This window comes from Micromonospora sp. WMMD956, from assembly GCF_029626125.1.
GTDB classification, from domain to species: domain Bacteria; phylum Actinomycetota; class Actinomycetes; order Mycobacteriales; family Micromonosporaceae; genus Micromonospora; species Micromonospora carbonacea.
In genome coordinates this window covers 2,476,620-2,532,849 of record NZ_JARUBI010000005.1, presented here as the reverse complement: position 1 = coordinate 2,532,849, position 56,230 = coordinate 2,476,620, and the positions used below count along the sequence as shown (strand labels likewise).

Sequence of the window (56,230 nt, the reverse complement as noted above, 5' to 3'; positions counted from 1 at the left end):
CCGCAGCTCGCTGCACCTGATCCTCGGGTCCCGGATGGACGGCAAGCGCAGCATCGACCCGTCCCGGCTGCCCCCCGAGGAGCTGGACTTCCTGGTCGAGCGGTCGTTCCAGCGCTACTTCGACGAGGGTGGCCTGCTGGGCACCGTCGACAAGGCGTACGGCGTGGCGGGCCGGCTGCGGGAGATCGGGGTGGACGAGGTGGCCTGCCTGATCGACTTCGGGCTGCCGGACAAGACGGTGCTGGCCGGGCTGGACCAGCTCAACGAGCTGCGGCTGCGGTTCGCGTCCGCCGACGGCTGACCGGCATGGCCGCGCGGGGGCGACCGAAGGCCGAGCTGGTCCTCTCCGGGGGCGAGCGCCGCACGCTGGAGGAGTGGGCGGCGTGGACGGGCGGTGGCCGCCTCGCCCTGCGGGCCCGGATCGTGCTGGCCAGCGCTGAGGGGCTGTCCAACCGGGACGTCGCCACGAAGCTGGAGGTGGGGCCGCACACGGCGGGCAAGTGGCGGGCCCGCTTCGTCGACCGGCGGCTCGCCGGTCTGCTCGACGGGCCGCGCTCGGGGGCCGGCCGGCGGATCACGGCGGCGCAGGCCGACGCCGTGCTGGCCCGGACGCTCCAGACCGCGCCCCCGGCCGGGGCCGGGCTCTGGTCGACCCGCGCCATGGCGGCGGCGGTGGGGCTCAACCAGACCGCGGTCTCCCGGCTCTGGCGGGCGGCGGGCCTGCGACCCCACCAGGTCGCCACCTGGCGGCTGTTCCAGGATCCGCGCTTCGCGGCGACGGTACGCCTGGTCGCCGGGCTGCGGAGCGCGGCGGGCGACCGGATCCTGGCGCTGGCGACGGAGCCGGTCGGGCCGGGCCAGCCCGCCGGCCCCCGATCCGTGGCCGAGACCGGACCCGTTCCGCCCGGCCTCGCTCCGACCGGTCCGGCCCCGATTGACCCCGCTCCGACCGGCCCTGTCTCGCCCGGCGGGGCCGTCGGGGAGGTGCTCGACTTCCTCGCCGCGCTCGACGCGCGCGTGCCACCCGAGTGGGAGGTGCACGTCGCCTGCATCGGGCGGACGGCACGCGGGCACCCGGCGGTGCGGGCCTGGCTCGGCGCGCACCCCCGGTTCCACCTGCATCCGGTGCCGGTGGCCCGGAGCTGGCAGCGGCTGCTGGACCGGTGGGCGGGCCGGCTGGCCCCCGACGTTCAGCGGCGGCGCAGCGCGGTCACGCCCCAGGAGAAGCCCATCCCGCTGCTCGCGACCAGCACCACGTCCCCCGGGGAGAGCCGACCCTCGTCCATCAGCTCGGCGAGGGCGAGGAACGGGTCCGAGCCGCCCATGTGCCCGTAGCGGTGGTAGTTGAACACGGACCGCTCCGGCGGCACGCCCAACGCCCCGAGGACCCGCTCGTGCATGTTGCGGTCGCCCTGGTTGATGAGGAAGTAGCGCACGTCCGCGGGGGCCAGGTCCAGGGTCGACAGCGTGTCGTTGGTCAGCTCCACGAAGTTGCGCAGGTACGCGTCGCCGAGCCCTCGGCGGTGCCCGCGCCGACGCATGAGAATGCGGTCGTCCTCGATGTCGCCGGAGTAGTAGTCGGCCCACTGCGGCTCGGTGCGCATCTGCGAGTGCAGCAGTTCGAGCGGCCCGTCGCGGCCGACGAGAACGGCGGCGGGGGCGTCGCCGAAGTTGAACAGCATCTTCGAGTCGGGGTCGTGGTAGTCGACCAGTTGGCTCAGCCGGTCGCCGACGAGGACCAGGGCGTGCCGGGCGCGACCGAGGGTGATCTTGTCGGCGGCGAGCTGCACCGCCGTCATCGCCGCGTTGCAGAAGTTGGACACCTCGAAGCAGTGCGCCCGCTCGATGCCCAGTTCGGCGGCGACCTTCGCCGCCGGTGACCAGAACGGCCGGTCCCACTCGCCGGAGCCGGCGTAGAGCACCAGGTCGACGTCGGCCGGCGAGACGCCGCTGCGCTTGAGCACCGTGCCGGCGGCCTCGGTGGCGAGCTCCCACGCGGTCTCGTACTCGTCGAGGACGGGGAACCGCTCGGTGTGGGTGATCTCCAGGATCTCGGCCAGCGCCAGCCCGGAAGCCTGCTGCATGTCCCGCACGTCGGCCTGCCCGGAGGGCAGCCGCACCTCGAAGTCGACGATCGCCGCCATGCCTCGCTCCTCCCGCTCGACGCGTTCCTCCGGCCTCGGCCCGGCCGCGCGGGGCGGCCCCCCGGCCTCAACCCGACTGGCTGCTGCCCCCGTCGGCGAGGGCCCGGACGATCGCGCTCACGTCCTCGTCGCCGAGGCCGGTGGCGTGTGCCTCGGCGAGGGCGCGCCGGGCGGCCACGATCACCCCGTCGGGGCGGGCCCCGGCCGCCACGGCCAGGCGCAGGTCCTTCTCGGCGTGCCCCAACGAGAAGAGCGTCGGCTGGTGGGAGGCGGCCACCCGGGGCCGCATCACCCCGGCGATCGGGCCCAGCGTGGTGCGGCCGAGCGCGTCGAAGGCGGCCTCCCGGGCGATGCCCAGCCGGCCCGCCAGGCCCAGCGCCTCGCCGAGGAGCACGGCCGAGTTGATGGTGGCGACGTTGACCACGAGCTTGACGGCGGCCCCGTCGCCCAGGGGGCCGACGTGTTCCACGGTGCCCAGCGCGGACAGCGCCGGCGCGCAACGGGCCACGTCCTCCGCCGTCCCGCCGGCGAAGATGTGCAGCGCGCCGCCCTCCGCCTGGGGAACGCTGCCCAGCACCGGGGCGTCGACCAACGCCACCTCCGCGGGCAGCCGCTTGCGCAGCTCGGCGACCGCGTCCGGCCCGATGGTGGACATCTCGACCAGGGTCGCGCCCGGGTCGAGGACGAGCCCGTCGAGGAGGCCGAGCACCGCGTCGGGGTCGCTGAGCATCGTGATCACGAGCGGTCGCCCGGCGACCGCCTCCTGGGCGCTGGCAGCACCGTGGGCACCGGCGGCGACGGCCTCCGCCGCCCGGCCGGCGGTCCGGTTCCAGACGGCGACGTCGTGACCCGCGCGGGCCAGCCGGATCGCCATGGGCAGGCCCATCCGGCCGAGCCCGAGGAATGCGATTCGGAGCTGCATTGCGGAAGTGTAACCGTCGGTCCGACGACGCGACAACGCCGCAATTATTGCGACTACTTGTGACTCACCGGTTCTGTCGGGGGAATGGCGTCCACCGCTGATTGTGGTAACGTCCCCGGCGTCCGTAGGTTGACGAAGGTGTTTCTCCGGATCCCGGTGCGAGGTAGCAGACAATGCAGATGAGACTGGTGAACCCGAGCGGAGCGCCCGCCCCGGCGGGGCCCTACTCCCAGGTCGCCGAGGTGCGCCTCGGTGACACCACGCTGCTCGTCCTCTCGGGTCAGGTCGCCCTCGACGACGACAACCGCGAGATCGTCGGGCCGGGCGACATGACGGCGCAGGCCGAGCGCACCCTGGAGATCATCGGGCAGTTGCTGGCCGCGCACGGCGCGACCTTCGCCGACGTGATCAACATCCGGACGTACCTCACCGACATGGCCCACCGCGCGGAGTACGCGGCGGTGCGCGGGAAGTACTTCACCGGCGACCTGCCGACCAGCACGACGGTCGAGGTGTCGAAGCTGTTCCGCGACGACGCGCTGATCGAGATCGAGGTCACCGCCGTCGTCGCCGCCGGCTGAGCGGCGGGGGCCTCCATGCGCGTGGACCGCACCGTCAGCCCGGAGTTCCAGCGCGTCGTCACCGGCCTGCGGGTGCCGGAGATGGGCACCGACGTGGTCGCCCCGCTGCTGGTCAACCTGGTTCACCTGCTGCGACCGGCCCGGGTGCTCGAGGTGGGCATGGGCTACACCACCCCGTTCCTCGTCGCGGCCCTCGCCGACGTGCGCGAGCAGGTGGCCGCCGAGGCTCCCGCGCTCGCGGCGAAGACCGGGCGGCACCTCGCGGGCGGGCTGCACGACGAGTGGCTCAACGAGGAGCCGGCGCTGGCCGCGCCGGCCTTCCACCTCCGGCCCTACGAGCCCCGCCTGGTCGCCGTCGACGACCTGTCCAATCCGTTCTCGTCCGCCGGCCGGGTGCTGGAGGTGCTCCGGGAGCTGTCCGTCGACGAATTGGTCACCGTGGTCAACTCCGATGTGCGGGAGTGCGGCGACAAACTGCCGGCCGACTACGACGTCATCGACTTCGCCTGGGTCGACGCCTGGGAGTGCCTCTATTTCTTCGAGCACTTCTGGGAGCGCATCAACCCCGACGGCGGCGTGTTGTTGATGCATTACCTGATGACCTATCCCGAGGGTGAGGCGATTCTGCGCTACCTGCGCCGGTTCCAGCAGTCCAATCCAGGTGAACTGGAGATGGTCAATCTGCTGGAGCCGCACAAGTTGACGCAGAACAGCGTGACGATGCTCCGCCGCACGAGCGGGGCCCGCCGCCTCGACTACGGCGCCTCCGGCGGCACGGTGAAATACTCGGCGGCGCTGCGCGAGGCCGCCGAACAACAGTCCCGCCTCTTCTGACCCGCCTCCTCGCCGGTCCCGCCCCGCCGACCCCCACCGCCCCCGGCCCGCGCCCGCCCCGCCTCGGCGGGTGAGAAGGGAACCCTTCTCTACCGTATGCGTTAAGAAGGGGCCCTTCCTTCGGAGCGGAGCGCCTCGGGGGAGTGCAGGCGCAGCATGGTGCCGGCCACGTCGGCCGGCAGCCGCCGCCGGGACGCCACCGACACCGCGATCATCACCGTGAACGCGAGCGGCACCGTCCAGGCCGCCGGCTGCGTGGTGAGCGTCGCCGGCCAGCCGGACAGCGGCGGGCCGAGCACCGTGACCAGCACCGCCCCGATCGCCGCCCCGCCGCCGGCCAGCACCCCGGCGGCGGCCCCCACGTCGGTCAGCCCCCGCCACCAGATGCCGAGCACCAGCAGCGGGCAGAAGCTGGACGCGGCGACCGCGAAGGCCAGCCCGACGACCTGGGAGACGTCCATCCCCGAGACGTTGAGCGCGAGCACCGCCGGCACCCCGCCCGCGATGACCGTGGCCAGCCGGAAGCCGCGCACCGAGCCGCGCCCCAGCACGTCCGTGGAGATCACCCCGGCGACGCTGGTGAGCAGCCCGGACGACGTCGACAGGAACGCGGCGAACGCCCCGGCGGCGACCAGCGCGGCGAGCAGCCGGCCGGTCGACCCGTCGCCGAGCGCCGCGCCGGGCAGCAGCACCACCACCGCGTCGGTCTGCCCGGTCACCAGCAACTGCGGGGTGTAGATGCGGCCCAGCACCCCGTACAGGGTGGGCAGCAGGTAGAACACGCCGACCAGGGCCAGCACCACCAGCGTGGTGCGCCGGGCCGCCGCCCCGTCGGGGTTGGTGTAGAACCGCACCAGCACGTGCGGCAGCCCCATGGTGCCCAGGAACGTGGCCAGGATCAGCGAGTAGGTGGCGAACAGCCCCCGGTCGTCGTCCCCGGCGGTGCTGGGCAGCAGCCAGTCCGCCGCGTCGGTGGCCGTGCCGGAGACCTGCGGCACCGGGTCGCCGGCGGCGAAGTCGAGCCGGTCGCCGGGGCGTACCTCGCGGATGTCGCCGTCGGGCAGGGTGAGGGTCGCGCGGTGCTCGACCACGACGGTGGTCGCGGTGCGGAACGTCGGCCCGTCGGGCGGGGTCACCGCCGGGCGGGCGTCGGCCTGCCACTGCAACACCAGGAAGATCGCGGGTACGGCGAGCGCGGTCAGCTTCAACCAGTACTGGAACGCCTGGACGAAGGTGATGGCCCGCATCCCGCCCAGCGCCACGTTCGCGGTGACCACCACGGCCACCACGAGCGCCCCGACCGGGTACGCCGCCCCGGTCAGCGTGGCCAGGGTCAGCCCCGCCCCCTGGAGCTGCGGCACCAGGTACAGCCAGCCGATGAAGATCACGAACGCGGTGGCGAGCGTACGCAGCCGCCGCGACCCGAGCCGCACCTCGCAGAAGTCCGGCAGGGTGAACGCCCCGGAGCGGCGCAGCGGGGCGGCCACGAACAGCAGCAGGGCCAGGTAGCCGGCGGCGAAGCCGACGGGGTACCAGAGCACGTCGACGCCGTACTTGAGGATCAGCCCGGCCACGCCCAGGAAACTCGCCGCCGACAGGTACTCCCCGCCGATCGCGGCGGCGTTCCAGGTCGGGCTGACCGAGCGGGAGGCGACGAGGAAGTCGGAGGTGGTCCGGGCCAGCCGCAGCCCGTAGAAGCCGATGCCGACCGTGACCAGGGTGACCGCGACGATCGCGGGGACGACGTACCCGTTGCCCATCTCAGCGCTCCGGCCGCTGGACCAGGTCGGTGAAGTCCTGCTCGTTGCGTTCGGCGAGCCACACGTACGCCCAGCCGACGGCGATGAGGAACGGGAAGGAGACCAGCCCCAGCAGCAGCCACGGCAGGTTGATCCCGAACACGGTGACCCGGCCGACCGAGGGCGCGATGGCGAACAGCCAGGGCAGGCCGCCCAGGCCGATCAGCACCACCAGGCTCAGCCGCAGCGCCAGGGCGAGCTGGGCCCGCACCAGGCCCCGGACCAGCGCCTCGCCGACGCGGGTCTGCTGGGCCAGCTCGGCGCGGGCCCGGTCGGCGTCGGGTTCCCGGCGGGACACCTCGGCCAGCACGATCCGGGTCCGGCCGGGCGCGGTCGGCGCTGCGCCTGTCGCCTGGCCCGGGGTGCCGCCCGGTGCCTCGTCCCGGGCGGTCGCCCGGGGCGACGGTACGGGGTCGTCGGGTGCGGCCACCCCGGCAGTCTGGCCCGATCGGTGGGAATGTCAAGACCGACGGGCAATGCCCGGGACGTCGGGACCCGAGGGCCCTGCCTGCGGTCACGCCGCGTCGGCGTGGCCCTCGGTGGTGCGGATGGTGACGATGCGACGGAGCACGTCGAGTGCGTGTTCGGCCTCGTCGCGGCTGACCGGCGCGGTGCGGGAGGTGACGTAGCTGGTCAGGGCGTCGCGGATGATGTCGGATCGGCGGGTCTCGGCGTGCTCGGCGAGGCGGTCGAGTTGTTCCACGAGCGCGACGGGCAGGCGTGTGCTGACCAGCATCATGGGCGTCGCAGGTGCGACGCCGGACGCTGGTGCTGCGGTCATGGACTGGATGACCGGTGCCAGGCTGTCGGTGCTCTGGAACCATGCGACGACCTCGTCCTTGGTCATCCGGTCGAAGTCCGGCTCGGTCACAGGACTCGCCTCCTCCACTCGTCGAGGTCCGCGCCCCGGAGGGCACGGGCCCCTAGGATCTTGTATGTCTGGGTGGCGCCGATGCGGTCACAGAGCGCGGCGACGACGCGGCCGCTGTCGGCCAGGCCCATGACGATGAGCAGCAGGTCCCCGATGGCGCGTTCGTAGCGCAGGCCGGGAGGGGCGTAGAGGGCCTGGGTCGTCTCGTCCACGCCGACGCCGTTGTGGCGAGCGTTGTCCAGGCCCTCGTCGGTCCACACGTACTCGCGATCCGGCACCTCGCCACCGTAACACGTCGTAATACGTCGTGCTGTGCACAACCTGTGGAGAACTCTCCACACCTGTGGATAACTCCGTGGATAACCCGTGGACGAGCGCTGTGGACAACCCGCCCCGTCAGCGGTTCCAGTCCTGCTTGGCGGCGCGGACCAGCTTGTCCTTCAGCTCGCGGGTGTGCCGGCGGCTCACCGGCAGCTCCGTCGAGTCGACCACCACCACGTAGCCGGAGTTGACCAGCCGCAGCTCGGCGATGAGCTTGAGCTGCACCAGGTACGACCGGTGGATGCGGACGAACCCGGCGTCCGCCCAGCGCTCGGCGAGGGTGGCCAGCGACACCCGCACCAGGTGCGAGCCGTCAGCGGTGTGCAGCCGGGCGTAGTCGCCCTGCGCCTCCACCCAGCGCACCGCCGACCGGGGCAGCATCCGGGTCGTCCCGGCCAGCTCGATCGGGATCGTCGGGTCCTCCTCGGCGCGGGCCAGCGCCGCCGGGTGCGTGGCGACCACCCGGGAGCCGATGACCCGGCGCAGCGACTCGGCCAGCCGCTCCGCCCGCACCGGCTTGCGCACGTAGTCGGTCGCGCCCAGGTCGAAGGCGTCCACGGCCCCGTCGTCGTACGCGGTGACGAAGACGATCGCCGGGGGCCGGGCGAACCGGCGCAGCACCCGGGCCAGCTCCATGCCGTCGAGGCCGGGCATCCGGATGTCGAGGAAGACCACGTCCACGTCGGCGTCGCGGAGCACCCGCAGCGCCTCGGTGGCGTCGCCCGCCGTGTGCAGCCGGGCCACCCGCGGGTCGGCCCGCAGGTGGTACGCCAGCTCGTCCAGCGCCGGTGGCTCGTCGTCGACGGCGAGCACCCGCAGGAAGCCGGGGGTGGTCACGAGGCGACCCGCACACCGGGGTGGAACTTCGGCACCCGCATGCTCACCTTCGTGCCGGAGCCGAGGCCGGTCTCGACGACCAGGCCGAACCGGTCCCCGAAGGCCGAGCGGAGCCGCTCGTCGACGTTCGACAGGCCGACGTGCTGGCCCGGGTCGTCGGTGGGGTCGCTGCCGGCCCCGGCCAGCTCCGCGATGCCGGCGGTCAGTGTCGTCGGGTCCATGCCCACTCCGTCGTCCTCCACCGTGATGTGGCACTCGGCACCCGCGTCGCGGGCCTCGATGCTCACCATGCCGGGGCCGGGCTTGCGGGACAACCCGTGCCGGACGGCGTTCTCCACCAACGGCTGGAGGCAGAGGAACGGCAGGGTCACCGGCAGCACCTCCGGGGCGATCTGCAACCGCACCTGCAACCGGTCGCCGAACCGGGCCCGCTCGATGGTCAGGTAGCGGTCGATGGAGCGCAGCTCCTCCGCGAGGGTGGTGAACTCGCCGTGCGCCCGGAAGGAGTAGCGGGTGAACTCGGCGAACTCCAGGATCAGTTCCCGGGCCCGCTCCGGGTCGGTGCGCACGAAGGAGCCGATGGCGGTCAGCGCGTTGTAGATGAAGTGCGGGCTGATCTGGGCGCGCAGCGCGCGCACCTCGGCGCGGGCCAGCCGCTCCCGGGAGGCGTCCAGCTCGGCCAGGGCGAGCTGGTTGCCGGCCCAGTGCGCCGTCTCCAGGGTGGCCTGCACCAGCCCCGGGGCGGGCTGGTCGTCGGCGACGGCGATCAGCGCGCCGACCACCCGGCCGTCGGCGCGCAGCGGCGCGACCACCGCGCCCCGCACCGGGCAGTCGACCCGGTCGCAGTGCAGCTCCGCCTCCCCCAGCACCGTCGACCGCCCGCCGTCGGCCGCCCGCCGGGCCGCCGCGACGAGCTGGTCGGCGTGGTGCGTGCCGCGCCCGTCGAGGGCGAGCAGCGCGTCCCGGTCCGTCAGGGCCAGCCCGGCCGCGCCCACGAGGGCCCGCAGGTGGCGTACGGCCTTCGCCGCGCCCGCCGCGCTCAGGCCCGTGCGCAGCGGCTCGGCGGCCAGCCCGGCGGTGTGCAGCACCTCGTACGTGGCGCGCTGGGTGGCCGTGGCGATGCCCCGGCGGGCGCGCAGCCGCACCACCGCGTAGAGGGCGGCGCCCAGCGCGGTGCCGAGGGAGACGACGCCGAGCACGGCGGAGACGTTGCCAGCCACCCCGCGATCCTGACGGCTGGCGCTGCCCCGCGCCAGCCCCGCGTCAGTATGCGCCCTTGCGGGCCAGCACCACGCCCACGGTGCGCCACAGGATGCTCAGGTCGTAGGCCAAAGACCAGTTGTCGACGTAGTAGAGGTCGAGCCGGACGGCCTCGTCCCAGGACAGGTCGGAGCGGCCGGAGACCTGCCACAGCCCCGTCATGCCGGGCCGCACCAGCAGCCGGCGGCGCACGTCGCCGAGGAAGTCGCCGTCGTCGGCGGGCAGCGGACGCGGCCCCACCAGCGACATCTCGCCCCACAGCACGTTGATCAACTGGGGCAGCTCGTCGAGCGAGGAGGCCCGCAGGAAGCGGCCCACCGGGAAGACCCGGGGGTCGTGCTTCATCTTGAACAGCATGCCGTCGGTCTCGTTCTGGTCGACGAGGCCGGCGAGGCGGTCCTCGGCGTCGACGTACATGGTGCGGAACTTCCACACCCGGAACGTGCGGCCCTCGTGGCCGACCCGGGGCTGACGGAAGAAGACCGGGCCGGGGTCGGAGAGCCGGATCGCCACCCCGATCGCCGCGAACACCGGGACGAGCAGCAGCAGGCCGAGGCCGGCGGCGACCCGGTCCATCAGGTTCTTGGCCAGCAGCGCCGGGCCCGACAGGGTCGGCTCCTCGACGTGCAGCAGGGGCAGCCCCTCGATGGGGCGGATGTGCACCCGGGGGCCGGCGATGTCGGTGAGCTGCGGGGCCACCACCAGGTCCACGCCGGAGCCTTCGAGCTGCCAGGCCAGCCGGCGCAGCTCGCCCGGCTCGGCGCTGGCGGAGCCGCAGACCGCGATCGTGTCGCCGCCGACCTCCCGCACCAGGGCGAGGACGTCGCGGCCCGCGTAGACCGGGACGGGGGTCTGGATGCCCCGGGCCGCCGCGTAGCCGTCGGTGATGTGGATGGCCACCGGGACCAGCCCGGCGCTCGGGTTGCGGGTGACCGCGGTGTAGACCTCCAGGCACTCCGGCAGGGTGCCGACCAGCACCATCCGGTGCCCGGCCTGGCCGACCCGGCGGCGCACCGCGTGCAGGGTGAACCGGGCGAGGATGCGGCCCAGCAGGATCAGCACCAACGCCCCGAGCAGCGCGAAACCGACCGACCACCGCGACAGGTCGGTCTTGGTGGCGAAGGCGATGAACGAGACGGTGGCGGCCACCGCCACCCCGGCGCGGATCACCCGCTTGAACTCGTCGGGCCCGAGCCCCATGTAGCGCCGGTCGTAGGCCCGGTTGCCCCAGAGGATGACCAGCCAGCCGAGCGGCAGCAGCAGGAACGCGACCGTGTAGAACCAGGTCGGGTCCGCCTGGGCGTTGTAGAAGCCGGCCCGGGCCTGCCCGAACGCCTCCTGGGCGATCCAGTCGGCCAGCACCACGGCGAGGAAGTCGACCAGCAGCAGGGTGGCCGTGTAGGGGCGGTGCCAGCGGGAGACGCGTCGGCGGGCCCGCGCCCACGCCGACCGGGGGACACCGTTGTGGGACGGCGGTGTCGGCGGCTGGATCTCGAAGCTGTCGACGTGCCGCACGAGTTGGCTCCGGCCTGTGTTGGTTACCGGGCGCTGGAGGCTAGTCGTCACCTCACCCATGTCCTCCCGCATGACGCGCGCCGCTCACTCGTAGTGAGGGCCCGGGTCGCCCACCGTTCAGTTTCCCACGCGGGGCCCGCACCGGACGTCGACCCGAGGGACTTCGCGCACAGTGCGCCGCGTGGGATCCGGCCGGCTCCACCTCAGGTGCGAAAAGCCGGGGACCGGGCCACTATACCGATGGATGACGGGCCGGGTAGAGGCGCGGACCGGGAGCATCGGCGCTCCCGAGGCGATTCCCCTCCGTAACCCCCCAGTGTCGTTACTCACCGTACGATGCGTGACAACCGTCGGTCAGCGAGCGGCTTCCCGCCGGTCTGGCAGGTCGGGCAATATTGCAGGCTCGAATCGGCGAAGCTGACCTCCCGCACCGTGTCGCCGCAGACGGGGCAGGGCAGGCCGGTGCGGGCGTGCACGGCCAGCCCCGAGCGCTTCTCGCCCTTCAGCTCCGCCGCCCGGTGCCCCAGCGACCGGGACACCGCGTCGCCCAGCACCCGCCCGGTCGCCGCGTGCAGGGCGGCGACCTGCTCGTCGGTGAGCCGGTCGGTCAGCGCGAACGGCGACAGCTTCGCCGCGTGCAGGATCTCGTCGGAGTACGCGTTGCCCACCCCGGCCAGCACCGACTGGTCCGTCAGCACCCCCTTGACCTGGCCCCGCCGGCTGCGGATGCGCGCGGCGAACGTGGGCAGGTCGGCGGCGAGCGCGTCGGGGCCTAGCTTCGCCACCCCCGGCACCGTCGCCGGGTCGGCCACCAGGTAGGCGGCCAGCTTCTTCTGGGTGCCCGCCTCGGTCAGGTCGAAGCCGGAGCCGTCGTCGAGCCGCACCCGCAGGGCGATCGGCCCCTTGCCGGGGCGCAGTGGCGCGCCGGACGGGAACGACTCCCGGTAGTGCAGCCAGCCGGCCCGCGCCAGGTGCACCACCAGGTGCAGGCCGCCCTCGAAGGCGACGTCGAGGAACTTGCCGTGCCGCCGCGCGTCGGTCACGGCGCGCCCCGACACGGCGGCGGGCGTCGGGTCGTACGTCTTCAGGGCGCTGATCGCGGCGACCTCGACCCGGTCGACGCGCCGGGACACGGCGCGCTCCCGCAGGTAGCCGGCGAGCGCTTCCACCTCGGGAAGTTCGGGCATGCTGCAACGGTAGCCTTCGTACCCGTGAGAATCGTGGTGGCGCACAACCGGTACCGGGAAGCCCAGCCGTCCGGCGAGAACACCATCGTCGACGCGGAGATCGCCCAGCTTCGCGCGGCCGGGGTGGAGGTGCTGCCGTTCCTGCGCAGCTCCGACGAGATCCCGAGCCTGCCGAAGACGGCGAAGGCGCTGCTGCCGATCTCACCGATCTACGCCCCCCGCGCCCAGCAGGAGCTGAGCCGGCTGATCACCGAGCACCGGCCGGACGTGCTGCACCTGCACAACCCGTACCCCCTGCTCTCGCCCTGGGTGGTGCGGACCGCGCACAAGCACGATGTGCCGGTGGTGCAGACGGTGCACAACTACCGGCAGGTCTGCTCCTCCGGGCTCTACTTCCGCGACGGGGTGATCTGCCAGGACTGCCGGGGCCGGGCGCTGGGCGTGCCGGCGATCGTGCACCGCTGTTACCGGGGGTCGCGGGCGCAGAGCGCGCTGATGGCCACGACCCTGGCCGTGCACCGGGGCACCTGGCACTCGGTGGACCGCTTCATCGCCCTGACCAGCGCCGTCGGCGACCACCTGCGCGACTACGGGGTGCCCGCGGACCGGATCGTGGTGAAGCCGAACGGCATTCCCGACCCGGGCACGCCCGCGCCGCTGGGCGACGGCTTCCTCTACATGGCGCGGCTGTCGCCGGAGAAGGGCCTGGGGCTGCTGCTGGACGCCTGGCGGCGGCACCCGGACGGCTCCCTCGGCCCGCTGCGCATCGCCGGGGACGGCGAGCTGCGTCACCTGGCCGAGGCCGCCGCCGCCGAGCGCGCCGACGTGACCTATCTCGGGCCGCTGGACCGCGCCGGGGTGCGCGCCGCCATCGAGGCCAGCGCGGTGATCATCGCCGCGTCCACCTGGCACGACGTGCTGCCCACGGTGATCATCGAGGCGCTGGCCAGCGGGCGGCCGGTGCTCGGCACCGCCCTCGGCGGCATCCCGTACCTCGTCGGCGCGGACGCCCCCCGCGAGCCCGCCGGCACCGGCCCGGCCGCCGTCGCCACGGCCGCCCCCGGGGTGGGCCGCGTCCCGCTGCCGCACGGCGTGCAGGAGGGCGAGACGGGCTGGGTGGTGGCCCCGGAGCCGGCCGCGCTGGCCGCCGCGCTGCCGGTCGCCCGCGCGGGCGCGGCGGCGCTGGCCGCCCCGGCGCGGCTGCGCTACGAGCGCACGTTCCACCCCGACGTGGTCACCAAGCGCCTGATCGACGTGTACGCCTCGCTGGCGCGCTGAGCCCTCCCGGGCCTTCCGGCTGCTACGAGGCGAGCCGCTCGGGCGCGTGGCGGCGGGGGCCGGTCGGCTCGACGGCGCGCACGGGCCTGTCGGTCTCGGCCTGGTTGATCCCTGCCCGGTTGATTTCTGCCTGGTTGGCCTCGACCCTGTTGATCTCGGCCCACAGCGCGTCGAGGGAGAGGCCGAGGACGTCGGCGATGGCCGCGATGGTCGGGAAGGCGGGGGTAGCCACGCGACCCGACTCGATCTTGCGGAGGGTCTCCGGCGAGACGCGGGCGTCGAGCGCGGTCTGGAGCATCGGGCGGTCCCCCCGGGCGTGGCGCAACAGCGCGCCGAGGCGCTGCCCGCGCTCGACCTCCTCGGGGGTGAGCGGCAACCTGACCATGCGGCCGATTCTAGTACCGGGATAGTATGGCCGGGATAGTTATTGGTGGCACGAGGAAGGCGCCGCATGATCGAGATCCTGAGCCCCACCCAACTGCCCCGTGCGCGGGAGGCCGGCGCCCTGGTCGCCGACATCCTCCAGACGCTGCGGGGCCGCTGCGAGGTGGGCACCAACCTCCTCGACATCGACCGGTGGGCCCAGGCCATGATCGTCGACGCCGGTGCGTCGTCCTGCTACGTCGACTACGCGCCGTCCTTCGGGCGCGGGCCCTTCGGCCACTACATCTGCACCTCCGTCAACGACGCCGTGCTGCACGGGCTGCCCCACGACTACGCGCTCGCCGACGGCGACCTGCTCTCCCTCGACCTCGCCGTCTCCGTGGGCGGCGTCGTCGCCGACTCCGCCATTAGCTTCATCGTCGGCGACTCGAAGCCCGCGCAGAGCCTGGAGCTGATCGCCGCGACCGAACGCGCGCTCGCCGCCGGCATCGCCGCCGCCGGGCCCGGGGCACGCATCGGCGACATCTCGCACGCGATCGGCACGGTTCTGCAAGATGCGGGCTACCAGGTCAACACGCAGTTCGGCGGGCACGGCGTCGGGTCGACGATGCACCAGGACCCGCACGTGTCCAACACCGGGCGGCCCGGCCGGGGCTACAAGCTGCGCCCCGGGCTGCTGCTGGCCCTGGAGCCATGGATCATGGCGGACACCGCCGAGCTGGTCACCGACGAGGACGGCTGGACGCTGCGCAGCAAGACGGGCTGCCGCACGGCACACAGCGAGCACACGATCGCCATCACCGACGACGGCACCGAGATCCTCACCCTCCCGAGGCAGCCGCACCCGTGAGGTCGCAGCCCCGGTCCGTCAAACCCTCCCGAACAGTCGACCTGCCCTGCTCCGGTCCAGCCGATGCCCGGACCGGATGGTCCGGGCATCGGCCCGTTCAGCCTGCTCGGCGGGCTTTGCGCGACTCGTGTCCGGATCGGGCAGCGGCTCAGGCCCAGTCGTCGCCGTCGGACAGCAGGATCATCTGGTGGGCGTCGAGCGACTCTCCCAGCGCGGCGAACTTCTCCGCCGTCCACGCGGGCGGCAGCTTGCCGGACGGGTCGGGATCCTCGCCGTGCTGGAGAAAGAACTCCTCGGCCCCCGCCGGGGTGTAGAAGACCAGCAGCTTGGCCTCCTCCGTGCCGAGGTTCCTGAACCCGTGACGGGTGCCACGCGGGATGTAGACGAAGTCGCCCGGACCGGCGGTGAAGGTGCGGTCGCCGTTGATGAACCGGAACTCGCCGGACACCACGTAGAAGGCCTCGTCCTCGGCTCCGTGAGCGTGCGGAAGGTTGCCGAACCCGGGCGCGATCCGGCCTTCCATCAGGCTCAACCGGCCATCGGTCCGGCTCCCCGTGACCTTGACGCGCATGATCTCCTGCCCGCCGTTGAGCAGCTTGACCGCGCCTTCGGTGTCGCGTACCACGAAGCCGTTGGCGGCGGTCCAGATCGGGTCACTCCGGTCAGGCCGCGAGTTGAGCGGATTCATGCCGATCACCCTGCCTTCCGTTCTGGTCGGGCACCGAGGCCCAGTTCGCCGCACCGGCGAGGTCGCCACCGTCGACGACCAGGTCCGCCCCGGTGACGAATCGGGAACCGTCGCCGGCGAGGAAGAGCACGGCGCCGGCGATGTCGGCCGGCTGCCCGACGCGCTTGAGGGCGACGTGGGCGGTGTCGAAGTCGGCGCCGTCGGTCAACGGCGTCTCGGTCTGCCCGGGGTGGACGGCGTTGACCCGGATGCCGTCCGCGCCGAGCTCCAGGGCGGCGGCCCTGGTGAGCCCGCGGACCGCCCACTTGCTCGTGATGTAACCGGTCATCAGCGGGTAGGCGCGGAACGCGCCGATCGAGCCGACGTTGATGATCGAACCTCCGCCGACCTGCCGCATCGCGGGCGCGACGGCGGCGATGCCGTGGAACAGCCCCATCACGTTCACGTCCAGCACCCGCCGGAACGCCTCCTCGCTCTGCTCCGCGAACGGCGCGATGGCGGCGACGCCCGCGTTGTTGACGAGCACGTCCACCCGCCCGTACGCGCGCTGCGCCTGGGCCACGACCCGCGACCAGGCTCCGGCGTCCCGCACGTCCAGCTCCACGAACCGTGCCCGCTCGCCGAGGGCCGTTGCGAGCTCGCCTCCCTCGGCGACGTGGACGTCGGCGATCACCACTGTCGCGCCTGCGGCGTGCAGCGCCCGTGCCACCCCCGCACCGATTCCCTGTGCCCCGCCGGTGACGATCGCCGTTCGCCCGGCCAACTCCCCTGACATGCCGTGCCTCCCTTGTGCTGGGTTCCGCTCGGCTCACCGTACGAACTTCGTTGAACGCTGGTCAATGAGATTGGAATCACTGAACAGTGTTCAATGAACGGCGTGCAACACTGGCTGTGGGATCGACGCGTAGGTCGACGCGTGAATCGACGGGTGAATCGACGGGTGAGGAGCGCAGGCACGTGACCGGACCGACCACGAAACGCCAGGCCGCCGCCGAGCAGACCCGCCAGCGGCTGCTGGCTGCGGCGATGGAGGAGTTCTCCCGGCGGCCCTATGTCGAGGTGACGGTCGGTGACATCGCCCGCGCCGCCGGTGTGTCCCAAGGGCTGCTCGCTCACCACTTCGACAACAAGTGCGGCGCATACCTGGCCGCGCTACGCGCGGCCCGCCGCGACCTCGGGAGCCTGCCGGCCACCCGCCCGGACCTGCCCCCCGGCGCTCGCATCCGCCTCTACTGGGAAGGTCACTTCACCTACCTGGCGGACCATCCGGACCTGGCGCTCAACCTCGTCCTGTCCGACTCCGGTCCACCCGAAGGCACCGCCGAATTCGAAGCCGCCCGCCGCGAGGGCCTCCACGACCTCTGCCTGATCCTCGGGCTCGACCCCGACAACCCCGCCGTCGCCATGGCGCTACGGGCCTTCGGCGACGGAGTGGACCGGCTCACCGTGGAATGGCTTCGCGCGGGACAACCGTTCAACGTCCCGGTGCTCGTCGAGGCGAGCATCCAACTCCTGGTCGGCGCTGTCCGCGCACTGCCCCTCATGGACGCCGGCATCCGGGTCGACAAGGCCGTCCGCCTGCTCCTCAGGAAGCCGCCAGCCGACCAGGGCCGCTGACCGATGCGAGCAGCGCAAGGTCGTGCTCGATCGTGGAATGAGTGGCCTCCAAGCGGTGACGACACCACTCTTTCCCTGATCGAGCACGACCTTGCTCCCTGATCCGAGCGCGACCCGAGCTGAGATGGGTCGACCCCGCTCCCAGGGCCAAGCCATCTCGTACGCCCAGGGCGGCCGGCGCAGTGACCCGCCGATCAGTGGGTAGATCTTGGAAGAAGTCGGCCCCTGGAGGGGCCATCTGATTCCAAGATCTGTGTCTGCCTCTACCACTCGTCCGCTGCTCTGAGTGGGGGCTCGGTGGCGGAGGCGGTGCCTGCGGGGCGGGGCGTGGCGTCGTGGGCCCGGGTTTGTTCCGCCGCCCGGCCTTCCGCCGGCCGGCAGGTGGCGGAGGCGGCGTCGATGACGTTGCGGGCGGCGGTCGCCACCCGACACTCCAGCACCCGGCACACCCGGCAGCGGCCGTCCGGCCCGGCCCGGTGATCGCGGAGCACCGCCCTGGCGGTCAGGACCAGCCGGTTGCGGATCTGGGCCAGTGACAGGAACGGCCCGGTCATGCTCAGGTCACCCCGACGGCGACGGCGAGCTGGACGATGGTGGCCGGGGCGTGCGGGTCGCGGGCGATCTGGGCGAGCACCTCCCGGGCGGCTGGGCGGTGGCGTACCTCTGCGGGTGCCAGCCGGTCCGCGTCGAGCAGCACCCGACCCGCGCGGGCCGAGTCGTCGGCCCAGGCGTAGGCGCGGGCCGCGTCGACCAAATGCGCCGCGCGGTGCTCCACCGGCAGCCACCGCCAGCCGTCCCGCCGGGTCGTCCGCTCGTGCCAGGCGACCGCTTCGCCCGCGTCGCCCAGGTCGAGGGCTGCGGCGGCGCGGGCCAGGTCGACGGCCGTCGGCCCGAACGCCGTACGGTGATGATCGTGGCCGTCGCCCACCCGGGCGGACATGCCGGCGGCCTCGTCGAGCAGCTCGTCGACGGCGCGGTCGTCGCCCCGGCGGGCCGCCGACAGGGCCCCCTGCACCAGCAGCGTCCCGCACAACGACAACGCCCCGGGGGCGCCCTCCGCCGGATCGTCCGGCGCGATCTTGTACGCGGCAGCCAGCACCGCCGACTGCGCCGCCCGCGCCCGCCCCGCCGCGCGGAACACCTGACCGAGCTGCACCGCGGCGGCGGCCACCAGCACGGGATCGCCGGTCGCGGCGGCCATCGCCCGGTCCGCCGCCAACCAGCCCAGCTCCACCTCGCCGAGCTTCACCAGCACCGACGCGGCGAGCCGGTATCCCTCCACCACCAGTGGCCGGCCCCACCCCGGATCGTCGGCGGCGGCCCGCTGCACCCCGGCCAGCAGGCCCGGCACGACGGCGACGGCCTGCGGATAGCGGGCATGCTGAAACGTCACCCACGCGTGCTCGACGTCCCGGGCCAACCGGTCCGCCGGCACGGCACCGTCGCGGGCCGACGGCCGACCCAGAGCGATCTCGTACGTCGACAGGGCCTCCCGGATCCGCTCCACCCCCTCGACCCGCTCGGCCGTGGCGGCGGGCCGGGCGTCGCGGCCGAGCAGCACGGCGGTGTCGATCCGCAGCACGGCGGCGATGTCCCGCAACGTCGACACCTTGTCCAGCGACCGCACACCCCGCTCGACCTTGTCGACCCAGGACTTCGACCTGCCGAGCCGATCGGCGAACACCTGCTGCGACAGCCTCCGCCGCCCCCGCCAGTACGCCACCCGCCGGCCCACCGGCAGCAGCTCAGGGCTGTTCACGCTGCCACCGCCGGTCCGGCTTCGCCCGGGTGCTCTCCTCGGCGGGGATCCGCTCCGCCTCGGCCTGGGCGAGGATCCGCTGCCGGGCGGCCTCCCGTTCGGCCGCCTGGATCTGCTCGCCCCGGTCCTCGCGCTCGGGCTTCCGCCGCGCCGTCACGACCAGCGCCCCGCTCGGTCGCCCCCGGCGAGGGCCGGCACCGGCCGTTCCGACAGGTAGGGCACCCGCGCCACGCCGACGGCCCGGTATGCCGCGGGCCGGTCCGGGGCTGTCCTCGGAGGACAGCGGCAGTCGGGCGGGTTCGCGCGGCGGCGCTCGAAGGGCCAGAGCAGGTGCAGCAGGCCGGGGCGCGTCGGGTTCTTCGCATGCCGAGCCATGAGTCCTCCCGAGAGGCTTTCTGGTCCATCAAATTAGGAGTCCAGAAAAGTAGGCTAGCTATCCGATCCTGATTTGGGAACTCACGGCGTGTCGCCGGATCGGCGGCGGCAGGGGCGGGATACTCGCCGCATGGTCACCCCGACGATCCAGCGGCGTCGCCTCGGCAACGCCCTCAAGCGCGCCCGCGAGGCGGCAGGCAAGACGCAGGAAGAGGCCGCCGAGATCATCGACTCGGCGTCGAGCAAGGTGAGCCGGCTGGAGCTGGGTCAGTCCGGCATCCGGCTGACCGACCTGAAGCTGCTGCTCGACTTCTACGGGGTGACCGGCGAGGAAGCCGAGCCGCTGCGGGAACTCGCCCGCGCCGGACGGCAGCGGGGGCGGTGGAGCGGCTACCGCAACGTCGTGCCGGACTGGTTCCGGCAGTATCTCGACCTGGAGGCGGACGCGGCGGAGATCCGCTGGTACCAGTCCGAGGTCATCCCCGGCATCCTCCAGACCGAGCCCTACATCCGGGCAATCATCGAAGGGGACGACGTAGAGCAGCAGACCGCAGTGCGCCTCGAACGACAAAAGGTCATCGATCGCCCGGACGGGCCGGAGCTGAACTTCATCCTCAGCGAGTCGGCGCTGCGGCGGAACCTCGGCGACCGGGCGGCGATGCGGGACCAGTTGTCCCATATTGCCGCTGTCGCCAAGCGCTCGAACGTGACGATCCAGGTCTTTCCGCTGGATGCCGAGACGTATGTGATTTCTTCGTACACCTTCATCATCCTCCGGTTCGGGGAGGAGGTCGCCTCGGACGTCGTCTACCTGGAGACGTTCACGGACGCGGATTACCTCGACAGCCCCGAGGCGCTCCGGTCATACAATCGGCTGTGGGATCGTCTCCGGGCTGCGGCCCTGGGGCCGGCGGAGTCCCGGAAACTCATCCTGCGGATCGCCGACGAGATGAAGTAGAGGCTGACATGTCGAACCCGGACCTCACCGGCGCGGTGTGGCGCAAGTCCACCCGCAGCGACGGCAACGGCGGCGCGTGCGTCGAGGTGGCGGACCTCCGCGACGGGGTGGCCGTCCGTGACAGCAAAGACAAGTCCGGCCCGACGCTGGCCTTCGACGCCCACGGCTGGCGAACGTTCGTCGACTCCCTCAAGAGCAACTAGCGCCGCCGCTCGCACCAGCGAGGCAGTAACGTGCCCCGGCTCCCTCTTTCGGAGCCGGGGCACGCCCTTTCCGCAGCCGTTACCAGGTCCGCCGCCAGGCATGTGGGGCAACACTGAACGCGGCAGAACGCCGTCCTGGCATCGTGCGAGACGCGTCGGACCAACGGGGTCTCCCAACGCCCCGACCTCCACAGCACGCCGATCTTGCACTTTCGGCCCCTCGGCTGGGTTCTTAATTCCCTTTTGTCGGGGCCGAAACTGCAAGATCGCTCTGGGCTGGGGCGGGCGAGATGGCGGCCGGAGCAGGCCCCAATCTCGGCTCAGGTGGGTTCCTGGGTCTCCGCGTGCTCCCTGCGGAAGTGTTCGAGGATGGCGGAGTCGTCTTCGAGGTTGGGGTGGTCGACCTGTCGTTCGAGTTCGACGATGTGTTCGAATTGCTGGATTGCCTGGTCGAGGTCACCGCCCGCGTGGTGGATCATCGCGATGTTGTACCGGATATGGATCTCGCCAGCGCTGTTGCCGGCTTCCCGATGGATGGGGAGGGCCTGGCGGTAGTGGTCGAGGGCCTTCTGCCGATCCCCTAGCGCATGGTAGGCGTGGCCGATGTTGTTGAGGGTGGTGGCTTCGCCGATGCGGTCGCCGACTTCCCGCCGGATGGGGAGGGCCTGGTGGTAGTGGTCGAGCGCCTTCTGTCGGTCTCCCAGCCCGTCGTATGCGTTGCCGATGTTGTTGAGGGCGATGGCTTCGCCCGCGCGGTCGCCGACTTCCCGTGCGACGGGTAGGGCCTGGTGGTAGTGGTCGAGGGCCCGCTGTCGGTCCCCTAGCCTGTGGTATGCGTGGCCGATGTTGTTGAGCGTGGTGGCTTCGCCGGCGCGGTCACCAACCTCCCGCCGGATGGGCAGGGCTTGGTGGTAGTGGTCGAGGGCCCGCTGTTGGTCTCCCCGCCCGTCGTATACGCCGCCGATGTTGGTGAGGGTGATGGCTTCGCCGGCGCGGTCGCCGACTTCCCGCTGGATGGCAAGGGCCTGGTGGCAGTGGTCGAGGGCGCGCTGCCAGTCTCTCAGCCCGTCGTACGCGTGGCCGATGTTGTTGAGGGTGGTGGCTTCGCCGGCGCGGTCGCCGACCTTCCGCTGGATGGCAAGGGCTTGGTGGTAGTGGTCGAGGGCCCGCTGTTGGTCACCCCGCCCGCCGTACACGTTGCCGATGTTGGTGAGGGTTACGGCTTCGCCGGCGCGGTCGCCGACTTCCCGCTGGATGGGGAGGGCCTGGTGGTAGTGGTCGAGGGCCTTCTGCCAGTCTCCCCGCCCGTGGTACACGGCGCCGATGTTGGTGAGGGTGCCGCCTACGCCGGCGCGGTTGCCGACCTCCCGCAGCAGGGGGAGGGCTTCGCGGTAGTGGTCGAGGGCCTTCTGCCGGTCGCCCAGCCCGTGGTAGGTGTGGCCGATGTTGTTGAGGGTGGCGGCCTCGCCGGCGCGGTTGCCGGCCTGCTGGTGGAAGGCCAGGGCCTGCTGATAGTCCTCCAACGCCAGCCAGGGCCGACCGGTTGCCGCTCGGGCCCAACCCCGATCGTAGAAGGCGTCGACGTCCGGGCCCAGGGTCAGGGTCGCGGTCGCCATGGCCTCTACGGCGGCGAACCGCGAGATGCCCAGCCACACCTGACACACCCGCGTACCGATGCTGCGGGCGATCTCCGGCTCCCGACCGACGACGGCGAGCCGATGCACCTCCGCCTGTCGGGCGATGGTCGTTGTCGCAGCGGGGGCGAGGGGACGTGCTCGTGAGGGTTCTGGGTCTTCCATGCCCCGGGCCACCCCTTCGTTCTGCGGGCCGTGGCAGCACCGGCGTGGGGCGGGTGCATCGGTCGTCAAGTCTCTTGCTACGACTGTCGGCGCGCGGTCGGTGAGTCGGAAACTCGTCACCTGAGCCGGCTTCTCCGGCCGGGCCCGGGATCCGAATGAAACGTACAGTGACCGCCATGGCCCGTCGTCGATCACCTGGCCGGGGTCATGGTGCCGGCGGGCAGAACTGAATCGGCCACCGCGACGGGGATGGGCAGATGAGCGCCTTCGAGCTGGAGGTCTTCGCGCAGACCTCCAACTACTACGAGCTTCGCCTGTCCGCCGACGGCGGGCCGCCCCGCACCCGGGGCCTGGACCGGTCCGTGGTCGACGAGCTGATCGCGCTGGTGCGGCGTGACTACAGCACCGACGCTGTCGCGCCGAAGGTGTACGGTGCGACCCGGCTGGCGGAGCTGGGGGCGCGGCTGGCGGAGTTCCTCGACGGCGACCAGCGGTGGCTGGCCCCGATGCTGGACGATCCCGCCGGGTCGGTGCTGCGGATCACCGCCGAGCAGCGGTTGCGGCACCTGCCCTGGGAGCTGCTCGCCCGGGAGGGCGCGTTCCTGACGGTGGCCGGGCGGGCGCCGCTGTTGCCGGTGCGTGCGGTCGGCACCCACGCGGCGTTGACCGGTGTGGTCACGCCGGGCAACCGGCCGTTGCGGGTGCTGTTCATGGCGACGTCGCCGGAGGGCGTCGAGCCGGTGCTCAACTTCGAGGCCGAGGAGGCCGCGATCCTGGCGGCGACCCGCCGCACAGGCACCGATCTGGTGGTGGAGGAGAGCGGCACCCTGGAGGGGCTGCGGTTCCTGACCCGCGACTACGGGCCCGGTTACTTCGACGTGCTGCACCTGAGCGGGCACGCCACCACCGCCGGCGGGGAGCCGGTGTTCGTGGTGGAGGACGAGTTCGGCGGGGTCGCCAGGGCGACGGCCGACCAGCTCGCCCAGGCGATGCAGGGGCACTGGCCGAGGCTGGTGTTCGTCTCGGGATGCCTGACCGCCGACGCCCCCGACGGCGGGGTGTTCCCGTCGATGAGCGAGAGCCTGGTGCAGGCCGGCGCCCCGGCGGTGCTGGGCTGGGCGCTGCCGGTGGGGGACGTCTCGGCCACCGACTTCGCCGCCGCCCTCTACCGGGCGTTGGCCGACGGTCAGCCCTTGGACCGGGCCGTCGTCGAGGCCCGCCGCGACCTGTTCCACGACAAGCAGAGCAGCTACTGGCATCTGCTCCGGGTCTACGCCGACCGGTCCCCGCTGGCGGCCATGGTCACGCCGCTGCACACCAAGGGCCGCAAGCGGTTGCAGGTGCGCCCCGCCGACCAGCAGTTCCTGGACCCGCAGACCCAACTGTCCCGGGTGGCGTCCCGCGCCGAGTTCGTCGGCCGACGTCGCGTCATCCAGCGCTGCCTGCGCGTCCTGCGACAGCCCGCCGACACCCCGGGGGCGGCGCAGGGCCTGCTGCTGACCGGGATGGGTGGGCTCGGCAAGAGCAGCCTCGCCTCCCGGCTGCTGGAGCGCATGCCCACCCACCAGCGCGCCGTCTGGTTCGGCCGGGTCGACGCCATCAAGTTCCGTGAGCTGACCAGCAAGATCCGTTTCGACAGCGCCGACCAGACCATCGAGGCCAACAAGCTCCTCGACAACGAGCAGCTCCCGCTTCCCATCCGGCTGCGGCACCTGCTCGACGCCGACGGGCCCCTCGGCGGGACCCCCTGCCTGTTCGTGTTCGACGACTTCGAGGCCGGCAACCTCGACGCCCGCGCCGACGGCAGCCGGGTGCTCGCCCCGGCGATGGCCGAGATCCTGCCTGCCCTGCTCACCGCCATCCGCGACACCGGCAGCCCGAGCCGCGTCGTCATCACCAGCCGCTACCGCTTCCCCGCCCCGGCCGGCACCATCATCGCCGTCGAGGCCCTGGAGACGCTCACTTCCGTCGAGCAGGACAAGAAGGTCGCGAACCTGGCCAACCTGCGCCCCGAGTCCACGATCGACCGCACGATCCGCGGCCGGGCGATCGAGGCGGCGGCGGGCAACCCCCGGCTGCTCGACTGGCTCGACCGGATCGTCGGCGACGCCTCCCTGGACGTCGACGGGCTGCTCACCGCCATCGAAGCCGAGGCCGACCGGTTCCGCCGGGAGACGGTCCTGGCCGACAACCTGCTCGACTCGCAGCCCGTCGAGCTCCGCCGCATGCTCGCCAGGGTCGACGTCGTCGAGCTGCCCGTGCCCGCCGCCACCGTCCACGCCCTGCACCAGCACCCCGACGCCGGCCAACACATCCGGCGGGCCGTCGAACTTGGCCTGCTCGAAGAGGGCACCGACCCGGAGACCCGCCAGCCCCGCTACTACGTCTCCAACGTCCTGCATCCCCTCGTCCGGCCCCTGCTCACCGACGACGAATACACCGAGGCGTGCGCCGCCGCAGCCCGGTCCCTCTACCAGCTCTGGGTCCTCGACCCCGCCGCCTCCGATGGCCACTGAATCGGCGGGCCTTCCGCGGTGGGTGGAGGTGCATCGGCTCGCCGTCACCGGTCGGCAGGCGGCGATCGCCCGGGACGTCGGTGACCGGGTGTGCCAGGTGTGGTTGCGTACGTCTCGGTTCGCCGCCGTGGAGGCCATGGCCACCGCGACCCTGACCCTGGGACCGATCGCCAGCGCCTTTTACCAGCGGGGTTGGGCGCGGTCGTCGACCGGTCGGCCCTGGCTGGCGCTGGAGGACTTTCAGCAGGCCCTGGCCATCTACCAGCAGGCCGGCGACCGGGGCAACGAAGCCGCCATCCTCAACAACATCGGTCTCGTGCACGACAGGTTGGGGGACCGGCAGCGGGCCCTCGACCACTACCACCGGGCCCTGCCCATCACGCGGGAGACCGGCAACCGGGCCGGCGAGGCCGCCACCCTGAACAACATCGGCCTCGTGTACGACGGGTTGGGGGACCGGCAGCGGGCCCTCGACCACTACCACCGGGCCCTGCCCGTCCTGCGGGAGGTCGGTGACCGGGCCGGCGAGGCCGCCACCCTCAACAACGTCGGCAGTGTGTACGACGGGTTGGGGGACCGGCAGCGGGCCCTCGACCATTTCCACCGGGCCCTGCCCATCCTGCGGGAGGTCGGCAACCGGGCCGGCGAAGCCGTCACCCTCCACAACATCGGCAGCGTGCACGACAGCTTGGGGGACCGGCAGCGGGCCCTCGACCACTACCACCGGGCCCTGCCCATTTTGCGGGAGGTCGGCGACCGGGCCAGCGAAGCCACCACCCTCAACAACATCGGCCTCGTGTACGACGGGTTGGAGGACCGGCAGCGAGCGCTGGACCACTACCACCGGGCCCTGCCCATCCGGCGGGAGGTGGGCGACCGGGTAGGCGAAGCCGTCACGCGGCTCAACATCGCGATGGTCCACTGGGCGGAGGGGGACCTCGACCAGGCGATCCAGGAGCTCGAACACGTCGTCGACCTGGACCGGCAGGTCGACCACCCCAGCCTCGAAGACCACACCGCCTTCCTCGAACAACTCCGCCAGCAACGCGCCGAAGACCGCCGATCGGAACCGCCACCTACGGGGTCGTGATGGCCACCTCGCTGACGACTTGGGCCGGATGCTCCTGACCCAGACCGGCGGCGTCGCGTTCGGCCCCGTACCCCCGAGGGGACCGTGCTGGTCGCCACCCGGGCCGGTGCCGGTTCGCCTGCTCACCGGCCCAATCGGTGCTTGACCCGCCTTATGGACGGAACTTAAACTTTCAAACTGTTATCGCTAACAGTGGCGTCAGTCGATGAGAGCCGACGGGTCATTGACGCCGGGGTCAAGGGCAGTCCCCATGGCGACGCTGGAGGGCGGTGCCGACCGGTCCGGGCAGGACCGGGGCACGCGCGTATCACCACCACCAGCCAGGAGGACGCAACATGACGCAAGACCAGAACGGGCCGGTCAGCGGCGAGCGGCGAGTGCTGAGCCGGAGAGCCGTCCTGACGACGGTGGGGGCCGTGCCGGTCGCGGCGGCGGCCGGGACACTGCTGGGGGCCACGGGAGCCTCGGCCGCGCCCGCGACCATCAACGTGTCGGCGCAGCGGCAGACCATCAAGGGGTACGGCGCGATGGCCCACGCGGCCTGGATCGGCGACCTGACGGCCGCCCAGCGGGAGACGGCGTTCGGCACCGGCGAGGGCCGGCTGGGCTTCTCCATCCTGCGGATTCCCGTCGGCGAGAGCTCGGCCGACTTCGGCCGCGACCTCGCCACGGCGAAGCGCGCCGTCGAGATGGGGGTGACGGTCTTCGCGTCGCCGTGGAACCCGCCGGCCAGCATGATCGAGACCTTCACCCGGGGCAGCCAGACCAACGCGAAGCGGCTCCGCTACAGCTCGTACGCCGCCTACGCGCAGCACCTCAACGACTTCACCACCTACATGCGCAACAACGGGGTGCCCCTCTACAGCATCTCCGTGCAGAACGAGCCCGACTACGCGCACGACTGGACCTGGTGGACCACCACCGAGATGGTGCGGTTCCTGAAGGAGAACGCCGGCTCGATCAGCACCCGGGTCATGGCGCCCGAGTCGTTCCAGTACGTCAAGTCCATGTCGGACCCGATCCTCAACGACGCTGCCGCGCTGGCCAACGTGGACATCATCGGGGCCCACCTCTACGGCACGTCGTACTCGAACTTCCCGTATCCCCTGTTCAAGCAGAAGGGTGCGGGCAAAGAGCTGTGGATGACGGAGGTCTACTACCCCAACAGCAACACCAACTCGGGTGACGCCTGGCCCGAGGCGCTCGACGTGGGCGAGCACATCCACCGCGCCATGGTCGACGCCGAGTTCCAGGCGTACGTGTGGTGGTACCTGCGGCGCAGCTACGGCCCCATGCGGGAAGACGGCCAGATCAGCAAGCGGGGCGCGATGATGGCGCACTTCGCCCGGTTCGTCCGGCCCGGCTACACCCGGATCGACGCGACGGCGAACCCGGCGTCGAACGTCTACGTCTCGGCCTACCGGGGCGGCGACACCGTCGTCATCGTCGCCGTCAACAAGAACACCTCGTCGGTGAGCCAGCAGTTCACCCTGTCGGGCGCCAGCGCGTCCGGCACCGTCCAGAACTGGCTGACCGACGGGAGCCGGACCGTCGCGCCGCAGAGCGCGCTCACCATGTCCAACGGCTCGCTCACCGTCAACCTGCCCGCGCGCAGCATCATGACCTTCGTGGCCAGCGTGAACGGCACCACGCCGCCGACCACGCCGCCGCCCACCACCCCGCCGCCCAGCCCGACCCCCACGCCCACCGTCACGCCCCCTAGTGGCTCGGGCCCCCGGGTCGCCTACACGATGAACTCGTGGGGCTCCGGCTTCACGGCCAGCATCGACATCACCAACACGGGCACCTCGGCGATCAACGGCTGGACGTTGGCGTTCACCCTGCCCTCGGGCCAGTCGATCACCTCGGGCTGGAACGCCACCTACTCGCCCTCCAGCGGCCAGGTGAGCGCCCGCAACGTCGACTACAACGGCACGATCGCCCCCGGGGCCACCATCAACATCGGCTTCCAGGCGAACACCAGCGGCAGCACCGCCAAGCCGACCGCCTTCACCCTCAACGGCGTCGCCTGCACGGTGGTCTGACGGCCACGGGACGTCGAACGTCCGGGTGCGGCCCCTCCGGCGACGGAGGAGCCGCACCCGGTGTCCGGGTCCGTCATCGGGGCGCTGCGGGTCGCCCGGCCGCTCGGCCGGTCGGGTGGGCAGTCCCGCGCTAGCGGTCGCCGCCTGGCCTGTCCTGCTGCGTCAGCCGCCGCATGCGGCGCAGCAGCGCCGCACGTCGGCGGTGTGCCCGCACGGTCAGCGTCAGCGCCGCCGCGACGAACAGGCCCCCCGTCGTCAGCGCAGCCCACAGGCCGGCGCCGCCGCGGGCCGCCGCGAAGGCCGTGATCCCGGTGGTGACCAGGGAAGCCGCCAGGGCGATCCAGCCGGCGACCACCTGCTCGGTGGCGAACAGCGGCACCCGGCGGGTCAACAGCCAGCCCCCGTAGCAGGCCCAGGCCAGGCAGAACACGGTGAGCAGCGCGAACGACAGCCGGGTACGACCCGGCAGCGGCCCCGGCTCGCTCCACCACAGCGAGGTCACGAACACCGCGCCCGCCAGCCCCGCCAGCAACGCCGCCACGGCGCGGATGCGTGTCCCCCGGGACAGCGTCGTGTCGAGGTGGTCGAGCAGTTCCCGTGCCGACAGGCGTGGCTCGTCGGTCATGACCGGTACCCCTTCCCGTTCAGGTGCTCCCGGAGCAGGCGACGCGCCCGGTGCAGCCTCGACTTGACCGTGCCGACCGGCACCTGGCAGACCTGCGCGCAGTCCCGCACCGACAGGTCCTCCAGGTAGTGCAGGACGAGGATCTCCCGTTCCAGCACCGGCAGGCCCGTGAGGGCGTCGACGAGTTCCGCCCGGACCACCACCGCCTCACCCGGGTCCTCGACACACCTGTCGTGGAGAAGCGGCGTCTCCTGCTCCCTGGCGTACTCCGTGCGGAGGCGGTCGACGATCGAGCGGCGGGCGATGGCGAACAGCCAGGGCGTGAACCGGGCCGGTTCCCGCAGGCGTGGCAGGCCGCGGACGACGGCCAGCCAGATCTCCTGACTGACGTCGTCGGCCCGGTCGGCGTCCAGCATGCGCCGGACGTATCGCCACACCGGCAGGCGCCACCGGGCCACCACCTCGGCCAGCGCCGCCCGCTCGCCGAGCTGGGCGCGCACCACCAGCAGCTCATCGGTCATCTCGCCCTCCTCTCACCCTGGACAGTCGGGCGAGCGGCCGATCAGGTTCACGGCGTACGCCGCCGCGGCGGGCGCGGTCGCAGCGGGCGGTGCCGACCAGACGACGGGCCGCGCACGTCCACCTGGGTGGGTGTGCGCGGCCCGCCTCGCGTACGGCCGGACTGCTCCTGCCTCGTTCTACCGGTAGACGATGTTCGACGACGTGTACTTGCAGTACGTGCCGTCGGGGCCGCTGCCCGTCTTGACGGGCTCCTTGCCGGTGTTGTTGCCCGTGTAGCGGTCGCAGATGGAGATCTTCCTGCTGCTGTCGCCGTAGATGGTGATGCCCGAGAAGGTCGCGGTGTCGCCGTAGTTGGTGTTGATGCCGGCCAGCGCCGACCCGGGCGCGGTCACGGTGACGTTCTGGATGACGACGGTCCGCTTGTACTGGGTCGAGCAGTTGCCGCACGACCGGTACAGCTTGCCGAAGTTGCTGACGTCGAAGTTCTTGATGGTCAGCTTGCCGCCGCCGTTGTGCTGGAACACCTTGTCGGAGGCGGACCGGGCGCCACCGCCGTCGACTGTGTAGTTCGCCGACGAGCCGCCCTTGAACGTGGCGGCGTCCTCGCCCACGTCCTCCCACCACACGTTGATCAGCGTGCAGCTGCCCTTGCAGTGGATGCCGTCGGCAGCCGGCGAACCGATGATCAGGTTCTTGACCGTCGCTCCGTCGGCCAGCTCGAAGATCGGCTTCTGGCTCTCGCTCTGGCCGCCGTCGCCCATCGCGCCGCCTGCCTTGTAGCGCACCATGCCGAAGTCCTTGGTGCCGCTGACCGACTGGGTGCTGGTGACGGTGGTGGTGCTCTTGGGCGTCGGCCAGGTGGCGGCCTGCGCGCCGGTCTGGGTCACGGCCAGGCCGGTGGCGACCAGTCCTGCGGTGACGAGCGGCAGCAGGGCGAGCTGCCACCGCCGGTGGCGTGGCGTCGCGCCGTTGTCACGTGTGCTCACGTGTCCTCCGAAACGGATCAAGGGACGGGGTGGTGGCGGACGTGCGTCCGCGGGCGTGGCAAGCGCCTCGCCGGTATCGCCGCACGCACCGGGAAAGCGCTTGCCTACGAGTTGTTACGGTACGACAACCGTCGATGGCGCGGAAGGGGCTTCTCTGGTGGAGCCGGTTAGGAAGGGGCCCTTCCTATACAGAAAGCGTTAACAAGGTGCCCTTCCTTACCGCAGGGAAGCGCGGGCGGAGAAGGCGATGCTCGCCAGCAGGAAGCCGCCGTTGACGATCGTGAACGCCACGATCACCCAGAACACCAGGGCCGGGGCGAACGCCAGCACCAGGCCCGCCACGAAGATCACCGCGCCGTAGTCGCGGACCAGCTTCACCAGCCGCACCGGCAGCGACGTCGAGGTGACCATGCTGGCCGCGTTCGGGCCGGACTGCATCACCGACGTGACGAGGTTGACCATCCAGGTGCCCGCGAAGAGGGCGACCAGCCACGTCGGCGTCGACGGGCGCTGCGCCACCGCCGTGGCCGACAGGGCGGCCACCAGGGCGATCTGGGCGGCCACGTCGCAGAGCACGTCGACCCGCGCGCCCGCCGCGCTGCCCGTGCCGGTGACCCGGGCGAGTTGCCCGTCGGCGCAGTCCAGCGAGTAGGCCACCTGCCAGCCGACCAGGGCGACCAGCCCGACCACCCAGGCCGGGACGGTGCCGGCGGCCACCTCGTCGGCGAGCGCGACCACGGTGACCGAGGCGGCCAGCCCGAGCACCAGGTTGGTGATGGTCAGCGCCGTGGGGCGCAGCCCGAGCCGCTGGGCGACCAGCGCGAACACCGCGCCGAGCCACTGGCTGACCGACTCGCTGAACAGGCCGCCGCCCCGGTTGACCCGGTGGAAGTCGGCTACGGACGGGCGGGCGGGATCAGCCAAGGTCGCGGAGTGCACCGGCGTAGTCTGCCAGCCGCTCCCGCGTCTCGGTAGCCGACATCGCCAGGTGCTCCAGGATGGTGTACCGGTCGGGGCGGGTGGCCGGCGCGAACTGCACCGCCTCGACGAACTGGTCGTCGGTGAGCGCCACCTCGGCCGGCAGCCGGGGCAGGTTGTGCCGGGCCAGGCACGCCGACATCTCCGCGAAGCGACGCCCGTCGCCGCGCAGGAACGTGCAGAACAGCGCGCCGAGGCCGGCCAGCTCGCCGTGCGAGGCGGTGCCGGGGAACAGCGCGTCGACCGCGTGCATGATCTCGTGGCAGCCGCCGCTGGACGGGCGCGACGTGCCGCACACCGCCATCGCCAGGCCGCTGGAGATCAGCGCCTCGGCGAGCACGGTGACGAACGCGTCGTCGGTCATGTCGCCGGGGTGGGCGAGCACGGCCTCGGCCCCCATCCGGGCCAGCGACGCGGCCAGGCCGTCGACGGGCTCGCCGCGCACCTGGCGGGCCAGCTCCCAGTCGGCCAGCGCGCTGATGTTGCTCACCACGTCGCCGATGCCGGCCCGGTTGTGCCGCTCCGGCCCCGCCTCCACGAAGTCGAGGTCCACGATCACCGCGATCGGGATGTGCACCCCGTACGAGCCCTTGATTCCGCCGGTGATCAGCGACGCCACCGGGGAGGCGATGCCGTCGTTGGCCAGGCTCGTCGCCACGGTCACCATGGGCAGGCCGCGCCGGGTGGCCGCGTATTTCGCCACGTCGATCGTCTTGCCGCCGCCGATGCCCACCACCGCGTCGTACGACCGGGCGCGCAGCTTCCCGCCCAGGTCGTCGGCCGCCTCCAGGGTGCCCCCGGCCACGGTGAACACGTCGGCCGAGCGCAGCGACGGGCGGATCAGCTCGGCGATCTGCCCGCCCTGCCCCGGCCCGACCACCACGGCGACGTCCCCGCCGGAGGAGATCCGCCCGTCGGCCAGGATCGCCGCCAGGTCGGCCACCGCGCCCCGCCGCACGTCGATGTGCAGCGGGGTGAGGATCGTCCGGGCTAGTAGCGGCACGCGATCTCCCGCGCGCGGGCCAGGTCGTCGTGGTTGTCGACCTCCACCCAGGAGACGTCCCCGATCGGCGCGGCCCGCACCTCGCCGCCCCGCTCGGCGAACTCCTGGTAGCCGTCCTCGTAGTAGAGGTTCGGGTCGCGCCGCCAGGTCGCCTCCAGGGCGTCGGCGAGCGGCTCGGCCACCTGCGGCTCGATGAGCGTCGCGCCGATGTACTCCCCGTACGCCTCGCCCGGGTCCATCAGCTTGGTGATGCGGGTGAGCTGGCCGGCGGCGTCGAAGGTGGTCTTCATCTCCTCCTCGGCCAGCGTCTTGAGCGTGTCGACGGCGAGCAGGATGCCCGGCCCGCGTTCGGCCAGCAGGGTCCGCTCGACGCTCACTGGGTGCACGGTGTCGCCGTTGACCAGCAGCACGCCCTTGGCGAAGTGCTCCCGGGCCAGCCACAGCGAGTACGCGTTGTTCCACTCCTCGGCCTTGTCGTTGTGCACGAGGGTGAGCGTGACGCCGTGCCGCTTCTCCAGCTCCGCCTGGCGGGAGACGACCGCGTCGGCGGCGTACCCGACGACGACCACCACGTCGGTGAGGCCGACCTCGGCGAGGTTGCGCAGCGCGATGTCCAGGATGGTGGTGTCACCGTCCACCGGCACCAGCGCCTTGGGCAGGGTGTCGGTGTACGGGCGCAGCCGACGCCCCGCACCGGCCGCGAGGACCATCCCGATCATGCAGTTGCCTCCCTGGTTCGACTCCGGGTCACCGGTGGAGGATAGCGCCGGGGCCGACCCCGCCCGCCGTCAACCGGCGCGTCAGCCCGGCAGGGCGGCCAGGTCCGCCAGCATCGTCAGCCGCTCCTCGGCGGTCAGCGCCGCGTACGGGCCGGCCGCCCGGCGGTCCGTCTCCAGCTCGATGGCCAGCCGCTCCGGGCCCGCCGGCAGCTCGTTGACACTCAGCGCGGTGTGCCCCGCCGCCGTCCACGCCGCCGCGTGCGCGTCGGCCCGGTGGTAACGCAGCGTGCCCAGCCGGTTGAGCAGCAGCACCCCCGGCGCGGTGCCGTCCGGCTCGTACGGCGGGGCGGTCACCGCGAACGCGTCGCCCAGCACGTCGGTCTCCTCCTCGGCGCTGACCAGCGCGTGTGCCAGCAGCCGGCCGAGGGTCTCGACCAGCCGCAGCACCCGCTCGTCGTGCCCCGCCCACAGCTCCTCGGTCACCTCGGCGTGCACCTGGAACAGCTCCTCCAGGAAGGCGAGGCCACGCTCGGTGGCGCTGAGGCAGCCGTCGGGGCGGCGGTGCAGCATCCCGTACGCGACCTGCTTGTCCAGCGCCCGCTTGCAGGAGGCCGGGTCCCGGTAGCGGGTGACCGCGGCGAAGCCCGCCGGGTCGACCGTCCCGCCCGGCGCGGCCAGCCGGGTGCGGAACTCGACGAGGAAGCCGGTGGCCGCCGGCCCGCCGTAGCGCTGGCTCAGCTCCGCGCCGCCCCCGTCCCGCCCGGCGAGGATGCCGGCGGCGAAGACCCGGTCGACGGCCGGGGCGACCAGCCCGGCGAACCGGTGCGGCGGAAGCTCGACGTCGTCGCTCACAGACCGATCGAGCGCAGCGCCGCGAAGCCGTCCTCGGCGATCCGCCGGATCAGCCCGTCGTTGACGTCGCGGTGTTCGTCCAGCACGGCCAGGTCCCGCTCGGTCAGCCAGCGGAACTCGGTGTGCTTGCCCTCCTCCAGCCGGGGGCGGCTGAGGTCGCCGTCGACCCGGACGAGGAAGTCGCTCTCGACCCGGGGCAGGCCGTCGTTGCCGGTCCACCGGTATTCGCCGACCGGGCCGAGCAGGTGCGACACCGTCCAGCCGGTCTCCTCGGTGACCTCCCGGCGCAGCGCGTCCTCGATCTCCTCGCCCGGTTCCAGGTGGCCGCCGACGATGTCCCAGGTGTCGGGGAAGAGGACCCGCTGCGGGGACCGGCGCTGGAAGAAGAGGCGGCCGTCGTCGTCGACGATCAGCGCGCCGGCGCAGCGGAGAGGCTCGGTGGGCACGTCACGACAGTAGCGAGCCGGGGCCGGCAGGGCGATGCCCCGTCCGGCCCCGGCTCGTCACCGCTGGCGTCGCGCCCGGCTCACGGCCCGACGAAGACCGCCTTCGCCCGCCAGTCGATGCCGCTGAGGAGGCGGCTGCTGCGCAGCGTCCAGCCGCCCGACGGCGCGCCGTTGACCCAGGTGGCCGACGACAGGTTGCCCAGGAGGCGGCTGACCAGGTAGATCCGGTCACCGGAGACGAAGACCCCGCCGGAGTCGGAGAAGCCGGACGTCGCGGCGGTGAACTTGTCCGCCCCGACGGTCCCGCTGTCCGGGCTGAACCAGCGCCAGTACAGGCCGTTCTGCCCGCTGAGGGTGTAGTAGAGCCGGCCGTTGGTGTAGAACATGCCGGTCACGTTGGCGATCTCCGGGTAGAAGCTCACAGTGCTGCCGGCGTACGTCTGCCCCTCCGGCCCGGAATCGGTCTCCACCGTGTCCCACAGCTCGTCGTGGTAGGGGTCGACCTTCGTGGGGGTGCCGAAGGCGGTGCCGTCGAACGTGCGCCGCCACAGCGAGCCGCTCATCCCGTAGAACAGGGTGCCGCCGACCCAGAAGGCGCTCTTCGCCGACGACCAGGTGGTGCCGTCGGTGTTCTCGACGGCCGTGGCCGCGCCGACCGAGCTCGTCCCGTCGTACGACCGGCGCTGCACGTCGTTGGCCGCGCCGAAGCCCAGCCCGGCCTGGTAGACGTTGCCGGGCAGGGTGGCGGTGGCGGTGGAGTGCGGGGCGGCCCCGCCGCTGAGCGGAAGGAACGCGATCCGCCCCCGGCGGTACTGGAAGTTGCCGATGTACTCCTGGTCGGAGCCGAGCCAGATGCCGGACGGGGTGACCAGCAGCGCCGCCACGCCGTAGCCGCGCGGGTGCCGGCCCGGGTTCCACGACAGCGGCAGGCCGTTGACCGGGTCGAGCGCGGCGATGCTGGGCCGGGCCACCGCGCCCGGGTACGCCGAGTTGCTGGCGGAGGTGTTGTTGAGCCAGCGGAAGTGGCCGCCGACGTAGATCGCCTGCTCGGTGACGCCCACGGAGAGGAACGTGTCGCCGCCGGAGTAGGCGACCCAGGTCGGCTGGACCGACGTGCCGGTGGACGACGTCTCGAAGCGGGCCGCCGAGTCGCAGAGCGTCCCCGCGTACGGCGCGCCCGTGCTGACGATGACGAAGTAGCTGCCGTCGGGGGAGAAGCTCACGTCGCGCACGTACGAGTCGAACGAGTTGTAGGAGCAGCGCGGCTCGAACCGGTTGGTGTTCCACGGCGACACGGTCGCGGTCTCCGCCCCCAGGTCGAGCCGGACCACCTGGTCGTGCAGCACCCCGTCGGCCTTCTTGAAGTTGCCGATCACCACGAGCTGGGTGCCGTCGGGCGAGACGGCCAGCTTCTCGGGCCCGACGCCGGCGCTCGCGCCGCTGATCCCGTCGTAGTTGTGGTGCTCGGTGAGCGACGTGGTGAGGTAGTCGTCGACCACGCCGGTGACGGCGTCGAGTGAGGCGAGGCCGGCACGCGGCTTCGTGGCGGCGGTGGTGAAGATGCCGCCGACGAACAGCCGGCTGCCGACCTTGACGACGTCGTTGACCAGCCCGTTGAAGGCCAGGTTGGGGAAGCTGGTGACCAGGCTGCCGTCGGCCAGGTCGAGCAGGGCCAGCTTGCGGCGGTTGGTGCCGTTGACGCTGTTGAACTTGCCGGCGAGGTAGACGGTGCCGGCGGTCGGGCCGGCGAGGATGTCGTAGACCTCGTTGTCGACCACCGGGGCGAACGCGGTGTCGACCTGGCCGGTGGCCTTGTCGAAGGCCAGCACGTAGTTGCGGGTGAGCGTGACGTCCGAGTTGCGGTTCTGCACCTGGGTGAACGAGCCGCCGACGAGGACCTTGTCGCCGGCGTCGTGGATGGCGAAGACCGTGCCGTCCAGGATGTTCGGGGTCAGGGAGGAGGGGACTGCGCCGACCATGGTGGCGTGGTCGGGGGCGGCGGGGGCCGGGCCGGCGACGAGAAGGCCGGAAACGGTCAACGCGGCGGCGGTCAGGACCGCGAGGGGTCGGCGACCAAGCGCCGGGAAACGGGCCACTGGCAACTCCGGGTGAACAGCGGAGATCGATGGGGAGGAAGCCTCCGTGCGAGCGGGTGCACCCGTTCGCTGACCGCCGGGCGCTGAGGCGGCGACCGGGGGACGGAGAGCTCGATGACACAATCGCGCACGGAAGGCGCGGCGTCTACCCCGCGTTGCGTCTTGTGGCCGACACCGCGCCGGCCGCTGCCGGGACAGCCGCGCCGGCCGTACGAAGAGACGAGTTCACTGGGTGCGCGGGCCGTGCGCCGGGGTGGGTGGCGGCGGCGCGGAGAACCACGGGTCGGCCGTCAGTTCCCGGAATGCGGCCAGCCCGTCCGGGTCGTCGTTGAAGGTGCTGTCGTACGCCGGCTTGGTCTGCTTCGCCGCGAAGTAGACGACCGCCTTGATCTGCGGGTGCTGCTTGATGTAGTCGCCGGCCTCGCGCAGCCACGCGCCGCGCTGCCCCGGCGAGCCGGGATAGGTCACGCCGAACTCGCCGATCACAACCGGACGCGGGTGCTGGGCGGCGAACGCCATGAAGGTGTCCATCTGCGGGGCGAAGCCCTCGAACCCCTTGCCCGGGTAGACGTCCGTGCAGAGCCAGTCGACCTGGTCGTCGCCCGGATAGTACGCGGCGGCGTTACGGGAGGAATCGACGAACCCCTGCACGTGCGGGCACCAGACGAAGGCGGCGTTGGTCGCGCCGACCTCGGTGAAGATGCCCCGGATGCGCTTCCAGGCGGCCACGTAGTCCTCGGGCGAGTGGACGCTCTGTTGCAGGTTGGGCCGGTCCATCTCCCACCGCCACCGCAGCAGCAGCGGCACCCCGAACTGCTTGATCTTCTCGGCCCGCTGCCGGATGAGCTGGTCGTAGACGCCGTCGCGGATGGACCGGGTGTCGGCGCCCGACCAGGAGATCATCTGGAGCTTCCCGGCGGCCTGGAAGGCGTGCTCGGTGGGGCCGGGGAAGTCGTCCTCCCACTCGTGGAACATGTGCGCCAGGTTCACGTTGCCCTGGGTCTGCGCGGCGAACGCGGCCAGCGCCTCCACCCGCCCCTCCGGGGTCTGCCAGTCCGGCTTCACCCACGCGCCCAGCCACGCGCCCTTCTCGGGCAGCTCCGGGCCCCGGCCCGTGGTGGCCAGGTCGTCCGTCGCGCGGGGGGACACCGTCGGCGCGGCACCGGACGGGGGCGGCACGAAGTCCGGGGCCTGCTCGGAGCAGGCCGTGACGGCCAGCGCCGAGGCGAGCAGGAGCGCCGCCGCCCTGTGGAACCGCTTCATCGTGTGCCGCACCTTTCCCATGCCGTCGGCGTGCCGGCGGCGGTCGTTTCCGTGGCTGTGGGACCCGAGCCGGCCTCAGCGCCGTCGGCCCCGGCGCAGGGCCCGCAACGCGTCGAGCTGGAGCACCCGGCGCAGCCGCCACGCACCGGCGAGGTAGCCGGCGGTGCCGAGCACCGCGAGCACCGCGAGGGTGACCGGCCCGGCGTCGAGCAGCGCGCGGGCGATCAGCGCCGGCACGCCGAAGCACGCCACCGCGAGGCCGGCGGCGGCGAGCGTGCCCCGGCCGAACGGGTGCAGCCGGTACGCGTGGTGCAGCTGCGCCAGCGGCACCAGGTTGGTGATGAAGATGGACGCCGACCAGGCGACCGCCGCCCCCATGATGCCGAAGCGCGGGATGAGCAGCACGTTCAGCACCACGTTGACCAGGGTGCCGGCCAGCGCGTTGTAGAACGTCCACGACGTGCGCCCGGCCATGTTGAGCACCGTGTCGACCATGCCGCAGCCGGTGGCCACCAGCATCGTCAGGGCCAGGAACACGGTCACCCGCGCCCCGGCGGAGTATCCCTCGCCGAACAGGTGCAGCATCGGCTCGGCGAACACCGCGAACAGCAGATATGCCGGCCAGGCCAGCAGCACCAGCCAGCCCGTCGCCGCCTGGTAGAGCCGGCCCGCCGCCTCCCGGTCGTCGCGCACCAGGTGCTCGGCGAGCCGGTGCTGCACGGCGGTGGACAGCGCCTGCCCGGAGAGCTGCCCGAGGGCGAGGAACCGGGTGGCCGCCGTGTAGAGCGCCGCCTCGGACAGCCCGCGCAGCGCGCCCAACAGCACGATGTCGAGCCGCTGCACCGCCATCTGGGCCAGCCCGCTCAGCGCCCGGGGCCCGCTGTAGCGCCAGTAGGGCCAGAACTCCTCGCGCAGCGACACCGCCGGCGCCTGCGCGCCCCGCTCCGCGCGCCGCACCAGCCGGGCCAGCCACACCGTGCCGACCAGCGCCGCCGGCAGGTAGGGCGCGACCCAGGCCAGCGGCAGGGCCGTCGTCGCCGACAGGCCGAGGACGGCGGCGAGCCCCACCCCGGCCACCTGAAACCCCGTGCGGCCGAGGCGTTCGATCAGCAGCAGCGGGCGCATCTTGCCGAAGCCCCGGCAGGCGGCCAGGACGAAGTCGCACAGCGCGGCCACCGGCACGAAGACCAGCAGCACCCGCAGCGCGCGCACCGCGCCGGGCACCGGCTCGTCGAACGTCAACGCCACGATCCGGGGAGCCGCCCACCAGCCGGCCACCGCGATCAGGGTGCCGACCGCCAGCACCGGCAGCAGGCCCACCAGCACCGAGGCGCGCAGCCGCTCCGGCTGGCCCAACGTGCGGTAGCGGCTGATGAAGTAGACCGAGCCGACGCCGGTGCCCAGCCGCGCCGCCGCGTACGCGATCATGAAAGCGCTGGTGGCGGCGAAGAAGAGGCCCGCGTCGGACATGGACCAGCTGCGGGTGACGACGATGTTCAGGCCGAAGCCGGCGACCGCCGCGACCGCCACCCCGAGCAGGTTCGCGACCCCGTGCCGTGCCGCGCCGCCCAGCTCGCCGGCGGCCGACCGGGCCGGGGCTACCGTCGCCACGACGGCACGCGTCCCCACCAGGCGCTCAACCGCTCGTCGTACGGGGCGAAGTGCTCCTCCAGCCGGGCCCGCAGCGCCGCGTCCATCGGCGAACGGGACCGCGCGTTGTGCTTGCCGAACGAGATGTCCGCCCAGTGCGGCAGGCCGAGGAAGTCGCACACCGCGTCGAACGCCGGCCGGGGCTCGGCGAAGAAGTCGTCCGCGTCGATCACGTGCAGCCGGTCCCGGCCGAAGATCGACTCCAGGCGTTCGAGCTGCTCCACGTACTGCCCCCGGGTCAGGTACGCGTTGTGCTGGAAGTGGTGGCTGTGCGCCGTCGGGTCGGCGAGCAGCCGCTCCCGCTCCCCGGCGATCCGCTCCTGCTCCAGCTCCAGGGCCCGCTCGAAGCCCTCCGTCTCGAAGCCCCGCGCCGCCTCGTGGGTGTGCGCCGAGTAGGCCCGCTCCACCGGGTCGCGCAGCAGCACCAGCAGCCGCACCCCCGGCAGGTCCTTCGCGATCCGCTCCCCTGCGAGCGGGTGGAACATGTAGTACGGGCTCGACTCGCCGGTCACCCCGCGCACCCCGACCTGCTCCCGCACCGACTCGGCCCGGCGCACCGTCGGGAAGTGCCCGAGATACCAGTCCATCCCCCGGTCGTAGCCGGTGTCGAAGTAGTGCACGCCCTTGTGGTAGACCGCCGGCAGCACCGCCGGATGCTGCGACAGGGTCTTGAACAACGAGGTCGTGCCGCAGCGCTGGGCACCCACGATCAGGAAGTCGGGGGCGAGCCGCGACCCGGCGGTCCACCGGCCGTACGTCCGGCTCACCGACCGCACCGCGCGCCGCGCCTGTGCCTTGACCAGCGTCACTTCGCCACTCCTCCCGCACCCGGCCGTCCGGCCAGGTGTTCCTCCACCGCCGGCAGCAGCCAGGCGTCCACGTGTCCCAGCCGGGCCCCCGCCTCGGCCTGCCGGTCGCGCAGGTAGCGCGCCGCCAGCTCGACCAGGTAGAGCACCGCCACCAGGTCGGCCACCCCGGCCGGCTGGCCGAACGGGGCCAGGTCGTCCGGCGCGGCGGCGATCAGCCGCGCCGCCGCCGCCCGGGGCTCCACCCCGGCCCGGGTGATCGCCGTCTGCACCCGCCGGTGCAGGGCGTCGAACCCCAGCGGCACGTCGTCGGCGAACCGCTCCCAGTCCCACACCAGCACCCGGCCGTCGGCCAGGGCCGCGCTGTTGCCGCCGTTCCAGTCGCCGTGCCAGGCACCCAGGCCCAGCACCGGGTCGACGCGGCGCACCCCGGCCAGCACCGCGCGCAGCCGGGCCGCCTCCGGGCGGTCCCCCAGCGCCGCCAGCTCGGCTTCGAGCCGCCGGTCGTGGGCGCTGCCCGCGTAGGGGCGGTGGTCCACCCCGGCGCAGCGGCTCACCGTGACCATGGCGGCCCGCTCCGCCTCGGCGGCTGCCCCGGGCGCGGCCCGGGGCAGCCCCACCGGCAGGGCGCTCTGCACCAGCAGCGCGTGAGCGCCCCAGACGCCGTGGTGCAGCGCCTCGGCCACCTGCACCCCCGGCAGGTCGAGCGTCGCCAGCCGGGCCAGCGCCGCCGCCTCCGCCTCGACCAGGGCCCGGGTGAGCGGGTCGACGCCGAGCTTCGCGTACCCGATCGGGACGCCGGCGGTGTCGAGGAGCTGGACCACCGGCTTGCGGTTGGCCCGCGCCGGCCCGATGTGGATGCTCAGCAGCGCCGGGCGGCCCAGCACGGCGGCCAGGTGCGCGTCGAGCGCGCCGCCGCCCGCGCCGCCTCCCGGCTCGACGACCAGCCGGTCCCGGAACGCCAGCCGGCCGAGCCCGGTGCGGAACGCGGTGGCCAGCACCGCGCGGCGCAGCCGGGCCTTCGCGCTCTGCGCCTCCGTCGAGTGCCGCACCGCGCCGGCCGCCGCCCGCCGGGAGCCGGCCGGCACCAGCAGCCGGGGCCGCGCCGCCGACGGCACCACCGCGAAACCGGCCCGGCCGCCGCGCCGCAGCGCCGGTCGGGCCGGCGCCGGCCACACCAGGCCGGCCAGCTCCGGCAGGTACGCGCCGCGCGCGTCCGCGCCGGGGGGAGGAGTGAGCATCAGCGGAACCGCCGTTCGGGCCGGGCACCCGGCGCGGCCGGCGCGGACGCGGCCTCGACGGCGGCGAGCCGGGCCGCGCGACGCGCCTCGCGCAGGTGCAGGTCGTTGCGGGCGAGCAGCGCCACGCTGATCAGCCCGTACGCCAGGGTGGTGTTCAGCGAGCCGTAGAGGAACTGGAAGAACAGCATCAGGATCAGCACCAGGCTGCCGGCGATGCCGATCGGGGTGTTGTCGTGCCGGAACCGCCACAGGCACCACAGGAAGAACGCGCTGTAGCAGAACGCGCCCACCCAGCCCTGGCCGGTCAGCAGGTTCCACACCTGCCCGTTGCTGCCCAGCTCCCGGTTGCCGCACTGCTTGCACTCGGCCGACTTGCCGATCGCGATCGACCGGTTGCTGCCGATCAGGGCGCGGTTGCCCCCGTAGCCGAGCACCGGGGAATGGTTGGCCGCCTCGACCGCGCCGCTGGACAGGGTGGCCCGGATGTCGTCGCTGTGGCCGTTGGCCATCCGTTCGTTGAGCAGGTCGCCCAGCGGCGACGCCAGCACCGCCACGCCCATCAGCCCGCTCGCCAGCGCCAGCCCGACCAGCACCACGACCCGGCCGCGCAGCGCCAGCCGCACCGCGACGTACACCGCGCCGACCACCAGCCCGATCCACAGCCCCCGGTTGAGCGAGTAGACGATCGGGAAGACGGCGGCGACCACGACCAGGTAGCCGGTGAGCCGGCGCGGCCCCCGGCCGAGGACCACCCAGCCGACGATGAACCAGATCAGCAGGATCGCCATGTTCTCGCCCCAGGTGTTGGTGTATTCGAAGGGGGCGGCCGGGCGGGGCGAACTGGCTTCCCCGGCGAGCACCTCCTGCACCTGGGCGACCTCGACGTGCATCAGCCGGTTGACGAACGGTTCCTTGGCGATGGCGGCGGGCAGGATGTAGTTGAGCGGCGCGACGAACTTGAGCTGCGGGAACAACGCGCCGACGTACCCGCCGATCACGGTGACCACGGCCATGAAGCCGAACAGCTTGACCAGCCGCCCCCGGGGCAGCTCCCGCTCGCTGAGGTTGAGGACGTAGAGCATCGTCACCGTCAGGGCGGTGTAGTTCATCACCCGGATGCCCCAGCCGATGTACCGGCCGGAGCCGCTCGGGGGGAGCGTGTTGGGCGCGGTGATGCCGAGCATCAGCCCCGAGAGGACCACCCAGGCCAGCAGGATCAGCCAGATCCCGAAGCCCGGCGGCACCTTCACGTTGCCGCGCCGGTAGAGCTGGAACGCCATCGGGATGGCGAGGATGGCGAAGATGAACGACGGTAGGCCCAGCGCCCACCACGCCGGGTAGAGCACGAAGAGCGCGGTCACCGGCCAGGCGACGGGCAGCCGCAGGGACCAGCGCCGGGTCGGCGCCTCCGGCGGGTGCTGCGCGGGGTGCTGCGACGGGCCGGCCGGATGCCGTCCCGCCGACGCCGGCCGCGGTCCCGGTGCCGGCCGGAGCGGGGCGGCCATGGTCATGTCACGCTGACCTTGGCGGTCTTCGGGGCGTAGATCACCCAGGCCGGGCCGGGCTGCGGCCGGACCTGGAAGCCGCCCTCGTCGGTAACGTTGCAGACCAGCTTCTGCCCCGGCTTGCGCCACTGCGCCTTGGCGCTGGACGGGCCCGAGACCACGAGCGCCGCCCCGGAGCCGTAGACGTTCGCCCCCGGCAGCGAGCGGGGGCTGGGCTTGCGCACGGTGAGCGTGCGGTATTCCATCGTGAGCACCACCACCGAGGCGACGCTCACGGTGACCTTGCCGACCCTGCCGCGCCACGACGCGCTGGCCGCGTCGTACGTCCAGGTCTGGGTGGGGTGCCCGGGGGCGGCGACGGTCAGCTTGCCGGCCGGGTTGACGCCCTGGCTGGCCAGTGGCGCGCCCGGGGTGGCGTGGTCGAGGACGGGGGTCGGCGCGACGCCGCCCTTCGGGGCCGCCGCGCGCAGCGCTGCGGTCGACGCCTGCCCCGACGGGAACGCCGCCTCGCGCTGCGCCGGGGTGACGCCCTTCAGCTCGGCGGCGGCGAACTGGTTGAGGAAACCGGTCGGCCCGCCCGCGTAGCCGACGAAGGGGCGCAACACGCCGACGGTCCGGATGTCCACGGGCCGGATCTCCGCGACCGGGCCCACCTTCCCGGCGTCCCGGGACTGGTAGACCGCCGTCAGGTGCAGGCTCTCCGACTCGGCGAACTCCTGGTAGACCACGTCGGCCTCGGCCAGCCCGACGGGGCTCGTGCCGGGCGTCACCCGCACCGGCACCACGACCGCCTGGCGGGCCGCCACCTCCTCGGCGACCGGCTTGCCGGACAGCGGCGCGGTCGGCAGGCTCGGGGTCGGGGTGGGCCGGGGGGCCGGTGAGCCCGGGTCGACCACGTTGGTGGCCCCGGGCGGCTGTTCCTCGGCGCAACCCGCGCCGAACGTGGCGACCAGCGCCACCGCGAGCGTGCTGCCCAGGGCGCGCCGGCGGTTCACTCCCTGTCCTCGACCGGGTCGAGGGCCATCGAGTAGCGGCCCGGGTCGACACCGTCGGAGTCCCGCGCCGAGCGGTAGACGGTGGACTTGCCCGGGGGCTTCGGCTGCGTCGTCGGCCGCGACGGCGGAAGCGGGGTCTGCGGGACGGGCGGCGGGGTCTGCGCCGCCGGGCCGGGCGTCGGCCGGAGGGACCCCTGCGGCCCGGTCGGCGGAGGGACGTCCCGGCCGCCGGCCGAGGGGCGGGTGTCCCGGCCGCCCGGTGAGCGGTTGTCCCGATTGCTGGTGGCCGGGCGGGGGAGGATCATCGTGGACTCGATGTTGGGCGGACCGGCCTGCGACGGCACCGCCGGGTTGGACCGGGGACGGGGCGACGGCGGGCCGTCGCGCCGCGCCGCCGGTGCCGCGGGCGGGGCCGGGACGCGCTCGGCCAGCCGAGGGGCCAGCACCGCGCCGAGCACCGGGGCGTCGACCTGCTCGAACTGGTGGATCGCGGCGGTGATCTCGCTGCTGCGGGTCTGCCCGCCCTCGATCACCAGGATCACGCCGTCGACGTGCCGGGCCAGCGCCTGCGCCTCCACCGCCGCCGTCGGCTGGGCCGTCTCGATCAGCACGTGGTCGAAGCGGGCGGCCAGCTCGCCGAGGACCTCCAGCATCATGGCGACGGGCAGCTCCACCTCGGTGTCGAGGGCGCCGGGGAAGAGCACCCGGAGCTGGCCGAGGCCGGGGGCCGGGGTCAACGCGGTCAGCGCCGACACGTCGTGGCGCAGCACGTCGGCGAGGGTGTGCCGGGGCTTGGCCCCGCCCAGCATCATGGGCAGCGGGGAGTCCCGCTTGGTCGTCACCACCGCGACCTGCGCGCCGGTGCGCGCGTACGCCGCGGCGAGGTTGCCGACCACGAAGCCGGCCGCCGGGCCGGGCGAGGTGTCGGTGAGCAGCAGCTGGCGGCCCCGGCCGGGCTGCGGCTCGGGCATGGTCGACAGCAGCACGTTGCGCAGCCGGCCCAGCTCGCGGGAGACCTCGTGGCCCGCCGGCAGGATGGTCAGCCCGGCCTGGCCGGTGGGCAGCTCCAGCAGCATCGGCACGCCGAGCCGGTCGGCGACGTCCCGGCCGCGCCGGACGCGGGTGTCGAGCCGGTCCAGCACCAGGGCGACCACGATGCCGAAGAGCAGACCCGCGCCGAGGCCGCTGGCCAGGTTGAGGGTCGTGTTGGGGGAGCTGGGCTTCCGGGGCAGCGGCGCGTCGGAGATGATCTCGCCGGGGTCGAGGGCGGTGCTCAGCAGCGGGCTCAGCCGGCTGTTGAGGCTGGCGAGCTGATTGGTCAGCACGTTGCGGTCGGCCTCGGCGCGGGCGCGTTCCACCGAGTTCGGCGGCGCGGCGGCGATCTTGCCGGCGACGGCGGCGAGCTGCTTGTTGGTCTCGGTGATCTGCTGCTTGAGCGCGGTGGTCTCGTTTTCCAGGGACCGGGTGGCCGTGGCCAGCCGCAGGTCCAGGTACGCCTGGGCGAAGGAGTGCGAGCCGGCCTGCGCCGCCTCGGGGCTGGCCGCCTCGAACGCGATCTGGAGCACCTGGCTGTTCGGCGGCACCGTCACCGACAGCGACCGGACCAGGTCCTCGGCGGGGATGTCGGTCTTCAGCAGGGCCTGGGCCCGCTCGGCGACCACCAGGGAGCGGACGACCTGCGCCTCGGTGTCGAGGTTGACCTTGGCGCCGGGGTTGGCGTCCGGGCCGACCTGGCGGACCAGCAGCGACGTGGTCGACACGTAGGTGCGGGTCTGCACCTGGCTGACCAACATGCCGGCGCCCGCGCCGAGCAGCGCGGCCACCACGAGGATCCACCACCGGCGGCGTAGCCACTCGAGGTAGGTCATCAGCGTGGGGCCGTCTGAGTCGCGCAGATCGGCGTGGTGAGACGAGGGCATCGGGGTGTGTCGCTCCCTTTGGACCGGACCGGCCAGTCGTCCGTGACGGGCGGCGTCACGGCGGAAACCTGAGTCTCCCTGATCCGGGCGGTCAGGGGAAGCCGACGAAGCGTCGCTTTCCAGCAACGGCGTCGCAGGGGAGGATAGGCGGGTGCGGTTTTGCTACCACATCCAGAGCCACCGGTCGCCGGAGCAACTGAACCGGCTGGTGCACGCGGTGAAGAAGTACAGTCCCGACAGCATTGTGCACGTCAGCCACGACGTGAACGGTGCCCCGCCGGACCTCGCCGAGCTGCGTTCGATGACCGACGTCGTCGTGCAGATGCACGAGGGTGGATACGGTGACTTCAGTCATGTCGACCGCTACATGGCCGCGGTCGACTGGCTGAACGACGAGGGGGTGCAGGTCGACTGGCTGGTGAACATCACCGGTCAGGACTACCCGCTGCGGCCCCTCGGCGAGTGCGAGGCGGAGCTGGTCGACTCGGGCGCCGACGGGTTCATGGAGTACTGGGACGCCAACGGGCCGGAGAGCCACTGGCCGCGCAGCCGCGTCCGCTCCCGCTACCACTTCCAGCACCGCCGGCTGCTGCCGCTCAGCCCCCGGGGCAAGAAGCTGCTCCGCCCGCTCCAGGCGGTCAACCGGGTGCAGCCGCTGGTGCGGGTGCACGTGTCCTACGGGCTGGCCGTCGGCCGCCGGGCCCGCACCCCGTTCGGCCCCGACCTGCGGCTGCACGGCGGGTCCGCGTTCTCCTCGCTGAGCTGGCCCGTGGTGGCCTACCTGCGGGACTACTTCGACCGGCGGCCGGACGTGGTGGAATATTTCCGACACTGCCTCTCCCCGGTCGAGGCGGTCTTCCAGACGATCGTGTGCAGCGCCGACCGGTTCGACCTGGTGCCGGACTGCAAGCGCTACTTCGACTTCCGCGACAGCACCTTCAACCACCCCAAGTCGCTCACCGCCGAGGACCTCCCCCTCGCGCTGGCCAGCGGGGCGCACTTCGCCCGCAAGTTCGACTACGAGCGGGCCCCCGAGCTGCTCGACACCCTCGACGCCCAGCTCGCGAGGTCGTAAGGAAGGGCACCCTGTTAACGCTTTCGGTAGAGGAAGGGCCCCTTCCTCACACCGTCAGCCGGCGCGCCCCAGCCGACGCGCGGGGCCGGCCGGGCCGGCAGCCCGCGTAGCCCTCAGCGGTAGCCGTAGCGGCGGCGCAGCGGCCAGGTCATCGCCCCGACCAGGCGGCGGGGCCCCGGGGCGTACTCGCGACGCCACTTCTCGTCCAGCGCCAGCGTGATCGGGCCGCTGCGCATCCGGATCCGGCCGCCGGCCACCGCGTGCGAGCCGGCCTGCTCGAACTCGTTGTCGCGGAGGAACTCCAGCGGGTCGACGACACCTGTCACGTCGGCGGTCAGCGCCGCGATCCGGCCCAGCTCCCCGCGTGGGTCGCGGACCAGGTCCTCGTACCGGACGGTGACCCGCGGCACGCCCCGGCGGCCCAGCGCGGCGACCATCGCGTTGACGGTGACCCAGCGCCGGGCGGTCAGCCGGGCCGACCGCTGGTTCATCCGGCCCTTGGCCGAGGTGCCCTCGGGCAGCTCGACCACCTGGCTCCACGAGTACGCCACCCCGCGCGGGTCCCGCAGCACGTGCACCAGCCGCAGGTCGATCTGCGGGGCGCGGGCCAGGATGTACGCCAGCGAGGGGCGCTTGGTCGAGTCGACCACCACCCGGGCCCCGGACACCTCGGCCACCGCCCGGTAGAGCGGGGTCAGCAGCTCGACGTAGCGGTCCAGGTCCCGCCGGAAGGCCGTGGACATCCCCGGGTTCACGATCAGCGGGATCTTGGAGGTGGCGTCGACCCGGCCCTGTAGCGCCCGCACGTCGGCCACGTCGATCTGCGACCACCCGCCGTACGCCCGGCGGCCCACCTCGCCCCAGAACGGGCACGCGTCGAAGTGCTCGCCGCAGGCGCACCGGAAGTTGCGCTCGACGCCGGACTGCCAGAGGTAGAACAGCTCGCCGACGTCGCAGTGCCCGACGAACTGGCCGAGCATCAGGTCGAGCAGCGTGGAGCCGCTGCGCGGCATGCCGCAGACGTAGAGGACGGTGACCGGGGCCACCCCGTCGCCGGCACCCTGCGCTGCCTCGGCCGTCTCGTCGGTCATCCGCGATCCCCTCGCCCCCGGTGCTGTCAGCGGCAGTCTAGGTGCGCAACGGGGGAGCCCGGCATTGGCGGAAGGTCCTGCTGGCAACCATCCGACAGGCCGGATGATGGTGAACGCCACTTATGTTTCAGTTCCGGAGGCCGCTACATTGTGGCGGCGTCGCGCCGTCCGGTCGACCGCCCCCGGTGGGCGCGTCCCGGGGCGCGGTGGGCCCTCGGGAGGCGGGTGGACGTGGAGTCTGGTGAAGTCATGCTCGTCGGTTCCAGCGGCGGGCACCTCGCCCAACTGGTGGCGCTCGCACCGTGGTACCGCGACCGGGCCCGCTCCTGGGTGACCTTCGACACCCCGGACGCCCGTTCGCTGCTCGACGGCGAGGACGTCGTCTGGGCGCACCACCCGACCACCCGCAACCTGAAGAACCTGGCCCGCAACCTGTGGCTGGCCGTGCGGGTGTTCCGGGGGCGGGACGTCGCCGCCGTGGTCACCACCGGCGCCGGGGTCGCCCTGCCGTTCGTGATCGTGGCCCGGCTGCGCGGCATCCCCACGGTCTACATCGAGGTGTACGACCGGATCGACACCCCGACCCTGTCGGCCCGGCTGTGCCGGCCGTTCCTCTCGGCGATGCTCGTGCAGTGGGAGGAGCAGCGCCGGCTCTACCCGAAGGCGACCGTGGTGGGAAACCTGCTGTGAGCCTGCCGATCCCGCGCCAGCGCGGCAACTCCCCGGCCCCCCGCACGATCCTCGCCATGGTCGGCACGGACGTGCACCGCTTCGACCGGCTGGTCGACTGGCTGGAACGCTGGCACGCCGGCCGCGACGCCGCCGCGCCGGAGGTCCGCCTCGTCGTGCAGCACGGCCGCAGCCGCGCGCCCCGGCTGCCGGGCGGGGCGCCGTTCCTGGCCCACGACGAGCTCCAGCGGGCGATGACCGAGGCGGACCTGGTGGTCTGCCACGGCGGCCCCGCCACCATCACCGAGGCCCGCCGGCACGGGCACCTGCCGATCGTGGTGCCCCGGGACCCGACCCGCGACGAGCACGTCGACAACCACCAGCAGCTCTTCGCCCGCCGGCTCGGCGCGGCGGGCATGGTCAGGCTCGTCGAGGCCGAGGCCGACCTGGTCGAGGCGCTCGACAAGGGCGTGGCGGACCCGTTGACGTACGCCCTCGCGGCCGACCCGGACCGGCCCGACCCCCGGGTCGCCGCCGCCACCGAGGTCGGCCGGATCGTCGAGGACCTGGTCCGCGCCAGCCGGACGCCGGGGCGGCGCAGGTGGTGGCGGTGACCGCCCGCGTGCTCTTCGTCGGCGGGCTGGGGCGCAGCGGCTCCACCCTGCTGGAGCTGATCCTCGCCCAGCACCCCGACGTCTGCGCCGTCGGCGAGGTGGTGCACCTGTGGGAGCGGGCGCTCGGCGGCGACGAGCGGTGCGGCTGCGGCGAGCGGTTCACCGCCTGCGACTTCTGGCAGCGCGTCGGCGAGCACGCGTTCGGCGGCTGGTCCGCCGTCGACCGCGCCGAGGTGCTGGCGCTCAAGGACGCCGTGGACCGCACCCGGCACATCCCCCGGCTGGCCCGCGCCGAGCTGCCCGCCGCGCAGCTCGACGAGGTGCGCCGGTACGCCGACCTCTACACCCGCATCTACGCCGCCGCGATGGCGGTGACCGGCGCGCTGCTGGTGGTGGACTCCAGCAAGCACGCGTCCACGGCGTTCGCGCTGCGCTGGGCCGACGACCTCGACCTGCGGGTGCTGCACCTGGTGCGGGACAGCCGGGCGGTGGCCTACTCGTGGGCGAAGCAGGTGCGCCGACCCGAGGTGGTGGACACCGAGGCGTACATGCCGACCTTCTCGCCGTTCACGGTGAGCAAGCTGTGGACGGCGCAGAACGCGGCGTTCCACCTGCTGGCCACCCGCGCGCCGGTGGTCCGGCTGCGCTACGAGGACTTCACCGCCGACCCGCGCGGCACGGTCGCCCGGCTGCGCCGCTTCGCCGGCCTGCCCGACGACCCCGAGGCGCTGCGGGTGCTCGACCCGTCGCCCGCGCCGCTGCGCCGGGCGCACAGCATCGCCGGGAACCCGCTGCGGTTCAACGCCGGCCCGCTGCGGGTCCGGCAGGACGACGCCTGGCGCACGGCCCTGCCGTCGCGCAGCCGGGTGGTGGTGAGCGCCGCGACGCTGCCCCTGCGTCTGCGGTACGGATACGTCGGCCTCGGCCGCCCGGGTTCCACGGAGGCACCATGACCGAGCCGGTGAACGACGCAGGCGCGACGGCCGAGCCGGGCGCGACGTACCCGTCGGTGACCGCCGTGGTCCCCACCCGGGACCGCCCCGAGCTGCTGCGCAAGGCCCTCGACGCGATCCTCGGCCAGGACTACCCGGGCCGGGTCGACGCGGTGGTCGTCTACGACCAGTCCGAGCCGGACCGGTCGCTGGCCGACGACCCCCGGGTCACCGTGCTGGTCAACCAGCGCTCCCCCGGCCTGGCCGGCAACCGCAACACGGGCATCCTGGCCGCCACCGGCGACCTGGTGGCGTTCTGCGACGACGACGACGAGTGGCTGCCCGGCAAGCTCGCCGCCCAGGTGGCGGCGCTCACCGCCGCGGGCGACGGCGCGTTCGTGAGCTGCGGCATCCGCGTCGACTACGACGGCCGCCAGGTCGACCGGGTGCTGCCCGTCGACCGGGTGCCGCTGGCCGCCCTGCTGCGCGACCGGCACACCGAGCTGCACCCGTCGACGTTCCTGATCCGCCGGGACGCGCTGCTCGACGGCATCGGGCTCGTCGACGAGGAGATCCCGGGCAGCTACGCGGAGGACTACGAGTTCCTGCTCCGGGCCGCCCGGCACGCCCCGCTGGTCAACCTGGCGCAGCCGTACGTGACGGTGCGCTGGCACAAGCAGTCCTACTTCGCCCAGCGCTGGGAAACCATCTCCGTGGCGTTGCAGTGGCTGCTCGGCCGCTATCCGGAGTTCGCCACCGTGCCGGCCGGCGAGGCCCGGGTCAGCGGGCAGATCGCGTTCGCCCAGGCGGCGCTGGGCAACCGGGGCGAGGCCGTGCGCTGGGCCCGGCGCACGCTGTCGCGCAACCCGCGGGAGCCGCGCGCCTACCTGGCCCTGGCCGTGGCCAGCCGGGCCGTCGACCCCGACCGCGTCCTGCGTACGCTGCACAAGCGCGGCCGGGGCATCTGAGCCTCGTCAGGAGGCGGCGCACCAGGCCCGCCACGCCTCCCGGCTCGGCGCGTCGAGGAGCCGGAAGTCGCCGCCGGCCACCTCGTAGTCGTAGTACGCCACCCACAGCGGGCGCTGCGCGTCGAGATAGCGGCTCATCGACCGGATCCACGCGGCCCGGCCGGTGCCGCTGCTGTCGCCGGCGATGCGGACGCTGCCGGTCTCGGCGAGCCCCCACGGCTTGCCCAGCGCCTTCGACTTGTTGATCATCGGGGTGAAGACCTGCGCCGGGTCGGTGTACCGGTCGTACTTCCCGCCGCTGTTGTAGCAGTCCCAGCCGAGCACGTCGATCGCGTCGCCGCCCGGCCAGTAGTCGTCGAAGCTGCGCCGGGAGTTCGGGTTGAGCGTCCAGCACATCAGGATGAGCGTGGACCGCAGCCGGGCGTTGCCGGCCCGGTCGGCGAGGCCGGCGAGGCGCTTCCACGCGGACCGGTACTGGGCGGCCGTGTACGAGCCGCGCTCGATGTCGTCCTCCGGCTCGTGGAAGTAGGACCAGTAGACGTCGAGGTCCCGGGGCACGGAGCGGAACCAGGAGGCCAGCCGCGAGTCGTGCTTGCCGGCGGCCACCTCACCGGGCGGGGCCTTGAACGAGACGACCACCGTCCGGTCGGCGACGTCGGCGCGGCTGCCCGACCAGGACGGCGGCAGCCCCGGGTAGAAGACCCGGACCATGCGCAGCGGGCCGTAGCTGCGGTCGGACCGGGCGAGCCCGGCGGCGAAGCTCTCCCCGTTCTGGAGGTAGATGCTCGCCCCCGGCAGCGTGTTCCGGCCGCCCGGGAAGCCACCCGAGGTGGCCCCGCCGCTGACGCTCGGGCTCGGCGAGCCCGATCTGGGGCCCGCGCCGAAGCCCTCGTTGCCGCCCGGCGTGGGGCGGCTGCCGGGGGCGGCCGGGCCGAGACCAGCCTTGCCGCCGGTGGCGTCGGCGCCCGGCGGGGCCTGCCGGCCGGGCAGGTCCCCGTTGGTGGCGAGGGCGACCGTGGTGCCCAGCGCGAGCGCGCCGGCGGTCAGCGGCAGCAGCCACCAGCGGCCGAGCAGCAGCCGTCGGCGGCGACGGGGCGGGTCGGGCTCGGGCGGGGCGGGCGCGAGAGCGGGCGCGGCGGTGGGGCCGGGACTCATGACCCTCCTCGGATCGGCGGTGCCGGAAGCGGGCGTCGTCAACGGTAGCGGTCGATGGCCGCGAGCAGGGACCCCGCGTGCTCCGGCCGGCACACCAGCAGGTCCGGAAGGCGCGGGTCGTCCCGGTTGTAGCGCAGCGGCGAGCCGTCGATCCGGGACGCGTGCATGCCCGCGCCGAGGGCCACGGCGACCGGGGCCGCCGAGTCCCACTCGTACTGGCCGCCGGCGTGCACGTACGCGTCGACCTCGCCGGTGACCACCGCGCAGACCTTCACCCCGGCGGAGCCCATCGGCACCGCGCGGGCGCCGATGCCCTCGACGAGCTCGCTGACGAACGCGGGCGGACGGCTGCGGCTCACCGCGATCCGCAGCGGCCCGTCGACGGCCGGCGCGGCCGGGACCCGGTTGCCGAGCACCAGTGGGGTGCCGTCGGGGCCGGTCCGGGCCGGCATGCCGACCGCGCCCGCGACCAGCGCGCCGTCCGGGCCGGCCGAGCGCTGCCACAGCGCCACGTGCACCGCCCAGTCGTCGCGGCCGGACTCGGAGAACTCGCGGGTGCCGTCCAGCGGGTCGATGATCCACACCCGGTCGGCGGTGAGCCGGGTCGGCCGGTCCCCGGCGGACGGGTCGTCGACCCAGGCGCGCCGGCTGTCGGCCTGCTCCTCGGAGAGCACCGCGTCGGCCGGACGCCACCGGGCCAGGGCCGTCGACATCAGGTCGTGGGAGACCTTGTCGCCGGCGTCCTTGAGCGCCTTCGGGTCGGCGAAGCCCTGCTCGGCGCGGAGCGCGGTCAGCGCCACCCCGGCCTCGCCGGCCAGCCACTCGGCGAACGCCTGGTCGTCGAGCCGACCCGTACCGTCCTCGGTCACGTGAACCTCACCACTCCTTGAGTGCCGCCGCCGGACCGTCCTGCGCCGCCCGGCGGACGCCATCCTTCGACGGTCGCCCGGGCGCGGCCAGAGACCGGTCCGATAATCGACAACGAGTGTCGCGCACGTTCGGTGTCTCCCGCTTCGGCCGTTCGCCGCCCGTGTCCTGCCCGCATGTTGAACTTGGCGTGTATGCCGGTCGGAGCGCCCGGGCCAGGCCCTAGGCTCGTGCGCATGACCGCCGAGCAGCTGATCTCCTTCGCCCGTGGCGCTCCCTCGCTGGACATCGTCGATGTCGAGGGGCTCAAGGCCGCCGCCGTCCGCGCCTTCGACGCCGACCCCGCCGGGGTCACGGCGTACGGCACCTCCGTCGGTTACCCGCCGTTGCGGAAGTGGATCGCCGAGAAGCACGGCGTCGAGGCGGACCAGGTGCTCGTCACCAACGGCTCGCTCCAGGCGGACGCGTTCCTCTTCGACCACCTGGTCCGGGCCGGCGACGCGGTCGTGGTGGAGCGTCCCACCTACGACCGGACGCTGCTGAACCTCCAGCGGATGGGCGGCGAGGTCCACGGCGTGACCGTCCAGCCCGACGGCCTGGACACCGCCGAGCTGCGCAAGCTGCTGGAGTCCGGGGTACGCCCGAAGCTCGCCCACGTCATCCCCAACTACCAGAACCCGGCGGGCGTCACGCTGTCGCTGGACAAGCGGCGGGAACTGCTCGACCTGGCCGCCGAGTTCGGCTTCACCCTCTTCGAGGACGACCCGTACGCCGACATCCGGTTCCGGGGCGAGCCGCTGCCCTCGATGCTGTCGATGGACACCCGGGGCGTGGTGGTGCACGCCTCCAGCTTCACCAAGACGGTCTGCCCCGGCGTGCGGGTCGGCTACCTGGTCGGGCCGGCGGACCTGATCGGCGACATCGCGAAGAAGGCCACCAGCCTCTACATCTCGCCGGGCATGGTCTCCGAGGCGATCGTGCACCAGTTCTGCGTCTCCGGCGACATCACCCGCTCGATCGAGAAGGTCAGCGCCGCCCTCGGCGAGCGGGCCCGGGTGCTCGCCGAGTCGCTGCGCCGGCACATCCCCGAGGCGCGCTTCGTCGAGCCGGACGGCGGCTACTTCCTCTGGGTCGAACTGCCCGAGGACGTGCTGGTCGACCGCCTCGCCCCGGCGGCGGCCGAGCGCGGCGTGGCGGTCGTCAAGGGCAGCGACTTCGTGGTCGACGGCGGGCAGCACGCGCTCCGGCTGGCCTTCTCGGCCGTCACCGCCGACCGGATCGACGAGGGCGTCCGCCGACTCGCGGAGGCGATGGCAGCCGTTCGGGGCTGACCTTCCTGTCAGTTTGGTCACAACACGGTGGTGTGGGCCGGGTGGGGTCTCCCCTCCGCCCGGTCCACGGCCCACAATGCTGCGAGCGCCGTTCACACCGGCCAGCCCGCCTGCCCCTACGTGGGCCGGGCGGCCCCGGCCGGCGGCGCGCGAGGCATCACCCCCGCCCCCAAGGGCGTCGGGTGGGCCGGGCCGCCCCTCACCCCCCTGATGCGACCCGGCCCACCCGGCCCCGCCCCGCCCCGCCCCGGCGGGTGGCGGCGGCCGGCCCGTTCTCCGGCGGCGGCGTCGGCGGGCCGGCCTGCGGCGGCCGGTGCCGGCCGGCCCGGCTCCGACGGGCGTACCCTGCAACCCGCGGCGGCGTCGGCGGTCGCGGCAGCGCGGGGAGGGGGTCGCCATGTCGGACCGGACGGAGCGGAACGAGGCCACGTCGCCCACGGGTGCGCGGGCGATCAAACCCCGGGCCTGGGCCCCGGTGCGGGCGATGACCCGGATCCTCAACGCCGACGGCAGCCAGCGCGCGCCCGTGCCGCCCGGCGTCGACTCCGGCCGCAGCGCGGTCATGGACTCCGCCCTCTACGTCGACGGCCGGCGGCAGCCCGGCGACCGGCACTACGCGGAGGCGCTGGCCGCCGCCCGCCGCGAGCGCGGCTTCGTCTGGATCGGCCTGCACGAGCCGGAGCTGGCCGAGATGACGGCGATCGCCGCCACCTTCGGCCTGCACGAGCTGGCCGTCGAGGACGCCGTCAAGGCCCAGCAGCGGCCCAAGCTGGAACGCTTCGGCGAAGTGAGCTTCCTGGTGCTGCGCACCGCCCGGTACTGCGAGCACGACGAGCTGACCGAGAACTCGGAGGTCGTCGAGACCGGTCAGGTGATGCTCTTCATCGGCCCGAACTTCGTGATCAGCGTCCGGCACGGCGACGCCTGCCGGCTCGCCCCGGTCCGCGCCGACCTGGAGGCCAAGCACGACCTGCTGGCGCACGGCCCCTGGGCCGTCGCGTACGCGGTCACCGACCGGGTGGTCGACCTCTACCTGGAGGTGGCCGACCAGCTGGAGGACGACCTGGACGTCCTGGAGGCCGACGTGTTCGACCGGCAGAGCAGCGGCCGGATCCAGCGGATCTACCAGATGAAGCGGGAGCTGGTCGAGTTCAAGCGGGCCGTCGTCCCGTTGCAGCGCCCGCTGATGACCCTCACCGCGCAGGTCAGCCGGGAGATCCCGCAGGAGGTGCGGCGCTACTTCCGGGACGTGCAGGACCACCTCAGCCGCACGGTCGAGCAGGTCAACTCCTACGACGACCTGCTCAACTCGATCCTCCAGGCGCGGCTGGCCCAGGTCACGGTCGACCAGAACAACGACATGCGCAAGATCGCGGCGTGGGCCGCCATCGCGGCGGTCTGGACCGCGATCGCCGGCATCTACGGCATGAACTTCGAGAACATGCCGGAGCTCAAGATGACGTACGGCTATCCGGTCGTGCTCGCCCTGATGCTGGCCATCTCGCTCGCGCTCTACCGCTGGTTCCGCCGCAACGGCTGGCTGTGACGGCTCCGTCGTCGCGGCTGGCTCTGACGGCTCCGTCGTCGCGGTCGGTCGTGCCGGCATCGCCTGCGGCGCGGGACGACGGGGGTCGTCGCCGCGCCGCGGGCGGTGGCACGTGGGTCAGCGGCGGCCGCCGGAGCCGGCCGCCTTCTCCTTGTCGAGAGCCTTGTCGATGGCCTTGTCGAGGTTGTCGGCCGGGCGGCCGGAGACGTCCCGGGCGCCCTCGGCGACCGAGGGGACCTTGTCGGTCGGGTGGATCACCGGCTGGGCGCCGGGCCGGGGGGCCGAGGCGCCGGCCGAGGGGGTCTCCACGACCAGGGTGTCCACCTCGTCGCGGGCCGGCTCCAGGGTGCGGGTCGGGTCGTACTCGGACCATTCCTGCTGCTCGCGGCGGCGACGCAGCGCCATGGCGCCGGCCAGGCCGGCGACCGTGCCGGCGGCCAGCAGGCCGACCATCGTGCCCCGCGAGCGCTTCTGCTTCCGCTTCGCCTTCATGCTCTTCGCCTTGACCTTCCTGCTCACCGCGGCCTGCCGCGCGGCGGCGGC

Annotated in this window: 55 protein-coding genes and 2 pseudogenes (2 of these 57 only partly in view); 19 read left to right on the top strand and 38 right to left on the bottom strand. The window is 73.1% G+C overall.

Annotated features, from left to right (window positions below):
- Positions 1 to 301, top strand: partial view of a MupA/Atu3671 family FMN-dependent luciferase-like monooxygenase gene (locus O7628_RS11685; protein ID WP_278130303.1) — the end only. The gene continues 752 nt to the left of window position 1, outside the view; the window shows 301 of its 1,053 coding nt (coding positions 753-1,053); its start codon lies off the left edge, out of view; its stop codon occupies positions 299 to 301.
- Between the two features lie 5 nt (positions 302 to 306).
- Positions 307 to 693, top strand: a pseudogene (locus tag O7628_RS11680) (helix-turn-helix domain-containing protein); the annotation flags it as partial.
- 497 nt (positions 694 to 1,190) lie between these two features.
- Here O7628_RS11680 and O7628_RS11675 read toward each other — a convergent pair.
- Both O7628_RS11675 and O7628_RS11670 read right to left on the bottom strand, forming a co-directional pair.
- Positions 1,191 to 2,144: a 3-oxoacyl-[acyl-carrier-protein] synthase III C-terminal domain-containing protein gene (locus tag O7628_RS11675; RefSeq protein WP_278130301.1), complete on the bottom strand. Its 954-nt coding sequence runs from the start codon at positions 2,142 to 2,144 to the stop codon at positions 1,191 to 1,193.
- A 67-nt stretch (positions 2,145 to 2,211) separates the two neighbouring features.
- Complete coding sequence (locus O7628_RS11670) at positions 2,212 to 3,066, bottom strand: NAD(P)-dependent oxidoreductase (protein WP_278130300.1); 855 nt, start codon at positions 3,064 to 3,066, stop codon at positions 2,212 to 2,214.
- A gap of 179 nt (positions 3,067 to 3,245) precedes the next feature.
- Here O7628_RS11670 and O7628_RS11665 point away from each other — a divergent pair, with 179 nt between their 5' ends.
- Both O7628_RS11665 and O7628_RS11660 read left to right on the top strand, forming a co-directional pair.
- Positions 3,246 to 3,647 (top strand): RidA family protein, encoded by a 402-nt coding sequence (locus O7628_RS11665; protein WP_278130298.1) that lies wholly within the window; start codon positions 3,246 to 3,248, stop codon positions 3,645 to 3,647.
- A gap of 15 nt (positions 3,648 to 3,662) precedes the next feature.
- Entirely contained in the window at positions 3,663 to 4,481 is an 819-nt protein-coding gene (locus O7628_RS11660; protein WP_278130296.1) for a class I SAM-dependent methyltransferase, read from the top strand.
- A 101-nt stretch (positions 4,482 to 4,582) separates the two neighbouring features.
- Here O7628_RS11660 and O7628_RS11655 read toward each other — a convergent pair whose 3' ends face one another.
- From O7628_RS11655 to O7628_RS11620, 8 genes are all read right to left on the bottom strand, one after another.
- Positions 4,583 to 6,241, bottom strand: a complete 1,659-nt coding sequence (locus O7628_RS11655) for a cation acetate symporter (protein WP_278130295.1) — start codon at positions 6,239 to 6,241, stop codon at positions 4,583 to 4,585.
- Between the two features lies 1 nt (position 6,242).
- Positions 6,243 to 6,593 carry a hypothetical protein gene (locus tag O7628_RS11650; protein ID WP_043963597.1) on the bottom strand — a complete coding sequence of 117 codons (351 nt, stop codon included), beginning with the start codon at positions 6,591 to 6,593 and terminating at the stop codon, positions 6,243 to 6,245.
- 201 nt (positions 6,594 to 6,794) lie between these two features.
- Positions 6,795 to 7,151 (bottom strand): ribbon-helix-helix protein, CopG family, encoded by a 357-nt coding sequence (locus tag O7628_RS11645; protein ID WP_278130293.1) that lies wholly within the window; start codon positions 7,149 to 7,151, stop codon positions 6,795 to 6,797.
- Positions 7,148 to 7,429 carry a hypothetical protein gene (locus O7628_RS11640; RefSeq protein WP_074478053.1) on the bottom strand — a complete coding sequence of 94 codons (282 nt, stop codon included), beginning with the start codon at positions 7,427 to 7,429 and terminating at the stop codon, positions 7,148 to 7,150. Before O7628_RS11640 ends, O7628_RS11645 begins: the two co-directional genes overlap by 4 nt.
- 118 nt (positions 7,430 to 7,547) lie before the next feature.
- Entirely contained in the window at positions 7,548 to 8,309 is a 762-nt protein-coding gene (locus O7628_RS11635) for a LytTR family DNA-binding domain-containing protein (RefSeq protein WP_074478051.1), read from the bottom strand.
- The gene (locus O7628_RS11630) at positions 8,306 to 9,529 is read right to left on the bottom strand and encodes a histidine kinase (RefSeq protein WP_278130290.1); all 1,224 of its coding nucleotides are present in this window, start codon (positions 9,527 to 9,529) and stop codon (positions 8,306 to 8,308) included. Before O7628_RS11630 ends, O7628_RS11635 begins: the two co-directional genes overlap by 4 nt.
- Positions 9,530 to 9,572: 43 nt before the next feature.
- A complete protein-coding gene (locus O7628_RS11625; protein WP_278136287.1) occupies positions 9,573 to 11,144 on the bottom strand; it encodes a sugar transferase in 1,572 nt (523 codons plus the stop codon).
- Positions 11,145 to 11,410: 266 nt separating this feature from the next.
- Positions 11,411 to 12,271, bottom strand: coding sequence for a DNA-formamidopyrimidine glycosylase family protein (locus O7628_RS11620; RefSeq protein ID WP_278130288.1), 861 nt, complete (start codon positions 12,269 to 12,271; stop codon positions 11,411 to 11,413).
- A 24-nt stretch (positions 12,272 to 12,295) separates the two neighbouring features.
- Between O7628_RS11620 and O7628_RS11615 the strand changes: the two genes are divergently transcribed.
- Positions 12,296 to 13,549 carry a glycosyltransferase family 4 protein gene (locus O7628_RS11615; protein WP_278130286.1) on the top strand — a complete coding sequence of 418 codons (1,254 nt, stop codon included), beginning with the start codon at positions 12,296 to 12,298 and terminating at the stop codon, positions 13,547 to 13,549.
- Positions 13,550 to 13,712: 163 nt separating this feature from the next.
- Here the strand turns inward: O7628_RS11615 and O7628_RS11610 are convergent.
- Positions 13,713 to 13,934, bottom strand: a pseudogene (locus O7628_RS11610) (helix-turn-helix transcriptional regulator); the annotation flags it as partial.
- Between the two features lie 66 nt (positions 13,935 to 14,000).
- On the opposite strand from O7628_RS11610, the gene map reads away from it, so the two are divergent.
- Complete coding sequence (map, locus tag O7628_RS11605; RefSeq protein WP_278130284.1) at positions 14,001 to 14,783, top strand: type I methionyl aminopeptidase; 783 nt, start codon at positions 14,001 to 14,003, stop codon at positions 14,781 to 14,783.
- A 148-nt stretch (positions 14,784 to 14,931) separates the two neighbouring features.
- On the opposite strand, the gene O7628_RS11600 is transcribed toward map, so the two are convergent.
- Complete coding sequence (locus tag O7628_RS11600) at positions 14,932 to 15,471, bottom strand: cupin domain-containing protein (protein WP_278130282.1); 540 nt, start codon at positions 15,469 to 15,471, stop codon at positions 14,932 to 14,934.
- A complete protein-coding gene (locus O7628_RS11595) occupies positions 15,446 to 16,246 on the bottom strand; it encodes a glucose 1-dehydrogenase (RefSeq protein WP_278130281.1) in 801 nt (266 codons plus the stop codon). Before O7628_RS11595 ends, O7628_RS11600 begins: the two co-directional genes overlap by 26 nt.
- Positions 16,247 to 16,428: 182 nt before the next feature.
- Here O7628_RS11595 and O7628_RS11590 point away from each other — a divergent pair, with 182 nt between their 5' ends.
- On the top strand, positions 16,429 to 17,088 hold the full coding sequence (locus O7628_RS11590) for a TetR/AcrR family transcriptional regulator (protein ID WP_278130280.1): 660 nt from the start codon (positions 16,429 to 16,431) through the stop codon (positions 17,086 to 17,088).
- Between the two features lie 263 nt (positions 17,089 to 17,351).
- Here the strand turns inward: O7628_RS11590 and O7628_RS11585 are convergent, their stop codons facing one another.
- From O7628_RS11585 to O7628_RS11570, 4 genes are read right to left on the bottom strand one after another with little or no spacing between them, the layout of a single operon-like run.
- Positions 17,352 to 17,642, bottom strand: a complete 291-nt coding sequence (locus O7628_RS11585) for a hypothetical protein (protein ID WP_278130279.1) — start codon at positions 17,640 to 17,642, stop codon at positions 17,352 to 17,354.
- A 2-nt stretch (positions 17,643 to 17,644) separates the two neighbouring features.
- A complete protein-coding gene (locus O7628_RS11580) occupies positions 17,645 to 18,847 on the bottom strand; it encodes a helix-turn-helix domain-containing protein (protein WP_278130277.1) in 1,203 nt (400 codons plus the stop codon).
- Positions 18,834 to 19,004, bottom strand: a complete 171-nt coding sequence (locus O7628_RS11575) for a hypothetical protein (protein ID WP_176734093.1) — start codon at positions 19,002 to 19,004, stop codon at positions 18,834 to 18,836. Before O7628_RS11575 ends, O7628_RS11580 begins: the two co-directional genes overlap by 14 nt.
- Complete coding sequence (locus O7628_RS11570) at positions 19,001 to 19,222, bottom strand: hypothetical protein (RefSeq protein ID WP_278130275.1); 222 nt, start codon at positions 19,220 to 19,222, stop codon at positions 19,001 to 19,003. The genes O7628_RS11575 and O7628_RS11570 overlap by 4 nt, the downstream gene beginning before the upstream one ends.
- Positions 19,223 to 19,352: 130 nt before the next feature.
- Between O7628_RS11570 and O7628_RS11565 the strand changes: the two genes are divergently transcribed.
- Together O7628_RS11565 and O7628_RS11560 are read left to right on the top strand one after the other, a co-directional pair.
- Entirely contained in the window at positions 19,353 to 20,180 is an 828-nt protein-coding gene (locus tag O7628_RS11565) for a helix-turn-helix transcriptional regulator (protein ID WP_278130273.1), read from the top strand.
- An 8-nt stretch (positions 20,181 to 20,188) separates the two neighbouring features.
- Positions 20,189 to 20,383 (top strand): DUF397 domain-containing protein, encoded by a 195-nt coding sequence (locus O7628_RS11560; protein ID WP_278130271.1) that lies wholly within the window; start codon positions 20,189 to 20,191, stop codon positions 20,381 to 20,383.
- A 320-nt stretch (positions 20,384 to 20,703) separates the two neighbouring features.
- Here O7628_RS11560 and O7628_RS11555 read toward each other — a convergent pair whose 3' ends face one another.
- Positions 20,704 to 22,038 (bottom strand): tetratricopeptide repeat protein, encoded by a 1,335-nt coding sequence (locus tag O7628_RS11555; RefSeq protein WP_278130270.1) that lies wholly within the window; start codon positions 22,036 to 22,038, stop codon positions 20,704 to 20,706.
- Positions 22,039 to 22,439: 401 nt separating this feature from the next.
- Here O7628_RS11555 and O7628_RS11550 point away from each other — a divergent pair, with 401 nt between their 5' ends.
- From O7628_RS11550 to O7628_RS11540, 3 genes are all read left to right on the top strand, one after another.
- On the top strand, positions 22,440 to 24,698 hold the full coding sequence (locus tag O7628_RS11550) for a CHAT domain-containing protein (protein WP_278130268.1): 2,259 nt from the start codon (positions 22,440 to 22,442) through the stop codon (positions 24,696 to 24,698).
- Between the two features lie 28 nt (positions 24,699 to 24,726).
- Complete coding sequence (locus tag O7628_RS11545) at positions 24,727 to 25,788, top strand: tetratricopeptide repeat protein (RefSeq protein WP_278130267.1); 1,062 nt, start codon at positions 24,727 to 24,729, stop codon at positions 25,786 to 25,788.
- Between the two features lie 335 nt (positions 25,789 to 26,123).
- Entirely contained in the window at positions 26,124 to 27,833 is a 1,710-nt protein-coding gene (locus tag O7628_RS11540; RefSeq protein WP_278130264.1) for a cellulose binding domain-containing protein, read from the top strand.
- A 130-nt stretch (positions 27,834 to 27,963) separates the two neighbouring features.
- Here O7628_RS11540 and O7628_RS11535 read toward each other — a convergent pair whose 3' ends face one another.
- The 16 genes from O7628_RS11535 to O7628_RS11460 form a co-directional block, all read right to left on the bottom strand.
- On the bottom strand, positions 27,964 to 28,458 hold the full coding sequence (locus tag O7628_RS11535; protein ID WP_278130262.1) for a hypothetical protein: 495 nt from the start codon (positions 28,456 to 28,458) through the stop codon (positions 27,964 to 27,966).
- Positions 28,455 to 28,979, bottom strand: a complete 525-nt coding sequence (locus O7628_RS11530) for a sigma-70 family RNA polymerase sigma factor (RefSeq protein ID WP_278130261.1) — start codon at positions 28,977 to 28,979, stop codon at positions 28,455 to 28,457. Before O7628_RS11530 ends, O7628_RS11535 begins: the two co-directional genes overlap by 4 nt.
- A gap of 177 nt (positions 28,980 to 29,156) precedes the next feature.
- Positions 29,157 to 29,966, bottom strand: coding sequence for a pectate lyase (locus O7628_RS11525; protein WP_278130259.1), 810 nt, complete (start codon positions 29,964 to 29,966; stop codon positions 29,157 to 29,159).
- Between the two features lie 216 nt (positions 29,967 to 30,182).
- Positions 30,183 to 30,905 (bottom strand): CDP-alcohol phosphatidyltransferase family protein, encoded by a 723-nt coding sequence (locus O7628_RS11520; RefSeq protein ID WP_278130257.1) that lies wholly within the window; start codon positions 30,903 to 30,905, stop codon positions 30,183 to 30,185.
- Entirely contained in the window at positions 30,883 to 31,947 is a 1,065-nt protein-coding gene (locus tag O7628_RS11515) for an iron-containing alcohol dehydrogenase family protein (RefSeq protein ID WP_278130255.1), read from the bottom strand. Before O7628_RS11515 ends, O7628_RS11520 begins: the two co-directional genes overlap by 23 nt.
- Entirely contained in the window at positions 31,935 to 32,666 is a 732-nt protein-coding gene (locus O7628_RS11510) for a phosphocholine cytidylyltransferase family protein (protein WP_278130254.1), read from the bottom strand. Before O7628_RS11510 ends, O7628_RS11515 begins: the two co-directional genes overlap by 13 nt.
- A gap of 81 nt (positions 32,667 to 32,747) precedes the next feature.
- Entirely contained in the window at positions 32,748 to 33,518 is a 771-nt protein-coding gene (locus O7628_RS11505) for a hypothetical protein (protein WP_278130251.1), read from the bottom strand.
- Entirely contained in the window at positions 33,515 to 33,964 is a 450-nt protein-coding gene (locus O7628_RS11500; protein WP_178066876.1) for an NUDIX domain-containing protein, read from the bottom strand. Before O7628_RS11500 ends, O7628_RS11505 begins: the two co-directional genes overlap by 4 nt.
- Before the next feature lie 80 nt (positions 33,965 to 34,044).
- Positions 34,045 to 36,060 (bottom strand): hypothetical protein, encoded by a 2,016-nt coding sequence (locus tag O7628_RS11495; RefSeq protein WP_278130250.1) that lies wholly within the window; start codon positions 36,058 to 36,060, stop codon positions 34,045 to 34,047.
- Positions 36,061 to 36,285: 225 nt separating this feature from the next.
- Positions 36,286 to 37,323 (bottom strand): beta-mannanase, encoded by a 1,038-nt coding sequence (locus tag O7628_RS11490; RefSeq protein WP_278130248.1) that lies wholly within the window; start codon positions 37,321 to 37,323, stop codon positions 36,286 to 36,288.
- A 75-nt stretch (positions 37,324 to 37,398) separates the two neighbouring features.
- Positions 37,399 to 38,934, bottom strand: a complete 1,536-nt coding sequence (locus O7628_RS11485) for a polysaccharide biosynthesis C-terminal domain-containing protein (protein ID WP_278130246.1) — start codon at positions 38,932 to 38,934, stop codon at positions 37,399 to 37,401.
- Entirely contained in the window at positions 38,922 to 39,782 is an 861-nt protein-coding gene (locus O7628_RS11480; RefSeq protein ID WP_074479020.1) for a sulfotransferase domain-containing protein, read from the bottom strand. Before O7628_RS11480 ends, O7628_RS11485 begins: the two co-directional genes overlap by 13 nt.
- Complete coding sequence (locus O7628_RS11475; RefSeq protein WP_278130244.1) at positions 39,779 to 41,020, bottom strand: hypothetical protein; 1,242 nt, start codon at positions 41,018 to 41,020, stop codon at positions 39,779 to 39,781. Before O7628_RS11475 ends, O7628_RS11480 begins: the two co-directional genes overlap by 4 nt.
- Positions 41,020 to 42,531, bottom strand: a complete 1,512-nt coding sequence (locus tag O7628_RS11470; protein WP_278130242.1) for an O-antigen ligase family protein — start codon at positions 42,529 to 42,531, stop codon at positions 41,020 to 41,022. Before O7628_RS11470 ends, O7628_RS11475 begins: the two co-directional genes overlap by 1 nt.
- Complete coding sequence (locus O7628_RS11465) at positions 42,528 to 43,520, bottom strand: DUF3048 domain-containing protein (RefSeq protein WP_278130240.1); 993 nt, start codon at positions 43,518 to 43,520, stop codon at positions 42,528 to 42,530. Before O7628_RS11465 ends, O7628_RS11470 begins: the two co-directional genes overlap by 4 nt.
- The gene (locus O7628_RS11460; protein ID WP_278130239.1) at positions 43,517 to 45,388 is read right to left on the bottom strand and encodes a lipopolysaccharide biosynthesis protein; all 1,872 of its coding nucleotides are present in this window, start codon (positions 45,386 to 45,388) and stop codon (positions 43,517 to 43,519) included. Before O7628_RS11460 ends, O7628_RS11465 begins: the two co-directional genes overlap by 4 nt.
- Positions 45,389 to 45,590: 202 nt before the next feature.
- Between O7628_RS11460 and O7628_RS11455 the strand changes: the two genes are divergently transcribed.
- Positions 45,591 to 46,514 carry a hypothetical protein gene (locus O7628_RS11455; RefSeq protein ID WP_074479024.1) on the top strand — a complete coding sequence of 308 codons (924 nt, stop codon included), beginning with the start codon at positions 45,591 to 45,593 and terminating at the stop codon, positions 46,512 to 46,514.
- Between the two features lie 113 nt (positions 46,515 to 46,627).
- On the opposite strand, the gene O7628_RS11450 is transcribed toward O7628_RS11455, so the two are convergent.
- Positions 46,628 to 47,605, bottom strand: a complete 978-nt coding sequence (locus tag O7628_RS11450) for a sulfotransferase (RefSeq protein WP_278130236.1) — start codon at positions 47,603 to 47,605, stop codon at positions 46,628 to 46,630.
- Between the two features lie 249 nt (positions 47,606 to 47,854).
- On the opposite strand from O7628_RS11450, the gene O7628_RS11445 reads away from it, so the two are divergent.
- Genes O7628_RS11445 through O7628_RS11430 form a run of 4 tightly spaced genes read left to right on the top strand, consistent with a single transcriptional unit; the run spans position 47,855 to position 50,788 of the window.
- Positions 47,855 to 48,295 carry a UDP-N-acetylglucosamine--LPS N-acetylglucosamine transferase gene (locus O7628_RS11445; protein WP_074479025.1) on the top strand — a complete coding sequence of 147 codons (441 nt, stop codon included), beginning with the start codon at positions 47,855 to 47,857 and terminating at the stop codon, positions 48,293 to 48,295.
- A 56-nt stretch (positions 48,296 to 48,351) separates the two neighbouring features.
- Positions 48,352 to 48,888 carry a glycosyltransferase gene (locus tag O7628_RS11440; RefSeq protein WP_083303059.1) on the top strand — a complete coding sequence of 179 codons (537 nt, stop codon included), beginning with the start codon at positions 48,352 to 48,354 and terminating at the stop codon, positions 48,886 to 48,888.
- Positions 48,876 to 49,841, top strand: coding sequence for a sulfotransferase (locus tag O7628_RS11435; RefSeq protein ID WP_347405154.1), 966 nt, complete (start codon positions 48,876 to 48,878; stop codon positions 49,839 to 49,841). The genes O7628_RS11440 and O7628_RS11435 overlap by 13 nt, the downstream gene beginning before the upstream one ends.
- On the top strand, positions 49,838 to 50,788 hold the full coding sequence (locus O7628_RS11430) for a glycosyltransferase family A protein (protein WP_278130233.1): 951 nt from the start codon (positions 49,838 to 49,840) through the stop codon (positions 50,786 to 50,788). The genes O7628_RS11435 and O7628_RS11430 overlap by 4 nt, the downstream gene beginning before the upstream one ends.
- A 6-nt stretch (positions 50,789 to 50,794) precedes the next feature.
- Here the strand turns inward: O7628_RS11430 and O7628_RS11425 are convergent, their stop codons facing one another.
- Together O7628_RS11425 and O7628_RS11420 are read right to left on the bottom strand one after the other, a co-directional pair.
- Positions 50,795 to 51,943, bottom strand: coding sequence for a hypothetical protein (locus O7628_RS11425; RefSeq protein WP_278130231.1), 1,149 nt, complete (start codon positions 51,941 to 51,943; stop codon positions 50,795 to 50,797).
- Positions 51,944 to 51,981: 38 nt separating this feature from the next.
- A complete protein-coding gene (locus tag O7628_RS11420; protein WP_074479030.1) occupies positions 51,982 to 52,812 on the bottom strand; it encodes a 3'(2'),5'-bisphosphate nucleotidase CysQ in 831 nt (276 codons plus the stop codon).
- Between the two features lie 234 nt (positions 52,813 to 53,046).
- Between O7628_RS11420 and O7628_RS11415 the strand changes: the two genes are divergently transcribed.
- Positions 53,047 to 54,141, top strand: a complete 1,095-nt coding sequence (locus O7628_RS11415; RefSeq protein ID WP_074479031.1) for a PLP-dependent aminotransferase family protein — start codon at positions 53,047 to 53,049, stop codon at positions 54,139 to 54,141.
- Between the two features lie 397 nt (positions 54,142 to 54,538).
- Positions 54,539 to 55,687, top strand: a complete 1,149-nt coding sequence (corA, locus tag O7628_RS11410) for a magnesium/cobalt transporter CorA (protein ID WP_074479032.1) — start codon at positions 54,539 to 54,541, stop codon at positions 55,685 to 55,687.
- A gap of 117 nt (positions 55,688 to 55,804) precedes the next feature.
- Here corA and O7628_RS11405 read toward each other — a convergent pair whose 3' ends face one another.
- A protein-coding gene (locus O7628_RS11405; RefSeq protein WP_278130227.1) for a hypothetical protein crosses the window boundary here: on the bottom strand, positions 55,805 to 56,230 show its 3' portion. It continues 321 nt past the right edge of the window; the window shows 426 of its 747 coding nt (coding positions 322-747); its start codon lies off the right edge, out of view; the stop codon is at positions 55,805 to 55,807.

Coding starts and splice junctions, on each gene's coding strand:
- O7628_RS11675 (WP_278130301.1), bottom strand. CDS start 2,144: ATGGCGGCGATCGTCGACTTCGAGGTGCGGCTGCCCTCCGGGCAGGCC.
- O7628_RS11670 (WP_278130300.1), bottom strand. CDS start 3,066: ATGCAGCTCCGAATCGCATTCCTCGGGCTCGGCCGGATGGGCCTGCCC.
- O7628_RS11665 (WP_278130298.1), top strand. CDS start 3,246: ATGAGACTGGTGAACCCGAGCGGAGCGCCCGCCCCGGCGGGGCCCTAC.
- O7628_RS11660 (WP_278130296.1), top strand. CDS start 3,663: ATGCGCGTGGACCGCACCGTCAGCCCGGAGTTCCAGCGCGTCGTCACC.
- O7628_RS11655 (WP_278130295.1), bottom strand. CDS start 6,241: ATGGGCAACGGGTACGTCGTCCCCGCGATCGTCGCGGTCACCCTGGTC.
- O7628_RS11625 (WP_278136287.1), bottom strand. CDS start 11,144: ATGGGTGAGGTGACGACTAGCCTCCAGCGCCCGGTAACCAACACAGGC.
- O7628_RS11620 (WP_278130288.1), bottom strand. CDS start 12,271: ATGCCCGAACTTCCCGAGGTGGAAGCGCTCGCCGGCTACCTGCGGGAG.
- map (WP_278130284.1), top strand. CDS start 14,001: ATGATCGAGATCCTGAGCCCCACCCAACTGCCCCGTGCGCGGGAGGCC.
- O7628_RS11600 (WP_278130282.1), bottom strand. CDS start 15,471: ATGAATCCGCTCAACTCGCGGCCTGACCGGAGTGACCCGATCTGGACC.
- O7628_RS11595 (WP_278130281.1), bottom strand. CDS start 16,246: ATGTCAGGGGAGTTGGCCGGGCGAACGGCGATCGTCACCGGCGGGGCA.
- O7628_RS11585 (WP_278130279.1), bottom strand. CDS start 17,642: ATGACCGGGCCGTTCCTGTCACTGGCCCAGATCCGCAACCGGCTGGTC.
- O7628_RS11570 (WP_278130275.1), bottom strand. CDS start 19,222: ATGGCTCGGCATGCGAAGAACCCGACGCGCCCCGGCCTGCTGCACCTG.
- O7628_RS11565 (WP_278130273.1), top strand. CDS start 19,353: ATGGTCACCCCGACGATCCAGCGGCGTCGCCTCGGCAACGCCCTCAAG.
- O7628_RS11560 (WP_278130271.1), top strand. CDS start 20,189: ATGTCGAACCCGGACCTCACCGGCGCGGTGTGGCGCAAGTCCACCCGC.
- O7628_RS11550 (WP_278130268.1), top strand. CDS start 22,440: ATGAGCGCCTTCGAGCTGGAGGTCTTCGCGCAGACCTCCAACTACTAC.
- O7628_RS11540 (WP_278130264.1), top strand. CDS start 26,124: ATGACGCAAGACCAGAACGGGCCGGTCAGCGGCGAGCGGCGAGTGCTG.
- O7628_RS11535 (WP_278130262.1), bottom strand. CDS start 28,458: ATGACCGACGAGCCACGCCTGTCGGCACGGGAACTGCTCGACCACCTC.
- O7628_RS11530 (WP_278130261.1), bottom strand. CDS start 28,979: ATGACCGATGAGCTGCTGGTGGTGCGCGCCCAGCTCGGCGAGCGGGCG.
- O7628_RS11510 (WP_278130254.1), bottom strand. CDS start 32,666: ATGATCGGGATGGTCCTCGCGGCCGGTGCGGGGCGTCGGCTGCGCCCG.
- O7628_RS11490 (WP_278130248.1), bottom strand. CDS start 37,323: ATGAAGCGGTTCCACAGGGCGGCGGCGCTCCTGCTCGCCTCGGCGCTG.
- O7628_RS11475 (WP_278130244.1), bottom strand. CDS start 41,020: ATGCTCACTCCTCCCCCCGGCGCGGACGCGCGCGGCGCGTACCTGCCG.
- O7628_RS11470 (WP_278130242.1), bottom strand. CDS start 42,531: ATGACCATGGCCGCCCCGCTCCGGCCGGCACCGGGACCGCGGCCGGCG.
- O7628_RS11460 (WP_278130239.1), bottom strand. CDS start 45,388: ATGACCTACCTCGAGTGGCTACGCCGCCGGTGGTGGATCCTCGTGGTG.
- O7628_RS11450 (WP_278130236.1), bottom strand. CDS start 47,605: ATGACCGACGAGACGGCCGAGGCAGCGCAGGGTGCCGGCGACGGGGTG.
- O7628_RS11445 (WP_074479025.1), top strand. CDS start 47,855: ATGCTCGTCGGTTCCAGCGGCGGGCACCTCGCCCAACTGGTGGCGCTC.
- O7628_RS11440 (WP_083303059.1), top strand. CDS start 48,352: ATGGTCGGCACGGACGTGCACCGCTTCGACCGGCTGGTCGACTGGCTG.
- O7628_RS11430 (WP_278130233.1), top strand. CDS start 49,838: ATGACCGAGCCGGTGAACGACGCAGGCGCGACGGCCGAGCCGGGCGCG.
- O7628_RS11425 (WP_278130231.1), bottom strand. CDS start 51,943: ATGAGTCCCGGCCCCACCGCCGCGCCCGCTCTCGCGCCCGCCCCGCCC.
- O7628_RS11415 (WP_074479031.1), top strand. CDS start 53,047: ATGACCGCCGAGCAGCTGATCTCCTTCGCCCGTGGCGCTCCCTCGCTG.
- corA (WP_074479032.1), top strand. CDS start 54,539: ATGTCGGACCGGACGGAGCGGAACGAGGCCACGTCGCCCACGGGTGCG.